The sequence below is a fragment of the Frigoribacterium sp. CFBP 8759 genome (assembly GCF_014841655.1).
Lineage (GTDB): Bacteria > Actinomycetota > Actinomycetes > Actinomycetales > Microbacteriaceae > Frigoribacterium.
This window is the reverse complement of sequence record NZ_JACYUH010000005.1, coordinates 55,116-111,415: the sequence shown is the minus strand read 5'-3', so window position 1 is coordinate 111,415 and position 56,300 is coordinate 55,116. Positions and strand designations below refer to the sequence as shown.

Here is a 56,300-nt window from a genome sequence, read left to right as displayed (position 1 = left end):
CCGCGTACGACGCCGTGATCGAGATCCCCAAAGGCAGCCGCAACAAGTACGAGGTCGACCACGAGACCGGTCGCGTCTACCTCGACCGCGTCCTGTTCACCGGGTTCGTCTACCCGACCGACTACGGCTTCTTCGAGAACACGCTCGGCCTCGACGGCGACCCCGTCGACGTGCTCGTGCTGCTCGACTACCCGCTCTTCCCGGGCGTCGGGGTCAAGGTGCGCCCGGTCGGCGTCTTCAACATGACCGACGACGGCGGCAGCGACGCCAAGGTCATCGCCGTCCCCGCGAAGGACCCGCGCTGGGAGCACATCCAGGACGTCACCGACGTGCCCGAGTACCTCCGCAAGGAGATCGAGCACTTCTTCGAGCACTACAAGGACCTCGAGCCCGGCAAGTGGGTCAAGACCGAGGGCTGGGGCGACGCCGCCGAGGCCGAGGCCATCGTCGAGGCCGGCATCACGAAGCTGGCCGACGAGGGGCACTGACCTCCCCGCACCCCGGTACGACGAAGGGCCCGACACCACGTGGTGTCGGGCCCTTCGTCGTGCCGGAACGCGGGGACGGCGCCTAGAGGCGGATGCCGCGGTCCGCCATGAACGGCTGCGGGTTCTGCGCGACGCCGCCGACGCGGGTCTCGAAGTGCAGGTGGCAGCCGGTCGAGTTGCCGGTCGAGCCGACGTGCCCGATCTGCTGGCCGGTGCCGACCGCCTGCCCGACGCTGACCATGATGCCGCCGTTCGGCTGGTGGCCGTACCCGGTCGTGACGCCGTTGCCGTGGTCGATCAGCACGAAGTTGCCGTAGCCGCCGTACCAGCCGGCGTAGCTGACGACGCCCGCGGTGGCGGCGTAGATGGGCGTGTTGCAGCCTGCGGCGAGGTCGGTGCCGGCGTGAAGGATGTACGCGTGCGTCACGGGGTTGACGCGCATGCCGAAGCCGCTCGAGATGTTGCCGCCGGCGGGGCGCGTCCAGCCCTGGGGCGAGACGACCCCGAGGGCCGTGCCGTTGGTCGCCGCCGCCGCGGCGGCAGCGGCGGCACGTGACTCCTCGACGCCCTTCTGGTACTCGGCCTCGGTGTGGTCGACGTTGGTCTTCAGGGTCTCGAGCTGGGCCTGGAGCCGCGCCTGGTTCTCCTGCTGTGCGGCGAGGGCGTCGCTCGCGGCCTGGGCGGCGTCGTTCGCGTCGGCGAGGGCCTGCTGTGCCTCGTCGGCCAGCACGGCGAGGGCGGCCTCGGCGACGGCGGCCTGGTCGCTGAGCCCCTGTGCGGTGTTGCGGTCCTGCGTGGCCTGCGCGTAGATGCCGTCGGCCTGCTCGGTGAGCTTGCTCATCGCACCGAGCTTGTAGAGCAGCTGCCCGGCCTCACCCGGGTCGGCGATCAGGGTGCCGCTGACGCCGTTCGTGCCACCGGAGCGACCGAGCTGCGCGGCGAGTTGACCCGCCCGCTCTTCGCTGGCCGCGGCCACCTGGTCGGCGGAGTCGGCCTGCGACTGCAGCTGGGCGGTCTTGTACTGGGCGTCGTCGTAGGCGGACTGGGCCTTCTGCAGCTCGTCACCGCGCTTCTCGGCCTCGGTGTTCGCGGCGTCGAGATCGGCCTGCATCTGGGTGAGGATGCCCTCGAGGTTGGTGATCTCGGCCTGCTTCGCGGTCTCGTCGCCCCGGGCCTTCTGGACGTCCTCCCACGACGGGTAGGACGCGGCCGTGGCCGACGACGCGGGCAGTCCGACGACGCCGGCGGTGAGCAGCAGGGACGCGGCCGCCACGGTCACGACGATGCGGGCCAGGCGCGACGACGGAGCGAGCGGGCCCGAGGTGAGGCTCACGAGGCGCGGGCGCCCGGTGCGGCGGGTGGAGGTCATCGAGTGGTTCCGATTCGTCGTGACGGCATCGAGCCCGGCCGGTCGCGCCGGGGTCGCCGTGCAGGACACGGTATCGCCGACGCCCGGTCCCGTACAGCGCCGCGGACGCGACGCCGCCGGGCGGTCGACCGACGGTCGACCCCGAACTCTCAAGAACGACTTGAAACTAGCCGTCGAGTCGGTGAACGCGGGGCAGCCGAGACGGAGTGGCGAGCGTGTCGCCCGACCACGACAGGGGACGAGGAGGCGCGCGCAGCACCCGCCGTCGCCCTCGTTTTGCTTTTCCCCGCGATCATCCGTATGCTCTGTGATCGGTTGCTATGACGTCCTCGGACACGGCCCCATCGTTTAGTGGCCTAGGACACCGCCCTTTCACGGCGGCAGCACGGGTTCGAATCCCGTTGGGGTCACCAGCACCACTGCAAGACAGCACCGAGGCATCACCTGCACCAATCACAACAGAACATCGAGTACGCTGTGTCACAGCAGCAAGTTTGGCCCTGTAGCGCAGTTGGTTAGCGCGCCGCCCTGTCACGGCGGAGGTCGCCGGTTCAAGTCCGGTCAGGGTCGCCAAGGCGAGTTCATCGTCTGGGGGCTTCGGGCCCTCACGGCTGGGTAGCTCAGTTGGTAGAGCGTTCGACTGAAAATCGAAAGGTCCACGGATCGATGCCGTGTCCAGCCACAGAAGGCCCCGCTCAGGCGGGGCCTGACTCGTTTAACGGCATGGCCGGTGGTGGGCACCGCGGCATCGCCACTGGTGGGACCGTCTCGTGAGCATCGGCCACGACCCCGCGGTCGTCTCCCTCCGCAGCCGGTGGCTCGACCCGCTCGTCGCCGGACTCGCGGCCCTGCTGCTCGGGGCCGCGTTCAGCTGGGTGCCCTCGTACTGGAGCGACGAGGCGACGACGCTGCAGGTGGCGCGCCTCCCCCTCGGCGAGTTGCTGGCGTTCGTCCACCAGCGCGACGCGGTGCACACGGTCTACTACCTCTTCATGCACTTCTGGGTCGGCGCCTTCGGCGAGGCCGAGGTGGCCACGAGGTTCCCGTCGGCCGTCTTCGTCGGGGCCGGGGCGGCCGGGGTGCTCGTCCTGACGCGGATGCTGACGACCCGTCGCACCGCGCTGCTGGCCGCCGCGGTCTTCGCGGTGCTGCCCCGCTTCACGCTCGAGGCCGCCGAGGCCCGGCCCTACGCCCTGTCGGTCGCCCTGGCCGTCTGGGTGACCGTGCTGCTGCTCGTGGCCTCCCGGCGTCACCGCCGACGCTGGTGGATCGGGTACGGCGCGGTCCTCGCCGGGTCGATCGCGACCTTCGTCCCCCTCGGCCTGATCATCGTGGTGCACGGCGTGTTCCTGCTGCTGGCGCCGGCACAGCGCCGGCGTCGCGGAGCCCGCCACCGCCTCCTCGGCTGGTCCGTCTCGACCGGGGCGGCGTTGTTCGTGACCTCGCCGGTCATCGGGACGGTCCTCGCCGAGCGCTCGCGCCTCCTGGGGGTGGCCGATCCGTCGACGGGAGCCGACGTCACCTGGTGGACGGTCCTGGTCGAACCGTGGTTCGTCACGGGCCTGGCCTTCGCCGTGGTCTCGGCGGTCCTGCTCATCCTGCTCGGCACCCGTCTCCGCGACCGCTCGCGGACGCCCGGCAGCGTGGTGTTGCTCGGCGCGCTCTGGGTCGCGTTGCCCGCCGGACTGCTGCTCGCACTGGGACTCGTCCTGTCGCCCGTGTACACGTCGAGGCTGGTGACCTTCTCGGCACCCGGCATGTGCCTGCTGCTGGCCGTGGCCGTCACCGGCTTCCGCCGGCGCTGGATCAGCATCGCCCTCGTCGCCCTGCTGGTGGCGGCCTCGGTGCCGTCGTACGTGCTGCAGCGACTGCCGACCGGCAAGGGCGGCGGCAGCGACCTCTCGCAGCTCTCGAGCTACATCGAGAGCCAGGCGCGCCCGGGTGACGCGTTCCTGCTCGACGCGACCGGCACCGTGTCGACGCGACCCCGCCAGGCCATGTACGCCTACCCGGATCGATTCGCCGAGCTCGACGACGTGGCCTACGTCCGCTCGGGCCTGCCCTCGGGCTCGTACTCGGACGTCACCCTGCGTCTCGACGACGAGGACGACGCCGTCGAACTGGCCGACCGGCTGTCGTCGGTCGACCGCCTCTGGATCGCGCGGCTCTCCGTCGACGTCCTCAGCGAGGCCGACCTGCGGCAGCTCCGCGACCAGGGGTACGAGATCCGACAGGAGCACCGCACCGGTCGGAGCGTCGTCTACCTCTTCGCGCGACCGCCGGCCTGACGGCCAGGCCTGGTGGTCAGGCTCGACGGTCAGGCCTGGTGGTCAGGCTCGACCCTCAGCGACGCAGCTCGAGGGTGCAGCACTTGACGCCGCCGCCGCCGAGCAGCAGCTCGGAGAGGTCGACGCCGATCGGGTTGTAGCCGCGCTCGCGCAGCTGACGTTCGAAGCCGGTCGCCCGGGCGGCGATCACGACGTTGTGGCCGTCCGAGTACGAGTTCAGGCCGAGGATGGCGGCGTCCTCCTCGCTGACGAGGATCGCGTCGGGGAAGCGCTGCCGCAGGATCGCGAGCGACGCGTCGTCGAAGGCGCTCTCGAGGTACGCGATGGTGTGGCGGCCGTCCACCGGCTCGGGGTCGAGCACGGCGATGGCGGTGTCGAGGTGGTAGAAGCTCGGGTTGACGAGCGTGAGGCTGACGACCTCGCGCCCGAAGACGCGGCCGATCTCGTCGTGCGAGCTCGAGTCGCTGCGGAAGCCCGTGCCGGCCAGGATGACGTCGCCGACCAGCAGGAAGTCCCCTTCGCCCTCGTTGGTCTCGGAGGGCTCGGCGACCTCGAAGCCCGCCGAGGCGAACCACCGCATGTAGGCCGGGCCCTCGGCCTGGCGCTCGGGGTAGGTGAAGCGCGCGCCGTAGGCGACGCCGTCGAGGACGAAGCCGCCGTTGGCCGCGTAGACCATGTCCGGCAGACCCGGTTCGGGGTCGATAAGCTCGACGTCGAATCCGAGGCCGACGTAGGTGTCGTAGAGGGTCTGCCATTGGGCCAGCGCCAGCGAGGTGTTGGTCGGCGTGGTGGGGTCCATCCACGGGTTGATCTTGTAGCTGACGGTGAAGTGCTCGGGCCGACACATCAAGATGGTGCGGTGGCTGGCCACGCGGGACGAGGCCCCCACGGCGGTCGCATCGGGCAGGTCGGTGGGTTCGATCGTCAGGCTCACCGGATCAGTGTCACATCGTGGGCGCGCACGAGGCCGAGCTCTCACGCACTTTTCTTGCGTATTTGTCAGCTCTGGTGCAGCATTCGGGCGTACGATGCCGCGGTGGACAATCTCGACTACGGCATCATCGACCTCCTGCGCCAGAACGCCCGCGCAGGGTACGGCGACATCGGCGCCTCGGTCGGCCTCAGCGCCTCGGCGGTGAAGCGCCGCGTCGACCGCCTCGTCGCCGACGGGGTCATCAAGGGGTTCACCGTCCAGGTCGACCCCGCCGTCGACGGGCTCGGCACCGAGGCCTACGTCGAGCTGTTCTGCCGTGGCACCGTCTCGCCCCAAGAACTGCAGCGCATCCTCGGAACGGTGCCCGAGGTCGTCGACGCCGGCACGGTGACCGGCAGCGCCGACGCCATCGTCCACATGCGCAGCCGCGACATCCCGTCGCTCGAGGAGGCCCTCGAACGCGTACGCAACGCCCCGAACGTCGACCACACCCGCAGCGCGATCGTGCTCTCGAAGCTCATCAGCCGCCGCTCGGCCTGAGGCACGGCCCTGCGGTCGGAGGCTCAGGTCGGCCGGCTCGCAGGTCGGTTTGTGTCGCGGGCCGGTGTCGCGGGCCGTCCCGACTCGCAGCTCGATGCCGCAGGCCGGCCCGACCCGCAGGCCGGTCAGAGTCGCAGGTCGGCCAGCGTCGGGTCGAGGCGTCCGTACCGGTGTGCCGTCAGCGAGACCGACTGCTCTCGCAGGAACGTCAGCAGTTCGATCCGCCCCTCCTCGGTCACCTCGCCCGACGAGATCGTGACGTCGGGGCTGCCCCGCAGGGCCCGGGCCAGCGCGGTGGGGTCTCCGCCGATCGTCCGGATGCGCAGGCCGCGGTAGGCCGCGACCGCCTCGGGTGACGGATCCGGTCTCGAGTCGTCGACCCGCGCCTCCTCGGTGGAGGCCCGCTCGCCCCCGGCTGCCTCGGCCAGCAGGTCGAGCACGTCCGGGCCGGCCACCTCGGCCGTGGGGCCCTGCAGCGCCCCCGCGGCCGCCCGCGCGACGAACGCCTCGTCGCTCTCGACGACGACGTCGCGCACCCGCACCGGCGACGAGGAGGCGCGCCACAGGTGCACGAGACCCGCCGGCAGCGGCACGGCCGAACTGATGGTCAGGGTCGACCCCGCCCGTGCCCCGGCGGCGACGAGCCGGACGAGAGCCGTCGGATCGGCCCCCGCGGAGAGTCGCAGCGTGACGGGGTGCGGACGGTAGCGGAGCACGTTGCGCTGGACGACGAGGCCGGTGACGTCACGGGCCAGGCCGAACTCGGACTGCCAGGCGCGCTGGTCGCTCTCGACGGCCGTCCGCAGCGAGTCGAACTGCTCGAACGACAGGGTGGGTCGGGCCGCGTCGACGAGACGGGTGACCCCCTCGGAGACGTCGTGCAGGCGCAGGGAGGGGCGCGGCTCGTGGGGACGGTGGCGCCAGGCCCCCTGGCCGATCAGGGCGTTCGGGCCGCCGGGCTTGAGACCCCGACCGATCGCCCGTCGACCCCACCCGCCGGGGGGCCTGCGCCGGACCCGGGCGCCCGTCGTCGGACCGCCGACGACGAGGTCTCCGGCCCGCACGGTGTGCAGCCACTCGTCGATCTCGTCGACGTCGAGGGAGTGCAGACCCGCCACGTCACCGCCGTTCTCGGCGTTCTGCACCGCGATCGCCTCGGCCAGGGTCTCGACCGGGACGAGGCCGACGACGGGGACCTCGTGCGAGCGGGAGGCGAAGGGACCGCGGGCGTCGACGCCGTCGCGCACGCCCGGCGAGCAGAGGGCCCCGGTCTCGTCGAGGGGACGCGGCTCGAGCAGCCACGACTCGCCGGGGCCGAGCACGGTCAGGACGTCGAGCTCGGACCCGGTCGGGGTGGAGGCGAGCGGGCCCATCACGGTGGCGACGTCGTCGGCCGGACCCACGACGACCGCCTCGAAGGCCTCGCGCAGCAGGCGACGGAAGGCCTCACCGTGACCGACGGACCCGACGGCCAGCACCAGGTCGAGGGCTCCGTGACCACGGCCGGCGTGGTCGACGACGCTGGCGACGACGTCGGCGGCGGCGAGCTCGAGGTCGGCCGACGGGGTGACGACGAGCGAGGTGACCCCCCGGGTCCGCACGGCGAGGTCGAGGTCGGGGCGCGCTTCACGGAGGCCGACGGCCGTCTCGACCGCCCCGTGCGCGACCACCCGGTCGACCAGCGGGTGCGTCAGCAGGGCGCGTTCGTTGTCGGGGTCGTCCGCGACGACGAGGGCCAGGAGCGAGTCCGGGACGCCGACCGCCCAGAGCGCCTCCGCGACGACGGCGACCGCCCGCCGCCGGCTCCGGGGCAACAAGACGACGACCGCGCTGCCGGCGCCGAACGCCGCGAGCACTCCTTCGACCGTTCCGGCGACGGGCGTGACGAGGTCGGGCACGACGACCGTCAGCCGCGGGGGCAGGTGCTCGGCCGTGTCGACCGCCGCGAGCCCTCGGGTCAGGACGGCCAGACGGTGGGCCGAGTCGACGGCCGCACCGACCTCGTGGTCGGCCTCGGACAGGGTCGAACCGGACTCGCTGACGGACACCTCGACCAGGCGCGAACGCCGCAGGGCGAGCTCGCGGCCCGCCAGGTCGAGCAGCTCGGCGCGGGTCTCGGGGTCTTGGCCGCCCCAGGCCTCGCCGGCCGAGGAGGCGCGGGTCACCATCGCCACGAGGGAGTCGTCGTCGAGGGCACCGCCTTCCGAAGAGGTGGGCCCGAGGGAGGGGGCCGCGTCGGCGGTCTCGATGCCGGCGACCGACCGACGGGCGCGCCCGAGCACGCCTCGGGCCCACCTCCGGTTGCCGTCGAGCGAGGGATCGGTGTCGGCCTCGGCCACGAAGTCGACGACGTGGTCGGGGCCCTCGTCGAGCGGGCCCGACCGGTCTCGACGGCGCCGGGGCACGGAGGGCAGATCGCCGACGGCCGCCACGGCGCGGTCGTGCCGGCGAGCCTCTCGCGTGAACGCCGCCTCGTGGTCGACGTCGAGGGCGCTCGAGAGGAATCCCTCGGGGTCGGCGAGCGCGTCGAGCCGGCCCACCAGGTGTCGCACGGCGGAGTCGAACTCGCCGGAGACGGTCACCGGCACCAGGAGGACGAGTGACCCGAGCTCGGAGCGGACGACCTCGGCGAGCCCGGGTGCGGCCCCCAGCCACATCTCGCCGTCGAGCAGGTGGTCGGTGCCGTGGCGACGGGCGACCGTGACGGCATGGGCCAGGTCGAAGACGTCGTGCCCGGCGAGGCCGACCCGGGCGACCGCGGCGTTCTCGGGCCTCAGCGCGAACTCGACCAGCCGGAGGTGGCTCGCGTCGGTCTCGTGCTTGGCCTCGAAGGTGACGACGGGCCAGTCGTGCAGGCGGGCGTCGACGATCTCGTCGAGTCGCGACCCGCCCTTCACCAGCCGGACCGAGATCGGCGCGCCGCCCCGGTCGACGCGGTCACGGGCCCAGTCGGTGAGCAACCGCAGCGAGTCGAGCGCCTCGGGGACGTACGACTGGACGACGATGCCCGCCGTCACCGCCTCGAGCCCGGGTCGGTCGAGCAGTCGCGTGAAGACGTCGATCGTGAGGTCGACGTCGGCGTGCCGGTCGACGCCGAGGGTGAGGAGCGTGCCCGTCGACGCCGCCAGCTCGACCAGGGGCCGGAGCCTCGACTCGGCGAGGTCGCTCGTCTCGTCGAAGGCCCAGGGCGAGGTCGGGCCGACGAGCTCGCGGACGGTCGTCGTGACGCGCTCGACGTCGGGCCGCTCGATCAGGGCCCGGACCGCGGCGACCCGGCGCTCGGCCTGGGTCGGCCCCGACACCGTGGGCCCCCAGGCGGTGACGTCGAGCCGGACACCGTCGCCGCGCAGACCCGTGAGGGCCTGCGCGAGCTTCTCGGGTGGCGCGTCGACGAGCAGGTGCCCGACCATGTGGCGCAGCGTCCGCCGCGCGACCGGCATGATCGGCTTGGGTGCGATCGGGCCGAAGCCCCCACCGAACGAGATGGCCGCCCGGAGGTGCCAGGGCAGCAGGGCCGGCGTGCGTCGACTGAGCGACTCGAGGGCCGATGCGCCCGCCCGGTCGTCCCCGGGGCGGACGACGCGGTCGGCGAAGTCGCGGGCGAAGTCCAGGCCGCGGGGGTCGCGCAGCACCTCGGTCAGACGGGCGGCCGGACCCTGCACCGGGACGGCACGCGCGGCGTCCCACCAGCGGCGGGCTGTCTCGACGGTCTGCTGCGTGACTTCGTCGGCGTGCACATCGGACATGGGTCGAGGATATGCCGCGCCACCGTCCCTACACTGGGCGAATGGCCGACGAACTCACCGACGAGGAGTGGGTCGTCTGGGACTCCTTCTACGCCATGAGACGGCGCCTCGACCGGGCCCTCGAGCTCCGTCTGCAGAGCGATTCGGGCGTGTCCGCCCCCGAGTACGAGATCCTCGTCGGCCTGGGCCGGAGCAGCGACCGACGCTCGCGCGTGCGGGACATCGCCGAGCAGATCGGCTGGGAGAAGAGCCGGGTCAGCCACCAGGTCACCCGCATGGAGCGCCGGGGGCTGGTGCGCCGCACCGAGTGCGCGTCCGACGCGCGGGGCACCTGGGTCGAGCTGACGCCCGACGGCCGCCGGGCCATGCTCGCGGCGACCCGGGGGCACACGGCCGCCATCAAGAGGTACTTCACGGACGTGCTCGAGACGGACGCCGAGGTCGTCCGGGCGTTCTCGGGTCGCGTGCTCGAGGCGATCGGCACGGACGCGTCGCCCGACGCCCAGGCCTGACCCGCGCCTCCTCTGCGTCCCGACGCGGACGCGCGGTCGTCGCGGCCACCTCGGTCATCTCGGCCGTCTCGGCCGTGCCGGCCGTGCCGGCCGCGTCAGTGGAAGCGGTGGTCCTGGATGGTCATGCGCGGGCCGAACCTCGGCTTCGAGAAGCCGCTGCCCGTGATCAACCGCATGACGCGTTCACGGTGGCCGCGCCACGGCTCGAGCAGCTCGAGCATGCCGTCGTCGTCCACGGGACGGCCGATGAGCGCCCATCCGACCACGGCGGGTAGGTGGTAGTCGCCCACGCTGGGGCTGTCGGGGTCGCCGTGCGCACGTTGCGTCGTCTCGGCGGCGGTCCAGACGCCCACGCCGGGGATCGACCGGAGGCGCGTCGCGACCTCGTCGCCACCCCGACCGACGGCGAGCGTGCGCTCTAGTGCGGGCGCCACCGCACAGACCCTCATGACGGTCGCCGATCGCTGCGGCCCGACGCCGGCCCGGTGCCACTCCCAGCTGGGGATGCGGCGCCAGCCCTGGGCGTCCGGCGGCACGACGAGCCCCTCGGGTGCCGGACCCGGTGCCGGCGTGCCGTGTCGACGCACGAGCTGCCGCCACGCACGCCAGGCCTCGACGCTCGTGACCTTCTGCTCGAGGATCGCCGGGACGACGGCCTGCAGCACGAGGTTGGTGCGGGTCAGCCGGAGCCCCGGTTGCCGCCGACGGGCGTCGGCCAGGAACTCGTTCGTCGTGACGTCGAGCCCCGACCAGTCGTCGCCGCGGCCCAGCAGCTCGGGCACGTGCTCGATCGCCCAGGCGGCTCCCGGCCCCCACGCGTCGGCGCGGACGGACGAGGAGGCGCGGCTCGCCGACACGCAGAGCGTCGCCTCGCCCGCCGGGGTGCGCAGGGCGAGCCACGTCCGGTCGCCGTCGACCCGGAACGAGGGATCGCCCGAGCCGCGACCCAGGGGTCGCAGGGTGGCCCGGACGTCCACCGGGCGTGCCGACGAGTAGACCGTCCCGAGCCGTCGGTCGTCCGCGGCGGGAGCGGCCCCCGTGCGCTCGAGCTGATCCATGTCGCGATGGTAGACGCTCCCGCCGACAACCCCTCTTGCGTCATGGCTCATGTCTGTGTGATATTTTATGCGTCGGCCATCCGCCGCCCGTGCACGAGACGAGAGACACCGAGCAGACCCGATGACGATCACCACGAGACCCCTGTCCGCACCCGCAGGTGCCCGCGTCACCTCCTCCGCGCCCGGCCGACCGAACCGCCACCACCAGGGCGATGCCCATGGTCCCGACGTCGCCCCGGCCGCTCCCCCGGTCCGGCGGGCCACCGCCCGTCGGGCCAAGCGGGCGATCGACGTCGTCGGGGCCGTCGCCGCTCTGACCACCCTCGCTCCTGCGCTCGCCCTCGTCGCCCTGGCGGTGCGACTCGACAGCCGCGGCCCGGTCCTCTACCGCCAAGAACGCTGTGGGCTCGACGGCCGGACCTTCGAGATGCTGAAGTTCCGATCGATGGCCGACTCCGATCGGGCCGTCGCGATCATGCCCGAGGCGAACGACGCCGACGGGCCGCTCTTCAAGCTCCGCGTCGATCCGCGTGTGACCCGGGTTGGCCGCGTGCTCCGCAGGCACTCGCTCGACGAGCTGCCGCAGCTGGTGAACGTGCTTCGGGGCGAGATGAGCCTGGTCGGGCCGCGCCCGGCCCTGCCGCGAGAGGTCGCCCAGTACTGCAGCCGCGCCCGCCAGCGCCTTTCGGTGCTGCCGGGGCTGACCGGCCCGTGGCAGGTGGGGGGCCGCTCCGACCTCGACTGGGACGCCGGGCTCGACCTCGACCTCGGCTACGTCCACGGCTGGACGCCGACGACCGATGCGCGGCTGCTCGTGCAGACGATCGGCGCCGTCGTCCGGCCCTCCGGCGCGTACTGAGCGAGACGCGGCACGCGTTCCCCGGACCCGACCGCCGACCAGACCCCCGAAGCGGAGCCACCATGACCGACCACCGTGCCCGCAGACGACGCCGCTCGTTCTTCCGACGCCACCGTCTCGCCATGACGAGCCTGCTCGTGCTGGTCGGCGTCGTGATCACGGGGGTCGGGGCACTGGCGATCTTCGGTCTCACCACGATCCGGTCGGCCGAGGACGCCCTCGACGACGTCGGCACCCTGACCGACTACGCGGGCCGTCCCGCCCCCGCCACCGACGGCTCCGTCAACCTGCTGCTCCTCGGGTCGGACAGCCGCGAGCCCGTCGACGAACGCGACCTCGCGGGCTCCGGGCCTCGACGGGCGGACACGATCATGGTCGCCCACATCGCCGCGGACCGTCACTCCGTCGAGCTCGTGTCGATCCCCCGCGACACCTGGGTCGAGGTGCCGGGCCACGGCCAGGCCAAGGTCAACGCCGCCCTGGCCTGGGGCGGCGTCCCACTCCAGACCCGGACGATCGAGGCGTTGACGGGCGCACGCATCGACCACGCCGCCGTCGTCGACTTCGGCGGCGTCGAATCGATCGTCGCGACGTTGGGTGCCGTGACCGTGCAGAACGACGTCGAGTTCCGTCGAGGAGATCGCGTCTTCGCCGAGGGAGCCGTCACCCTCGACGGTCCGAGCGCTCTCGAGTACGTGCGCGAGCGCTACGCCTTCGCCGACGGCGACTTCCAGCGCATGCGCAATCAACGAGCCCTGGTGGCCGGCATCACCGACCGCCTGGTCAGCACGCGCACCCTGACCGATCCGGCGCGCGTCTCGGCGTTCGTCGAGACCACTGCCGGTCACATCGGGGTGGACAGCTCGTGGACCACGAGCGACATGATCGGCCTCGGCCTCTCGTTGAGACAGCTCCGACCGTCCGACGTGACGTCCTTCACGATGCCCGTCTCGGGCACCGGCACGTCACCCGACGGGCAATCGATCGTCGTCGTCGACGACTCGATGCTCGACGACCTCCGTCGGGCGTTCGCCGACGACGACCTCGAGGCGCTCAGCCCCCCTGCGGGCTGAGCGAACGGATCAGAGCGGCCGCTGCCGGGCCCCAGCCGCCACCCGTCGCACCGGGCGACACCCGCACGGCATCCGAGAACGTCCGCCACGAGCTCGGTGGCAGTCCGAATCCACACGAGATCAACCCATGGGCCAGACGGGGCTCGAGGATGTCGAGTTCGCGGGTAAGGGCAGGTGATCGTTCGACCGAGGCGAGTCGCCTGATCGTGGCACCCAGGCAGGTCAGGGTCGACAGGGGCGCCGGGGCCCCTTCGGACCTCGTCGCGAGGGGGAGCAGTCGGCTCGTCACCGCCGCGATCTCGGCCGGGTCGGCACTGCCGCCCGTCGAGTGTCGACCGGCCGACCACGACACGAGCCGGGCGTACAGGTCGCGGGCGGCGACGACGTCGGCGAGCTCGGGGCGAGCGACCCGCGTGTAGCGGTTCGGAGCCATGTCGACGAGGCCCCTCTCGTCGAGCCGCTCGAGAGCGGAACGGACGGGAGTCCGCGAGACGCCCAGCCAGGTGGTGAGTTCGTCGTCGGCGAGCCTCTCGCCGGGCGTCAGGGTGCCGTCCAGGATCGCGACGAGGATCATCCGGTAGACGTCGTCGCTGAGGCGTGGGCGGACGAGGGTCGCGCGGGCGCCGGCCCTCGCGACGTCGTCACCCCGGGGGAGGACGCGACGGCCCTCGACGACGGCGGACGCCCCGCGCGGATCGGACGCCCCGTCCCGGGCGACGTCGGGAAGGTCGAGCCTCGAGGTGACCCGTTCGCACGCCTCGGCCGCGGCGTCGACCAGCCCGCCGCCGAGTGACCGACGAACCTCGACGAACACGTCGGCGACGACGTCGAGATCGTCGGCGGACAGCTCTCGGAGGTGATGGCGCAGGGGCAGCGTCAGACGACGCGCGTGTCGGACGGCGAGGCGGCCGAACACGTTGTCGTCGACGGCCGACCACACCGCCGCCCAGGAGTCGCCGACCGCGTCGACCTCCTCGACGGAACCGTCCGCCGAGGAGGAACGGGCGCGGCAGTCGTCGACGAGGCCCGACAGGCGTCGATCGAGCCCGGTTCGTTCGTCGTGACCCGCCGACGCCACGACGGCCGCGAGCAGGGCGCACCCGACCGCCAGGAGGTCGACGGCGACCTCGCGGCGAGGGACCACGACGCTCGTCGCCCTCCGGGCCGAGATCTCGGCCAGTCGCACCTGCTCGAGCTTCGCGATGGCGACCCGGATCGGCGTCCGCGAGACACCGAGCCACGTCTCGCAGTCGGCGTCTCGCAGACGCTCGCCCGGTCGCAGCGTGCCGTCGAGGATCGCCGCGACCAGGTACTCGAAGACGGCGTCCTTCTGCAGGCGCCGAGGGATGACCGGACGGGCGGGGGTCGGGACGGGCATCGTCGCCTTTCGTCGGTGTCTGGAATTCCGGGTACCAGCATAAGGCATGCATGCCTCAGGCGTACGACGCTCCCCGACCGGCCTGCCCCTAGGATCTCCTGGTGGCGACCCCGAAGATCGTGTTGTTCTATGCCTTCACACCGCTCGGCGATCCCGAGGCGATGCGTCTGTGGCAGCGCGACCTCGCCGAGTCCCTGCACCTGCGCGGGCGCGTCCTCGTGTCCCACCAGGGCCTCAACGGCACGCTCGGAGGCGACCTGCCCGACGTCAAGCGCTGGCTCAAGAAGACCCGGCAGCACCCGGCCCTGGCCGAGCTCGACGTCAAGTGGAGCGAGGGCACCGGCGACGACTTCCCCCGCCTGTCGGTCAAGGTGCGCGACGAGATCGTGACGTTCGGCGCGCCCGACGAACTGCAGGTCGACGGGTCCGGCGTGGTGGGCACCGGTGAGCGGCTGTCCCCCGACGAACTCCACGAACTCGTCGACCGTGAGCAGGTCACCTTCTTCGACGGGCGCAACGAGTACGAGTCACGCATCGGTCGGTTCCGAGGCGCCGTGGTGCCCGACGTGGCCACGACCCGCGACTTCGTGGCCGAACTCGACAGCGGGCGCTACGACCACCTCAAGGACGAGCCCGTCGTCACCTACTGCACGGGCGGCGTGCGCTGCGAGGTGCTGTCGTCCCTCATGACGTCGCGTGGGTTCTCGCGGGTCTACCAACTCGACGGGGGTGTCGTGCGCTACGGCGAGCGCTTCGGCGACGACGGCCTGTGGGACGGTTCGCTCTACGTCTTCGACGGTCGCGGGTCGGTCGAGTTCAGCGACCACGCGGCCGTGATCGGTCGCTGCGAGGTCTGCGGCACCGCGACCAGTCGCATGCAGAACTGCGTCGAGGTGCAGTGCCGACGGCAACTGGTCGCCTGCGACGGGTGCGGTGCACGAGGCGACGTGACCTGCGACCGGCACCGCGCCTCCTCGTCCCTGACCGGCGGCGGACCCGCGGTGCTGTGACCTCGGTCGAGGCTCCGGCGTAGGGTCCCCGGCATGACTGAGACCAACGACATCAAGAAGATCGGCGAGGTCCTCGACGCGGGCCGCATCGGCATCCTCACCACGCAGAGCAGCCACGGCCACCTCGTGAGCCGGCCCCTCGCGATCGTCGATCGCGACTTCGACGGCAAGGTGTACTTCTTCACGCGCGACCCCTCCCCCAAGGTCGACGACGTCAAGGCGCACCCGCAGGTGAACGTCGCCGTCGAGACCGGCAAGGGCTACCTGTCGCTCGCGGGCAAGGCCTCGATCGTCAAGGACTCCGGGCTGATCGACGAACTGTGGACGACCGGGGCCGAGGCCTGGTTCGACAAGGGCCGCGAGGACCCGACCGTCGCACTGCTCGAGGTCGACGTCGACACGGCCGAGTACTGGGTCAGCAACGAGCCCAAGGCCGTCACCCTGTTCAAGTACGCCAAGGCCGCCGTGACCGGCGGACACCCGAAGAACGTCGCCGACACCGGCACCGTCTCGCTCTAGCCGAGGAGGCGCGGCGCGGGTCGTCCTCGACGGCCCGCGCCCCCGGCGGTTCGCGTCCTGTGATGGTCCGTGCCCGCCCCGGTCACCCGCAGGTGACGGTCCGACCGTCGCCGTTCACGTAGTCGCCGGGCCCGAGCTGGGCACAGGTCGTCGCGAGTTGCGAGTAGTAGTCGAGTGCCGCGATGGCGTACACGAGGCTCAGGACGATGACGATCGAGGCGACGACCATGCCGGTCAACGCGAGGGTGGCCGGGCGGCCGGCGGCTCGGGCGCGTCGCGCCGCCACGATGCCGAACACCAGGCCGAGGGGCGCGAAGAAGACGCCGAAGACGATCGACGCGATCGCGAGACCGCGGCCCTCGTCGTCGGTGCGGGGCGGCGCGGACGACCAGTCGTCGTCGGCGGGGAAGAAGTACGAGCCGAGGCCTGCGTTCTCGGGTCGGGCGTCGGGCGCGGAGCCGGTCTCGGGCACGGGACCGGGCGGCGGCGCCCAGACCTGACGACCGTCGGAGTCCCACGTCGGCGCGGCGGCCTGCTGGGCGACGGGCTGCTGGCCGGCGGCCTGCTGGCCGACGGGCTGCGACGAGGGGGGCTGCGACGCCGCGGGCTGGGGGAAGAACGGCTGCTGCCGTCGCGTGGCGGGCATCGACGGTGCGCCGGAGGGGTCGAGCGGCCAACCGCGATCGGCCACGCCCGCCTCGGGGTGCACCGGGCGAGGCGGACCGAACGGGAACTCGCCCCGGTCGGGCTCGGTCGGCGCGGGCCGGGCGAACCGGGCCCACGGCGACGGCGGACGCCCCGGCTGCTCGTTGCTCATGCAGGCGAGGGTAGTACGGCCGCCTGCGCGACCGGCAGGGCGGTGACCGGGCCCGTGGACAGGTGCCGCGCCTCCTCGTGGTCCATGATGGGTCTCGACCTCGGCCCGTCGATCGGGCCCTTCGATGCGATGGAGCCCCTCGATGCGAATCGGAATCCTCACCAGCGGTGGCGACTGCCCCGGTCTCAACGCGGTCATCCGCGGTGCCGTGCTCAAGGGCACGCAGATCCACGGACAAGAGTTCGTCGGCTTCCGCGACGGCTGGCGAGGCGTCGTCGACGGCGACGTGATGCCCCTCACCCGCAAAGAGATCCAGGGCATCGCGAAACAGGGCGGCACGATCCTCGGGACGAGCCGCACGAACCCGTTCGAGGGCGACGGCGGTGTCGACCGCATCGCCGAGAACATGGAGCGCTTCGGCATCGACGCCATGATCGCGATCGGCGGCGAGGGCACCCTGGCCGCGGCCAAGCGCCTGACGGACGCGGGGCTCAAGATCGTCGGCGTGCCCAAGACCGTCGACAACGACCTCGGGGCGACCGACTACACCTTCGGCTTCGACACCGCGGTCCAGATCGCCACCGACGCCATGGACCGCCTGCGCACCACCGGCGACTCGCACAGCCGCTGCATGGTCGCCGAGGTCATGGGCCGGCACGTGGGCTGGATCGCCCTGCACTCGGGCATGGCCGCCGGTGCCCACGCGATCCTCATCCCCGAGCAGGCGACCAGCATGGACCAGATCGTCGAGTGGGTGCAGTCGGCCTACGACCGGGGTCGGGCACCGCTGGTGGTCGTCGCCGAGGGCTTCGTGCCCGACCACGAGAGCGACGTGCACTCCGAGCGCGGCCTGGACGCCTTCGGCCGCCCGCGCCTCGGCGGGATCGGCGAGCGACTCGCCCCCGTCATCGAGGAGCGCACGGGCATCGAGACCCGCGCCACGACGTTGGGGCACATCCAACGCGGCGGTACGCCCACGTCCTACGACCGCGTGCTCGCCACGCGGCTCGGCATGGCGGCGAGCGACGCGGTGGTCGAGGGTCGTTGGGGGCGCATGGTCGCCCTGCGGGGCACCGAGATCGTCCACGTCTCGTTCGAGGAGGCCCTCGACAGCCTCAAGGTCGTCCCGCAGCACCGCTACGACGAGGCCGCGATCCTCTTCGGCTGAGGGGCGGCCGCCGGTGGGCGGTGGCCGGTGCGCGGTGGCCGGTGCGCGGTGGCCGGTGCGCGGTGGCCGGTGGGCGGTGGCGCGGGGTCCGTCGCACAGGCGATGTGCGCCCGGCCGGAGTCTGACAGGCTCGACGCATGATCACGTTCATCGTGGTGGGGGCGATCGGACTCCTGCTCCTGCTCGTCAGCATCGTCGTGGGCGACCTGCTCGACGTCGTCGACGTCGGCGACGGGCTCGTCTCGGGCGTCGCCCTGGGCGCGGCCCTGGCCATCTTCGGGCTCGCCGGGGTCGTCACGTCGCAGACCGACCTCGCCGCGGGGTGGACCTACGCCGTCGCCGTCGGCATGGCCCTCGTCGCCCTCGTGCTGATCCAGCTCGTCGTCCGCCGCGTGACGCGCCGCGAGAGCGGGGGGCACTGGTCGCCCGTCGGGTTCGTCGGCGTCACGACCGAGGCCACCGGCCCGGCCGGCGGCGAGGTCCGACTCGACGACGTCCGCGAGCTCGAGCGGCGGCTCGCGACCAGCGACGCGCGCATCGAGCGCGGCGTCCGCGTCCGCGTCGTGGCCGAGAACGGCCCGCGCGTGCAGGTCGAGGCGCTCGACGCCGGCGAGACCTCCGCGTCACGTGATCCCCAGACCAACTGAAAGGAAGCCCCGTGGACTTCATCTCCTCCAACGTCAGCGTCGTCGCCATCGTCGTCGCCGTCGTCATCGTGCTCGCCCTGCTGTCGTTCGTCGCCAGCCGCGTCCGACGCGTCCCGCCGAACGAGGCCCTGATCGTGGTCGGCCGTGGCGCCGAACGGTCCGAGGGCGGCGGCATCTCCAGCCCGCAGAAGGTCATCATCGGTGGCCGCACCTTCGTCTGGCCGATCTTCCAAGAGGGCTTCAAGCTGTCGCTCGAGCAATACCAGACCCCGGTCGAGGTGCAGGCGATCGACGCCAACTACATCCGCACCGCCGTGAAGGCCACGGTCAACTTCAAGGTGACCGGCACCGAAGACGGGGTGCGCCGCGCCGCCCAGCGCTACCTGCTGCAGCAGCAGCAGCTCCCGGTCATCGTGCAGCAGTCGCTCGAGGGGTCGATCCGCGGTCTCATCGGCGGCCAGCCGGTCGACGACCTGGTCAAGAACTTCTCGCGCCTCGCGGCCGACGCCGTGAACGAGACGAAGGGCGAGCTCGCCGAGCTCGGCCTCCAGATCGAGACCATGAACATCCGCGAGATCGAGACGCCGGGCAGCACCTACCTCGCCGACCGCGGTCGTGCCGAGGCGGCCGTCGCCAAGCAGAACGCCGACGTGGCCGAGGCCGAGGCCGAGCGCATCGCCGCCCTGGCCCGCATCGGCAACACGCAGCAGACGGCCGAGCGTCAGCTGCAGCTCGACGTCCGCCAGGCCCAGATCAAGGCCGAGACCGACCGCGCCCAGGCCGAGGCCGCCGCCGCCGGTGAGCTCGCCCGGGCCATGCAAGACAAGCTGGTCGCCGAACAAGAGAGCATCGCCGTGGCCGAGCAGGCCAAGGTCAACCAGGAGCGACTCAACATCGAGGTGCGCCAGCCCGCCGAGGCCGCGGCCTACGCGTCCGTGCAGAACGCCGAGGCCGAGCGCGACGCGGCCAACGCCGCCGTCGAGGCCGAGGCGTTCCGCCGCACCCAGCTCGCCGACGCCGCCCGCAACGCGGCCGAGAACGAGGCCGCGGCCGTCGAGGCCGCCGGTCGCGCCGAGGCCGCGGCGATCAAGGCCAAGGGTCTCGCCGAGGCCGAGGCCGTGGACGCGCTGGCCGAGGCGCAGGGCAAGTTCGGCCAGGCGGCACTCGCCTCGCAGGTCATCTCGCGCCTGCCCGAGATCGCCCGCGAGATGGCGGCGCCGATGGGCAACATCGACGCCCTGACGGTGGTGTCGACCGACGGTGCCAACGAGCTGACCAAGTCGGTCGCCAACAACATGACGCAGCTGCAGGACGTCGTGAAGGCCACGACGGGGCTCGACCTCGTCAGTGCGCTGGGCGGGTTCCTCGGGGGCAAGGCGGGAGCGTCCGGCCCCGTCGATCGCGTCTGACCGCACCCGCGTAACCTCGGTCGCATGCGTGCGATCGTGGTCGAGAAGGGCAGGGCCGCCGAGCTCCGAGAGCTCGACGAGCCGGTCGCCGGGCCAGGTGACGTCGTCGTCGACGTCACCTGGTCCGGCATCAACTACAAGGACGGTCTCGCCCTTCGCGGTGACCCCGGGGTCGCCCGGGTCGATCCTCTCGTGCCCGGCATCGACTTGGTCGGCGTCGTGGCGTCCTCGGGGTCGTCACGTTTCGCGCCGGGCGACGAGGTGCTGGTCAACGGTGCGGGCCACGGCGAGACGAAGGCGGGCGGCTTCGCCGAACGCGTCGTGGTCGACCCGGGCAGCACCGTCCTGCTCCCCCCGGGCATCGACGGGCGGCGCGCGGCCGCCATCGGCACGGCGGGTTTCACGGCGATGCTGAGCGTCCTCCGGCTCGAACGCGACGTCGGACCCGACGACGGCGACGTCGTGGTGACCGGTGCGGCCGGAGGCGTCGGGTCGGTGGCGATCGCGGTGTTGAGCCGCCTCGGGTACTCGGTCAGCGCCTCCTCGGGTCGCCTCGCCGAGCAGGGCGACTACCTCCGCTCGCTCGGGGCCGCGGCCCTGGTCGACCGCGACGAACTGTCCGGTGCGGGGAAGCCGATGCAGCGGGCCCGCTGGGCCGGCGGCGTCGACTCGGTCGGGAGCCACACCCTCGCGACCGTCCTGGCCCAGACCCGCTGGGGTGGCACCGTCACGGCCTGCGGGCTCGCCCAGGGCGCCGACCTGCCGACGACGGTGCTGCCGTTCATCCTGCGGGGCGTGACCCTGGCCGGCGTGAACTCGGTGGAGGCACCGCTCGACCTGCGCCAGCGCGCCTGGGACCGACTGGCACGAGACCTCGACCTCGACCTCCTCGACTCGATGACCGGCGAGGTCGCCCTGGCCGACGTGGTGGGCGCCGGCGAGGCGATCCTGGCGGGCCGGACCCGGGGGCGGACGGTCGTGCGCGTCGGCGGATCGCACATCTAGAACTCCGGATCACCCATACGTACTCAGCCCTCGGGTTTATGCTCGACATGTCGGCGACCGGTTCAGGGCCGGGTCGACGAACCGACCGACCGCGGTGCCGAGCGCCGTCGACCGTCGGCACCTGACCGCAGACACGACGGAGGCCCCCGATGCCGATCCCCCAGAACGACGACCAGACGCCCGCCCCTCGCCGCCTGTTGCGCGACGTCGTCTACGACAAGATGTTCGCCGCGATCATCGACGGCACCCTCGAGTTCGGTGAGCGCCTGAACGACGACCAGCTCGTGGCCTGGCTGGGCGTCTCCCGCACGCCCGTCCGCGAGGCGATCGCCAAGCTCGCCGACCAGGCACTGGTCGACATCGAGGCCAACCGCTACACGCGCATCGTCGACCCGTCCTACGGCGAGTTCGTCGACACCGTCGACGTCGGTTACGCCGTCTGGTCCCTCTTCGTCGAGCGGGCCGTGCCCAAGCTCGACAAGGCTCAGCGTGCCGAGGTCGTCGGCCTCCTCGACACCCGGGCCAAGGCCTTCAAGGCGAAGAAGGAAGAAGACATCGCGGGCCTCGTGCGGGCCAACGAGATCCTTCTGGCCGCGGCCGACAGCGAGTCCCTGACGCGACTGTGGTCGAACACCGGCCCGCGCCTCCTGCTGCTCCTGCGTCGTCCGTCGGCCAACGGCATCTTCGACTTCCCGCAGGCGCACGCCTTCACCGTGGCGTTCCGCGACGCCGTGAAGGCGGACGACGCCGCGGCGGCCGCTGCCGTCGTGCGCGAGCAGCCCGCACGCCTGCAGGGCCTGTTCGACCAGGTGCGCGAGGCGGGCATCTACCGCGCGTGACCGTCGCCCCCTCCGTGGCCGCCCCGGTGCCGCCCGTGCTCGACGTCGTCGCTGCACGGGTGACCCGGGGCGGTCGTGATCTGCTGCACGACGTGTCGTTGCGCGTCGACTCCGGCCAGCACTGGGCGCTGATCGGCCCCAACGGAGCCGGCAAGACGACGCTGCTGACGTTGTGCGGTGCGCTCGGCCACCCGACCGCGGGCACGGTCGACGTCCTCGGCCGCCGCCTCGGGCGGGTCGAACTGAGCGAGCTGCGTCGCCACATCGGCCACGTCGATCCGCGCCATCGCATGGTCGGCGACGCCACCGTTCGCGAGGTCGTGCTGACCGGCTTCACGGGCAGCAGCGACCCGGTGCCCCGCTGGGTGCCCACCGACGAGCAGGAGGCGCGGGTCGTCGACCTCGTCGCGAGCGTCGGTCTCTCGTCCCGCCTCTCGGCACGATGGAGCGTGCTGTCCCAGGGCGAACGCGGTCGGGCGCTGATCGCCCGCGCCCTGGTGTCGCAGCCGGCCCTGCTGCTGCTCGACGAACCGGCGACCGGACTCGACGTCGCGGCGCGGGAACACCTGCTCGACACCGTCGACGAGCTGCGCACGACCCACCGCGCGATGTCCTCCGTGACGGTGACCCATCACCTCGAGGACCTGCCGAGCAGCACGTCGCACGCCCTGCTGCTGCGCGACGGCCGGGTCTTCGCCACCGGACGGGCCGACGACGTGCTGACGTCCGAGCTCGTGTCGGGCGCGTTCGACCACCCGCTCGTGGTCGATCGGGCCGGCGGCCGCTGGTCGGCCCGCGCCCGCCGCCGCTGACCTCCGGCCGTCCCGGCACGCCGGGCCGGGCCCAGCCGGGCCGGGCCCAGCGGGGCCGAAGAGCCGGCCGGGCTCCGGTGGGCCGGCGGGGTGGCTAGTGCGGCGCCTCGGCTGCTGCGGCAGCCTTGGCCGCGGCGGGCACGGCGTCGAGGATGCGCGACACCACGTCGTCGTCGTGGGCCGCCGTGACGAACCACGCCTCGAACACCGACGGGGGCAGGTTGACCCCGGCGTCGAGCATGGCGTGGAAGAACGGCGGGTAGCGCCAGGACTGCTGGGCGCGGACGTCGTCGTAGTCGTTCGGTGCCGTCGGCGTGAAGGCGAACGAGAAGAGCGACCCGGCGCGCTGGACGCTGTGCTCGACGCCCTCGGCGGACAGGGCGGCCGAGACGCCGGCCGACAACTGGTCGGCGACGGTGTCGAGCCGGGCGTAGACCTCGGGCGTGGCGAGCCTGAGCGTGGCGATGCCGGCGGCGACGGCCACCGGGTTGCCGCTGAGCGTGCCCGCCTGGTAGACCGGCCCCAGTGGGGCGAGGAAGTCCATCACCTCGGCGCGACCGCCCAGGGCGGCGAGCGGCATGCCCCCGCCGATGACCTTGCCGAACGTGATGAGGTCGGGCTCCCAGCCAGCGCCGTCCGGGACGACCCGAGCGGCCTCGAGACCCCACCAGCCCGCGCGTCCCACGCGGAAGCCGGTGAGCACCTCGTCGACGATCAGCAGCGAGCCGTGGCGTCGCGTGATCTCGGACAGGCTGCGGTTGAAGCCCCGCTGCGGCGCGAGCACGCCCATGTTGGCGGCGGCGGCCTCGACGATGACGGCGGCGATGCGCGGGCCGTGCTCGTCGAAGGCCGCACGCACGGCGTCGAGGTCGTTGTAGGGAAGGACGAGCGTCTGGGCGGCGGTCTCGGCCGTGATGCCGGCCGAACCGGGCATCGACAGGGTCGCGACGCCCGAGCCGGCCTCCGCCAGCAGCGAGTCGGAGTGCCCGTGGTAGTGCCCGGCGAACTTCACGAGCAGGTCGCGACCGGTGTAGCCGCGGGCGAGGCGGATGGCCGTCATGGTCGCCTCGGTGCCGGTGGACACCATGCGCAGCTTGCCGATCGGTCGCTGGTCGCCGACGGCGACGCGTTCGCGGACCAGCTCGGCGAGTTCGGTCTCGGCGGGCGTCGACGCCCCGAACGACAGACCGCGCGCGGCCGCCTGCTGGACGGCCTCGAGCACCTCGGGGTGGGTGTGCCCGAGGATCGCCGGACCCCACGAGGCGACGAGGTCGACGTAGTCGCGTCCCTCGGCGTCGGTGACGTAGGCGCCCTTGGCACCCACGAGGAACCGTGGCGTCCCGCCGACGGAGCCGTACGCACGGACGGGCGAGTTGACGCCGCCCGGGATGGACCGCTTGGCCCGGGTGAAGTAGGTGTCGTTGCTCTGCTCGGTCATCAGAACCGCTCCTTCTGGAGGCGCGTGGCCAGTTCGGTGGCCCAGTACGTCAGGATCGCGTCCGCACCCGCCCGCTTGATCGACAGGACGCTCTCGTACGAGGCCGCGTCGAGGTCGATCCAGCCGTTCGCGGCGGCCGCGTGGATCATCGCGTACTCACCACTGATCTGGTACGCCCACACCGGGACGGTGCTCGTCGCGGCCGTCTCGGCGAGGACGTCGAGGTAGCTCATCGCCGGCTTGACCATGACGACGTCGGCACCCTCGGCGATGTCGAGGTCGACCTCGCGCAGGCCCTCGCGCCCGTTGGCGGCGTCCATCTGGTACGTGCGGCGGTCTCCGACCAGCGTCGACTGGACGGCCTCGCGGAAGGGGCCGTAGAAGGCCGACGCGTACTTGGCGGCGTAGGCGAGCAGTGCCGTGCCGCCGAAGCCGGCCGCGTCGAGGGCGTCGCGGACCGAGCCGATCTGACCGTCCATCATGCCGCTCATGCCGATCAGCTGGGACCCGGCCTCGGCCTGGACGACCGCCATCTCGTCGTAGCGGACCAGGGTGGCGTCGTTGTCGACCGAGCCGTCGGCGGCGAGGACGCCGCAGTGGCCGTGGTCGGTGAACTCGTCGAGGCAGAGGTCGGTCTGCACGACCAGCGCGCCCTGGGCGGCGTCGACGGCCACGCGGGTGGCCACGTTGAGGATGCCCTCGGGGTCGGTCGCGCCCGACCCGACGGCGTCCTTCTCGAGGGGCACCCCGAAGAGCATGACGCCGCCCACACCGGCCTCCGCTGCCTGCTCGACGGCCCGGGGCAGGCTCGACAGGCTGTGGTGGACGACGCCCGGCATGGACGAGATCGGGGTGGGCTCGTCGATGCCCTCGCGGACGAACATCGGCAGGACGAGGTCGGCGGGGTGCAGGCGCGTCTCGGCGGTCAGACGACGCAGGGCGGGGGTGGCGCGGAGGCGGCGGGGCCGCACTCGGGGGAATTCGGACATCAGTCCTTCTCGGTGGGGGGCGTTCCGGCGGACGGGCCGTCGAGGGCGTGGTCCACCACGGCCTCGACGAGGGCGGCCGCCGATCGGGTCTCGGCGATCAGGTGCACGGGCAGCCCCGCGGCACGGGCGTCGAAGGCGGTGCGCGGGCCGATGCACGCGACGAGGGTCTGCGGGGGCAGGGGCGCCAGCTGGGCGGCGATCTGGCGGGCGACGCTGCCCGAGGTCACGAGGAGGACGCCGATCGAGCCGTCGGCGACGCCGTCGCGCACCTCGGCCGAGACGGGAACGCCCACCGTGCGGTACGCCGAGACGAACTCGGCGTCGAACCCGCGGGCCGACAGTCCGGCGACGAGTGTCGGCTCGGCGAGGTCGGACTGCGGGACGAGCACGCGACCGGTGACCTCGTCGGCCGGCCACTCCTTCACGAGTCCGCGGGCCGAGTTGTCGCCCTCGGGGACGAAGTCGACGCGGATGCCCGCCAGGCTCAGGGCGGCGGCGGTGGTCTCGCCGACCGCGGCGACCCGGGTCGAGGCAGGGGGCCGGATGCCGTTGCCGACCAGGACGTCGACCGTGGTGGCACTCGTGACGACGAGCCACTCGTAGACGCCGGACTCGAGGCGGGCCAGGGCCGCGGCGAGCAGCTCGGGCGTCTCGGCCGGGGCGAAGTTGATGAGGGGGGCGATCACCGGGGCGGCACCGCGCGACCGGAGCGAGGCCGCGACCCCGTCGCCCCACTTGCCACCGCGCGGCACCAGGACGCGCACGCCCTTGAGCGGCTTGTCGGCGGTCACGTGGCGCTGCCCAGGGGGTCACCGCCGGCCGGTCCGCCGCCCAACGGGGCGAACTCGGCCGCACCGGAGTCGAGCAGCTCGTCGACGACACGGCCGGCGACCTCGTGGACGTCGGCGAGGCGCGCGACGAGGGGACCGTCGTCGAGGGAGACGGCGTGCGACGAGCTGAGGCGACGGCCGCCGTCGGGGCTGTAGACGGTCGCGCTGAGCAGCAGCAACCCGGCGTCGACGACGGCACTGGCACCGACGGGTGCCGCGCAACCGGCCTCGAGCCCGGCCAGCACGGCCCGCTCGGCCGTCACCACGAGGCGGGTTTCTTCGTCCTCGATGGCGGCCAGTCCGCGGGCGAGTGCTTCGTCGGGGTCGCCTTCGCGGACCTCGACGGCGAGCGAGCCCTGGCCGGGCGCACTGGGCCAGAAGCCGAGCCCCAGCAGTTCGGTCGCGGCGTCGAGGCGTCCCAGGCGGCCGAGACCCGCCGCGCTGAGCAGGACGGCGTCGAGGTCGACGCCGACGCGACCGAGCCGCGTGTCGACGTTGCCGCGGATGTCGACGACCTCGAGGTCGGGACGTCGCGAGAGCAGCTGGGCAGCACGACGCGGCGATCCCGTGCCGACGCGGGCACCCTGGGGCAGTCCTTCGAGGGTCAGCCCGTCGCGCGCGCAGAGGGCGTCGCGGGCATCCGCCCGACCGGGCGTCGCCCCGATGACGAGACCGGGGTGCGTGGCGGTGGGGAGGTCTTTGAGCGAGTGCACGAGGGCGTCGCACTCGTCCGCGAGGAGCGCCTCGCGCAGGGCGCTGGCGAACACGCCGGTGCCCCCGAGCGACGCCAGCGACTCGCCGGTGCCCTGCGAGCGGTCCCCCTCGGTCTTGATGCGGACGAGTTCGACGTCGTGGCCGGTCGCGGCCGCGATGCGGTCGGCGACGGTGGTCGACTGGGCGACGGCCAGCGCGCTGCCCCGAGTTCCGATGCGGATGGTCGCCACGGGGTCAGGGGACCAGGCCGGACAAGGCGGGCTTGAAGCCCAGTCGCACGTTCTCGCAGCAGCCGGGACGGCAGACGTCGTACCAGGGCCCGAGGTCGGTCACGTGGGGGCGGTCCTCGGCGGGGACGCCGTCACGACGCTCGAGCACGAGGTCGACGAGCCCGGTGACGTAGTTCGGGTCGATGCCCGGCGTCGGGGTGCGCGTCGCCCAGAAACCGTTCTTCTCGCTGGTCTCCATCGCCTCGTTGTCGAGGTCCCACATGACCTCCATGTGGTCGCTGACGAACCCGAGCGGCACGATGACGACGGCGCGGGTCGGACCGCCGGCCAGGTCGTCGATGGCGTCGTTGATGTCGGGCTCGAGCCACGGCATCGAGGGCGGGCCGCTGCGCGACTGGTAGACGAGCTGCCAGGGGACGGTGGTGCCGCCCCCTTCGGGCAGGTCGAGGTCGAGGGCGGCCTCGGCCGCGGCCATGACGACCTCGGCGACGGCCTTGTGCTGGGCGGCGTAGGCGCCGTCGGCGTCGAAGCCGCGCGCCTGGGGGCCGCTCTTGGCCGCGTCGGTCGACGGGATCGAGTGCGTCGCGAAGAGCACCTGGACCTCGGTCGCGAGGTCGAGCCCCTCGTTCTCGGCGCGAGCCGCGACGAGCGCGTCGCGCACGCCGTCGATGAACGGCTGGACGAAACCGGGGTGGTCGAAGAACTGGCGGACCTTGTCGATCTGCATGGTGCCCTCGAGGCCGGTGGCGTCGAGCGCCATGGCGAAGTCCTCGCGGTACTGGCGGCACGAGCTGTAGGACGAGTAGGCGCTGGTCGCGACCGCGATGAGCTTGCGGAACCCGCGCTCGTCGGCCTCGCGCACGGCGTCGGCCATGTAGGGCTGCCAGTTGCGGTTGCCCCAGATGACCGGCAGGTCGATGCCGCGACGCTCGAGCTCGGCCTCGAGGGCGGCCTTGAGCTCGCGGTTGTGCTCGTTGATCGGGCTGACGCCGCCGAAGTGGCGGTAGTGCGTCGCGACCTCTTCGAGCCGCTCTTCGGGGATGCCCCGCCCGCGCGTGACGTTGCGCAGGAACGGGATGACGTCGTCCTGCCCCTCGGGCCCGCCGAAGCCGGCCAGCAGGATGGCGTCGTAGTCGGTCGGCTCGGAGACGTGCTCGGGGCCGGAGGCCGCGGCGGGGGTGGCGTTGCGGACGAGCTGCCCGTTGGTGATGTTGCTGGTGTCGGTCACGACAAGACCTCGATGATGTCGGTGGTGGGGATGCGTCGGCCCGTGAAGAACGGGATCTCTTCGCGGACGTGGCGGCGGGCCTCGGTGTAGCGCAGGTCGCGCATGAGGTCGACCAGTTGGACGAGCTCGGGAGCCTCGAGGGCGAGGATCCACTCGTAGTCGCCGAGCGAGAAGCTGGCGACGGTGTTCGTCAGCACCGCGCGGTGCTCGGAGCCCTGCTTGCCGTGCTCGGCGAGCATCTGACGGCGCTCGGCCTCGGGCAGCAGGTACCACTCGTAGCTGCGCACGAACGGGTACACCGTCAACCAGGTCTCGGGTGCCTTGCCCCGCATGAAGGCCGGGCTGTGGTTGCGCGAGAACTCGGCCTCGCGGTGCATGCCCATGGCGTTCCAGGTGGGCAGCAGGCCGCCCAGCACGTCGGTGCGCAACAGCTGCCGGTAGGCCGACTGGACGGCCTCGGGCACCTCGCCGTGCAGCCAGATCATGATGTCGGCGTCGGCCCGCAGGGCGCTGACGTCGTAGAAGCCACGGACGGTCACGCCGAGACCCGCCAGGGCGTCGACGACCGCGTCGAGCTGCGGGACGTCGTCGAGCTCGGGGGCGTAGGGGTTCTGCGGGTCGCGTCGCAGCACGGCCCAGAGCGTGTAGCCGAGGCGTTCGACGGGTGGCGGTGTGCTCGCCGCGGCGTCGTCGGACTCGGTCTGGACGGGTGCGGCGGATGAATCGGACGTCGGCAGTACGGGCGCTGCCGCGTCGGCGCTGGAACTCATGCAGCCATTCTCCCTCTCGGCACGCTGGGAGCCCAACCAGGTTGCTCCCGGTCGAGCGAACGGCACCCGGTGCCCGCCGGCGGTCGAGCCGACCGGCGAGCCGGGCGAGCGGTCAGCGGCGCTTGACGACCGCGACGACGACGCCCGCGACGGCCAGCGCACCCGCCCCGGCGGCGGCGAGCCACGGGGTCTTGTCGCGGTCGAACGAGGCCTTGGCGCGGTGCCCGGCGATGCCCAACTGCTTGGGCACGTTCAGCTTGTCCTCGAGTTCGTTGAGGGTCGCGGCGAGCTCGGCGCGCGTGCGGTCGATGTGGGCCTGGATGTCGCTGCTGTCGCTCACGGTGCTCCTGTCGGGAACGGGAAGGGTGGGGGTGTCGAGGAGGCGCGTCAGCGCTCGTCGAGGCGGGCGCCGGGGATCGACCCCACGCCCTTGACGGCCTTGAGGTCGGCCTTGAGGCTCGCGATGGTCTTCTCGGGGACCGCCGGGAGCCCCTTCTTGATCGCCTTGTACCCGAGGAACGCGAGCAGGGCGGCGACGAGCAACAGCACGCCGGCGACGATGAGGGCCGACGCCCAGCCGGGAAGCCAGATGGCGAGCAGCAGGACGATGCCGGTCAGGAGGACGCCGAGCATCGCGAAGACGAAGACCAGGGCCCCGACCAGGAAGCCGGCACCGATGCCGAAGGCCTTGAGCGTGCCGATGACCTCGTACTTGAGCAGGGCCAACTCGCCCTTGACCAGGTCGGTGACCAGCGTCGGGACGTCCTGCACCAGGGCGAAGAGCGACCGCGGCCTGGTCTTGTGCCGCACCTTGTCGCTGCGCGTCGAGTCGGTCATTTCTTTCGGCCGCCGCCGAAGGCCTTGGAGATGCCCCGGGTGATGCCGGTGACGACGGCGTCCACGCCGTCGGCCGTCTTGGCACCGGCGAAGTCCTGGCCCTTGGCGACCTGGCGCTGCACGGCCCGGCTGTTCCAGACCTTGGACGCCCTCTCGGTGATCTGCTCGTACCGGTCGTGGCCGGCGCGGGCGCCCAGCACGAATCCGACAGCGGCTCCGGCGACGAAGATCAGTTTGCCTCGCACGGGGGACTCCATTCGTGGTCGTACGCGCGACGGCATGTGCCGCACACGTCCCTCCAATGTAGCCCGAGGCGGGTGCCCGACGCCCGCGCCGGACCGAAGCGGCCCGACCCCGGGGCCTCAGTCGCGGGACGGGGGCGCCGACAGCGCCGCCACGAGGGTGGCGGCCTGACGACGCGAGTGGGCGATGATCGCGGCCAGCCCCCGTCCCGCCACCGCGCCTCCTGCCTGGACGACCTCGACCACGGGCTCGGTGACGACCGCCGCCTCGGCCCGGCGCGGGGCGTCCCAGGTGGCCCGGCCGAAGCCGACCAGGTGGCGCGCGGCGAGGTCGACGCCGAGCAGGGTCGAGGCGTCGGCGAGCGCCGCGTCGCGCACCTCGGCGTCGGGTGTGTCGCGGTCGACGACGGGCGAGTCGAAGCTGAGCCGGAGCACGTGGCGTCCCCCGGCGAGCTCGGCCAGCCAGCTCCACTTGACGGTCGCGTGGGTGAGGGCCTTGGCCCGGAGTCCGGTCGAGCCGGGGGCGACGAGGACGCCCGTGCCCCGGGGCGCCGCGTCGAGCTCCGACCGGTCGACGACGAGGGTCGCGAGGGTGATCGCTCCGGGCGGCACCGAGGAGGCGCGGGTCGTCAGGGCCACCGCGTCGTGGTCCCCGACGGCCAGCACGACCTGTCTCGCCCGGACGTGCTCACCGCCCGCGGTCTCGACGCCGGTCTCGTCGATCGAGCGGACGCGGGTGCCGAGGCGGACGTCGACGCCGTGCCGCTGGAGGTCGGCGACGATCGGGTCGACCAGCCGGGCGAGGCCGCCGCGGATTCCCGCCACCGCCGAGCCGGCCGGGGCGAGGGCGCGCAGTCCGAGCACGGCGGCGGCGAGGCTGCCTTCGCGCTGGAGGGCCGAGCGCAGCCCGGGGGCCACGCGGTCGACGGCGAGCAGGTCGGGGTGGAGCGAGTGGACGCCCGAGACGATGGGACTGACGAGCCGGTCGACGACCTCGTCACCCATGCGCGCCCGGACGAGACCCCCCAGGGTGGTTTCTTCGGCCCCGATCTCGGCGGGCAGGTCGGCGTCCGCGAGCGCGCGGGTCACGCCGGCCTCGCCGACGACGGCTCGCACGTCGGCGGCGGACGGGTCGCCGGGGATGCCGAGCAGCCCCGTTCGCGGGATGGGGAAGGACTCGCCGTCGGCTTCGTGCAGCCAGGCCCCGCGGGGATCGGGCAGGACGATGTCGTCGCCGAGGCCGAGTTCGGTGGCGAAACCGGCGACCGTGCCGCCCCGGGTCGCGAAGCTCTCGGCCCCGGCGTCGAGTGCGATGCCGGCGACCACGTGTCGCGAGACCTCGCCGCCCAGTCGGTCGGATGCCTCGAACAGCACGACGCCCAACCCGGCGGCGGCCAGGTCACGGGCGAGCACGATGCCGCCCATGCCGCCGCCCACCACGGCGACGTCGACGACGCCGCTCGGGGTGACGACGGGCGGGGTCACAGCGTGTGCGCGAGCTCGACGATGCGGGTGAGCACGTCGGGGTCGGTGTCGGGGCTGACGCCGTGGCCGAGGTTGAGCACGTGCGCCGGGGCCGCCCGACCACGCTCGACCACGTCGCGGACGTGCGCCTCGAGCACGGCCCACGGCGCCTGGAGCATGGCGGGGTCGATGTTGCCCTGCACCGGGGTGGAGCCACCGAGGCGACGCGAGGCCTCGTCGAGCGGGATGCGCCAGTCGACCCCGACGGCGTCGGTGCCGACGTCGCGCATGGCGGCCAGCACCTCGCCGCTGCCCACTCCGAAGTGGATGCGGGGCACGTCGAGGTCGGCGACGTGCGAGAGGGCACGGGCCGAGTGGCGGGCGACGTGCGCGGTGTAGTCGGCCAGCGAGAGCGACCCGACCCACGAGTCGAACAACTGGGCGGCGCTCGCCCCCGCGAGCACCTGCGCCCGCAGGAAGGCACCGGTCACGTCCGCGGCCCAGGTGAGCAGGGCGTCCCAGGTCTCGGGATCGCCGTGCATGAGGGCACGGGCGCGGATGTGGTCCTTCGACGGCCCGCCCTCGACGAGGTAGGCGGCGAGGGTGAAGGGGGCGCCGGCGAACCCGATCAGCGGCGTGCTGCCCAGCTGCGCGACGGTCTGGGCGACGCCCGCGGCGATCGGGGCCAGCGCCTCCGGGTCGATCGGCCGCAGGGCCGCGACGTCGGCCGCCGTGCGGATCGGCGTCTCGAGCACCGGACCACGACCCGGGACGATGTCGACCGAGACGCCGGCCAGCTTGATCGGCACGACGATGTCGCTGAAGAAGATGCCCGCGTCGACGCCGTGACGGCGGACCGGCTGCAGCGTGATCTCGCTCGCCAGGTCGGGCGTGAGGCAGGCGTCGAGCATGGCGGTGCCGACGCGCAGCTCGCGGTACTCGGGAAGCGAGCGCCCCGCCTGGCGCATGAACCACACCGGCAGCGTCTCGGGCCGGTCGCCGCGCAGGGCACGGACCAGCGGTGAACGCGTCGTGAGGCCGGCGGCCAGCGGGTGCTGCTCGGGCAGGGCGGAGGTCTGGGTCACGTGGTCGATTGTCCCATCGCCCGCTGGACGTCGCGTCGAGGCGACCCGCGGCCGGCCCCGCCACGGCGGGACCGTCCCGGTCGGATCGCCTCGAACGCGCGAGCGGACGAGGAGGCGCGGGTCAGGAGACCGCGACGACCATCTTCCCGACGTTGTCGCCGCGCATCAGCCCGGTGAAGGCGTCGAACGCGTTGTCGACGCCCTCGACGACGGTCTCGTCGTACACGACGTCGCCGGCGGAGAGCCAGGGGCCCATCTCGGCCTGGAACGCGGGTGCGAGGTGGCGGTAGTCGCCCAACGTGAAGCCCTTCATCGTCAGACCGCGGGTGACCATGTTGGTCATGCCCGTGATGCCGACCGGGGCGCCCGTGGAGTTGTAGTTCGCGATCGAGCCGCAGAGTGCGGCACGACCGCCGGTGCGGAACGAGGCGAGGGCGGCCGACAGGTGGTCGCCGCCGACGTTGTCGAAGTAGAGGTCGATGCCGTCGGGAGCGGCCTCGGCGAGCAGCTCGGAGACGTCACCGTCCTTGTAGTTGAACGCGGCGTCGAAGCCGTACTTCGAGGTCAACAGCTCGACCTTCTCGGCCGAACCGGCGCTGCCGATCACGCGCGAGGCTCCCTTGAGGCGGGCGATCTGGCCGACCATGGTGCCGACGGCCCCGGCGGCACCCGACACGAAGACGACGTCGCCCTCGCGGATGCCGGCGATCTCGGTGAGGCCGACGTACGCCGTCAGGCCGGTGAGGCCGAGCACGCCCAGGTACGCCGACAGGGGGACGCCGTCGACGGGCTGCACGGCACGGAACGTGGCCGCGCCTCCCTGGGCCACGTCGCGCCAGCCCTGCTCGTGCAGCACGACGGTGCCGACCGGCAGGTCGTCCGAACGCGACTCGACGACGCGGCCGACGGCCCCGCCGGTCATGGTCTCGCCGAGGGCGAAGGGCGGGACGTACGACTTCACGTCGTTCATGCGACCGCGCATGTAGGGGTCGACCGACAGGAACTCGTTCTGCACGCGGACCTCGCCGTCGCCGAGCTCGGGCAGGGTCACCTCGACGCGGGCGACGTCGTCGGGGGTGGGCTCGCCGTGCGGGCGGGCGACGAGCTGCCACTGGATGCTGGTGGTCGAGGTCATGGTGTCTCCTTGGTTCGATGCGGTGCGGGCCGGCGGCCGGAATGCGGCCCCGGGCTCCGTTGTTGCAAGCTGCAACCGTCGTGTGGCATTCCCGGCCACTCGACGTCGAGTCAACGCCCAGCCGAAAACGCCGATCAGAGTTAGGATCACTCAGTGCTCATCTGCCTCACGGCGTCCCACCAGAACGCCAGCTTCGACCTCCTCGAGAGGCTGAGCATCGGCGCACCCTCGGCGGCGGGCACCCTGGTCGACGGCAGCGACTTCGTCAGCGGCGCGGTCGTGCTCGCGACCTGCAACCGGTTCGAGGCCTACCTCGACGTCGACGAGCCCCTCACCGCCGGCAGCGCCCTGGCCGTCGAGGCCACGATCGAGACCATGAGCACCGCCAGCGGCGTCGAGCCCGACGACCTGCGCGACAGCGTCCGGGTCATCACGGGCGACGAGGTCGTCGAGCACCTGTTCGCCGTCAGCTCGGGCCTCGAGTCCGTCGTCGTCGGCGAGGACGAGATCTCGGGCCAGGTGCGCCGTTCGCTCGAGCGCGCCCGCCACGACGGCACCACCTCGCGCGACCTCGAGCGCCTCTTCCAGAAGGCGTCGCAGACCTCCCGGGGCATCAAGAACCAGACCAACGTCGGAGGCGCGGGCCGGTCACTCGTGCGCCTCGCGCTCGAGCTGGCGTCCTCACGGGTGACCGACTGGTCCGAGGCGCGCGTCCTCATCGTGGGCACCGGCCAGTACGCGGCCACCACCGTCGCGGCTCTCCGCGACCGTGGCGCCGACCAGCTCGCCGTCTACTCGGGTTCGGGCCGCGCCGAGTGGTTCGGCCTCAAGCACGCCGCGACGCCGTACGACGACCTCGCCACCGCCGTCGCCTGGAGCGACGTGCTGATCACCTGCACCTCGACCACCGAGCCGGTCGTCACCCGCGACGTCGTCCTCCCCGGCGGCCGCCGCCTCGTGATCGACCTCGGGCTGCCCCGCAACGTCGACCCGCTCGTCGCCGGCGTCGAGGGCGTCGAGCTGCTCGACCTCGAGACCATCAGCCTGCACGCGCCGCTGCCCCAGCTCAGCGCGGCCGACGACGCCCGCGCCCTCGTCTCGTCCGCGGCCGCCGAGTTCCAGGCCGTCGCCGCCGAACAGTCGCTCACGCCGTCCGTCGTCGCGCTGCGCAAGCACGTCTTCGACCTGCTCGACGCCGAGATCGAGCGCGCGCGGTCGCGCGGGGACTCGTCCGACCGCACCGAATCGGCCCTGCGACACCTCGCCGGCGTGCTGCTGCACACCCCCTCCGTCCGGGCGCGCGAGCTGGCCCGAGAGGGCCGGGGCGACGAGTTCCGCGACGGCCTCGAGGCGCTCTTCGGCGTGACCGACGGGCGCCGCGCCTCCTCGTCGTCGCCGTTGCGCGCGGTCGACGACGAGCGTCAGGCCTCGGCGGGCTGATCGCCCCCGGACGCCGGCGCACCGGGCCGACGTCGTCGTGCCCGAGGATGGCCTGATGGACACCATCGTCGTCAGCGCACTCGCCCTCGTCCGTGACCGTCGGATGCTGATGGTGACCGCCCGCGGCCGTGACGTGCTGTACCTGCCCGGCGGCAAGCTCGAGGCCGGCGAGACCGCGGCCGAGGCGCTGGTCCGGGAGTCGCGCGAAGAGGTCGGCGTCGAACTCGACCCGACGACCGTGGCCGAGCTCTTCACCGTCGTGACGCAGGCGCACGGCGAGCCCGAGGGTCGGCAGGTCGCCATGACGGTCTTCGCGGCCGAGCTCTCGGCGACGAGCCCCGAGCCGGCGCCCGCCGCCGAGGTCGGCGCGGTCCACTGGGTCACCTCGGCCGACGCGGGCCGGTGCCCGCCGGCCGGTGTCGCGACGCTCGAGCGCCTCCGGGGGCTCGACCTGGTCGACTGAGTCGGCGCGGGGGCAAGGCCGGGCCGCGGCTCGGTGCGGCGCTCGGCTCGGCGCGGCAGCCGGCTCGATGCGGCACCCGGCTCAGTGCACGTACTCGAGGGCGTCGGTGCCCACGGCCCGCAGGGCCTCGAGCGCCCGGAGGCGGTGGGCGAGCGTCAGGTCGTCGAACGTGACGATCACGCAGTACGCGACGCTGCGGCGCGGCCCGCGGAGCACCCCGAGCTCGGAGCGCACGCCCGGGTCGCCACCGGTCGTATGGACGATCTGCAGGTCGTGGTCGAGCCGCCGGTGCCCGAGCGGATCGAGACCGAACGGCGCCGCGACGAGCGACGTGTCGGCGCCCAGCGACAGCCAGCCAAGCACCCGGTTCGACACGGCCCGGTCGACGACTTCGCCGCGGGCGAGGGACACCATGAGGCCGCCGAGTTCGTGAGCCGTGCCCACGGCGAGCGCAGGCGCGTCGTCGGGGCCGCGGGACGACCGGGTGACGTCGAGGAGGGCCGTCTTCGTGAGACCGAGCGACTCACCTCGCGCCCGCACGGCGGCCAGGCCCACCCGGCCGATGAGCGCGTCGATCGCCGCCCCGTCGCGGAAGGCCCCGACGAGCGTCGCCGCGTCGGTCACCGGGAGGCTCGTCCGGCGGAGGTAGGGCCAGAGGCCACCGGGCCCCTGGTCGCCGGGGTCGCCCGGCCGGTCGAGTTCGTCGAGGGGGCGGAGCGTGCCGTCCTCGATGCGGGCCGAGACCTCGACCAGGAGCAGGACGGAACCGAGCTGGCCCACCGGCAGCGCCACGTGCTCGTCGACGCTCAGCAGGTCGGCCCCCGCGTCGAGGTCCCTGACCGAGGCCGAGACCTGCCCACCCGCGAGCGCCAGGTCGCCCAGGGCGGCGAAGGACGTCGAGAACGACTCGAGCGCGCGCCCGCCACCGTGGCGCGGCTCGTGGTCGGCGCCGTCGCCGTTCTCCCGTCGGGCCCGACGGCCGGGCACCTGACCTACCAAATGGTGACGCGCTCCTCGGCCGGCAGCCACAGCGCGTCGCTCTCGGTGACGCCGAACGTCTCGTAGAACTCGTCGATGTTGCGCACGATCTGGTTGCACCGGAACTCGTTCGGCGAGTGCGGGTCGATCGAGACGAGACGGATCGCCTCTTCGTCGCGCAGCTTGATCTGCCAGGCCTGGGCCCAGCTCAGGAAGAACCGCTCGGCGCCGGTCAGGCCGTCGATCACGGGCGGCTCGCTGCCGTCGAGCGAGATGAGGTAGGCCTTCCAGGCGATCGAGAGCCCGCCGAGGTCGCCGATGTTCTCGCCGATGGTGAGGGCGCCGTTGACGTGGTGGTCGGGCACCTGCTTCGGGGCGAGGGCGTCGTACTGCGCGATGAGCGACGAGGTCAGCTCCTCGAACGCCTCGCGGTCGGCGGGGGTCCACCAGTCGGTCAGCTTGCCGTCGCCGTCGTACTTCGAGCCCTGGTCGTCGAAGCCGTGGCCGATCTCGTGGCCGATGACGGCGCCGATGGCTCCGTAGTTGGCGGCGGCGTCGCGCGTCTCGTCGAAGAACGGGAACTGCAGGATCGCCGCGGGGAACACGATCTCGTTCATGCCCGGGTTGTAGTACGCGTTGATGGTCTGCGGCGTCATGAACCACTCGTCGCGGTCGAGCGGCTGGCCGATCTTGCCCAGCTCGCGGTCGAAGCCGAAGGCGGCGGTGGCCCGCACGTTGCCGACGAGGTCGGCGGGGTCGATCGACAAGGCCGAGTAGTCGCGCCATTTCTCGGGGAAACCGATCTTGGGCGTGAACTTCTCGAGCTTGTCGAGGGCCCGGGCTCGGGTCTCGTCGGTCATCCACTCGAGGCCCGTGATGCTCTGTCGGTAGGCCTCGACCAGGTGCCCGACGAGGACGTCCATCGCGGTCTTGGCCTCGGGCGCGAAGTGCCGCTCGACGTAGATGCGGCCGACGGCCTCGCCGAGGGCGCCCTCGACCAACGAGACTCCGCGCTTCCAGCGGGCGCGCTGCACGGGGGTGCCGGTGAGGGTGCGACCGTAGAAGCCGAAGTTCGCCTCGACGAAGGGCGTCGACAGGTAGGCGGCCATGGAGCGGACGATCTGCCAGCGCAGCCAGTCGCTCCAGGCGTCGAGGCGGTCGTCGGTCAGCAGCGAGGCCAGTCCGGTCACGAACGACGGCTCGCGCACGACGAGCTCGTCGAAGACGCCGGCCGGGCCGCCCACGGCGTCCCGCCAGGCCGTGAGGTCGACACCCTCGGCGAGCGCGTCGAACTCGGCCCAGGGCAGCAGGTTGTAGGTCTTGTCGCTGTCGCGGGTGGCGACGTTGCTCCAGTGGTGCGTGGCGAGGGCGGTCTCGAGCCCGACCACGCGGTCGGCGCGGGCCGAGGCGTCGTCGAGGCCGGCGAGCCCGAGCATCTGCTCGACGAACGCCCGGTAGGCGGTCCGCACCGACTCGAACTTCTCGTCGCGGTAGTAGGACTCGTCGGGCAGGCCGAGGCCGCCCTGCTCGACGAAGACGACGTACCGCTCGGGGTCGCCCGGGTCGTTGTCGACGAAGAGCTGGACGAAGCTCGGCATGCCCTGCTTCTCGAGCGAGCCCAGGAGGCGCGTGAACGAGGTCACGTCGGTGACCGTCTCGACCTCGGCCAGGAGCGGTTCGAGGGGTGCGGCGCCGAGCGCCTCGATGCGCTCCTCGTCGGTGAAGCTGGTGAAGAGGTCGCCGACCTTGCGGGCCTCGGTGCCGGGTTCGGCGGACTGGGACTCGACCACGATCTCGCGGACGGCCTTCTCGGCCTCCTCGGCGAGCAGGTAGAAGGAGCCGTAGCGCGCCTTGTCGTCGGGGATCTCGGTGCGGTCGATCCACGCGCCGTTGACGTGCCGGAAGAGGTCGTCCTGCGGGCGGACCGCCGGGTCGAGTTCGTCGGTCTGTATTCCGCTGCTCAGTGCGTCGCTGGTCATGCCCGTCAGCCTAGGTGAGGCCCCCGACGGCGGGCCGGGCCGGACCCGCTGCGGCCCGGGCTGACGAGGCCGTCCCAGGAAACACGGAGGAAACGGCACCCCCAGTACAGTTCTCGACATGGCACTCCCCTGGGCACTGCACGGCGACGGCAAGACGGTCGACCCGACCGAGATCGTGGCCCCGGAGGAGCGGCTCAGCTGGCCGCGCACCATCGGCCTCGGCGGCCAGCACGTCGTCGCGATGTTCGGCGCGACCTTCCTCGTGCCGATCATCACCGGGTTCCCGCCGAGTACGACGCTGTTCTTCTCCGGCATCGGCACCCTGCTCTTCCTCATCATGACGAAGAACCGCCTGCCCAGCTACCTGGGCTCGTCGTTCGCCTTCCTCGCCCCGATCGCGGCCGCCACCGACGTGGGCGGCATCCCCCTCGCGCTCAGCGGCATCATCGTCGTCGGCGCCCTGCTCGCGGTGATCGGCCTGGTCGTGAACCTCGCGGGCACCCGCTGGATCGACGCCCTGCTGCCCCCGGTGGTCAGCGGCTCGATCGTCGCCCTCATCGGCTTCAACCTGGCCCCGGCCGCCCGCGACAACTTCGCGCTCTCGCCGGGCATCGCCCTGATCACGCTCGCCGCGGTCGTGCTGAGCGCCGTGCTCTTCAAGGGCCTGCTCGGCCGCCTGTCGATCTTCGTCGGCGTCGTCGTCGGCTACGTCGCCGCCGTGATCGCGGGCGCCGTCGACTACAGCGCCGTCGCGGCCGCGCCGTGGGTGGGCCTGCCGACCTTCACGGCCCCCGCCTTCGACCTCGGACAGCTGCCGATCTACCTCGGCTTCCTGCCCGTCGTGCTCGCCCTGATCGCCGAGAACGTCGGCCACGTCAAGGGCGTCGGCCAGCTCACGAAGCGCAACCTCGACCCGCTGACCGGCCGGGCACTCTTCGCCGACGGCCTCAGCACGGTGCTCGCCGGCCTCGGCGGCGGTTCGGCGACGACCACCTACGGCGAGAACATCGGCGTGATGAGCGCCACCCGCATCTTCTCGACGGCCGCGTACTGGGTCGCCGGCGTCGTGGCGATCCTGCTCGGGCTGTCGCCCAAGATCGGCGCCGTCATCTTCACCATCCCGCCGGGGGTGCTCGGCGGCGTCACGACGGCGCTCTACGGGCTCATCGGCGTGATCGGCATCCGCATCTGGGTCGAGAACAGGGTCGACTTCAGCCGCCCGAAGAACCAGCTGACCGCCGGCGTCGCGCTCATCATGGGCATCGCCGACTTCACCCTGGCGCTCGGGGGCGCGAGCTTCGGCGGCATCATCCTCGGCACGGTCGCGGCCATCGTCGTCTACCACCTCATGTCGGCCGTGGGTCGGGCCCGGGGCACCGACTGACGGTGGGACGCCGCCGCGGCGAGCCGTCCCCGGTGACGGCCTCGCGCCTCCGTTCGCCCTGGGACCGACGCATCGTCGCCCTCGCGGCGCCGGCGCTCGGCGCGCTGATCGCCGAACCGCTCTTCCTGCTGACCGACACCGCGATGGTCGGGCACCTGGGCACGGTGCCCCTCGCCGGGCTCGGCATCGCGAGCGTCGTGCTGCAGACCGCCCTCGGCCTGCTGATCTTCCTGGCCTACGCCACGACGCCGACCGTGGCCCGACGGCTCGGCGCGGGTGACCGGCCCGGAGCGATCCGCGCCGGCGTCGACGGGCTCTGGTTCGCGCTGCTGGTCGGGGTGGTGCTTGCCGGGGTCGGGGCACTCGTCGCCCGCCCCCTCGTCGGCCTGTTCGGCACCGACCCGGCCGTCGTCGACGCCGCGGCGACCTACCTGACCGTGTCGATGCTCGGCCTGCCCGGCATGCTGCTCGTGATCGCGGCGACCGGACTGCTGCGCGGCCTGCAGGACACCAGGACGCCACTGGTCGTGGCCACGGTCGGCTTCGCGGCGAACGCGGGCCTGAACGCGCTCTTCCTCTACGGCTTCGGCTGGGGCATCGCCGGCTCGGCGGCGGGGACCGTCGTCGCGCAGTGGGGCATGGCCGCCGTGTACGTGGTGATCGCCGTCCGTGCCGCTCGGGCCGTCGGGGCTCCGCTGCGTCCGGGGCTGGCCGGCGTCGGTCGCACGGCACGCTCCGGCGCGTGGCTGCTCGTGCGCAACGCGTCCCTGCGGATCGCGATGATCGCGACCGTCTGGGCCGCCGCCTCCTCGGGGGTGACCGGGCTCGCGACGATCCAGGTCGCACTCACCCTGTTCAGCACGCTGGCGTTCGCCCTCGACGCGCTGGCCATCGCCGGCCAGGCCCTCGTCGGCCACGCGCTCGGTCAGGGCGATCGCGAGGCGGTGCGCGCCGTCACCCGCCGGCTGATGCTGTTCGGGGTCGGCGGCGGTCTGCTGCTCGGCGTGCTGCTGGCCGCGGTCTCGCCGCTGCTCGCACCCGTCTTCAGCGGCGACGACGCGGTGCGCGACCTGCTGCCCCGGGTCGTGCTGGCGATGGCCGTGGGCATCCCGCTGGCCGGCTTCGTCTTCGTGCTCGACGGCGTGCTCCTCGGCGCCGGCGACGCCCGCTACCTCGCCCTCGCCGGCGTGGTCAACACGGTCGTCTACCTCGCGATCCTGATCCCGCTGGAGGCGCGGGTCGGGCCGGACGCGCGGGGCACGGTCGCCCTGTGGCTGGCCTTCGGCCTGGGGTACATCGGCATCCGCGCCGTGACGCTGGGCATCCGGGCGCGGTCGGACCGCTGGATGGTCGTCGGCGCCGGCTGAACCCGGGGGTCGTGGGTCGGCGTCGGCGAGGAGGCGTCGGGGGTCGGGCGTCAGCGCGCGGGCGGACCCGTGGTCGACCCCGGCCGGAAGACGCTCGTGAACGTCGTGCCCTCGACGGGGTCGCCGGCGAGGAGTGCGAGCACTGCGCGACCGGCCGCGCGGCCCTTCTCGACGGCGGGCTGGACGACCGTCGTGAGGTCGGCGGCGCGCGGGTCGTCGAGGCGCACGCCGTCGTAGCCGACGACGCTCAGGTCGCCCGGCACCGACAGCCCCAGGTCGTCCGCCGCCGCGATGACGCCCGACGCGAGCAGGTCGCTCTGGGCGACGATCGCCGTCGGCCGCTCGGCCTCGGGCACGTCGAGCAGGCGCAGGCCGGCGCGGTGCCCCTCGCTCGTCCAGCTGCCGCGGGTGGCCAGGCCGCCCACGCCCGGGAAGACCTCGCGGGTGCCGCGCAGCCGCTCGAGGGTCGGCCAGGAGGTGCCCCGGGCCACGCGCGCGTCGGTGAGCTCGTCGTCCCCGTCGCCGCTCGACCGGCCGGGGCCGAGCTCGAGCGCGACGACGGCGACCCGTCGGTGGCCGAGGTCGTGCAGGTGCTGCGCCAAGAGGCGGGACGAGCCCACGTTGTCCTCGGCGATGTCGAGCACGCCCTCGGTCGGCGGGGCCTCGATCGAGACCACCGGGATGCCGCGCCGACGCATGATCGACACGGACTGGTCGAGGCGGGTGCTGCAGCCGAACAGCACGACGGCGTCCACCGGGGCGTCCAGCAGGCGGGAGCGCTCGCCCGCGGTCTCGGTCAGCAGCAGCAGCGAGTTGTCGGCCGGCCCCGTGACGTCGGCGATGCCGTCGAGCATGGCCACGTTGATCGGGTCGCGGAAGGCCGTGCTGAGGGTGGACTCGAGGACGGCGCCGACGATGCCGGAACGCCCACGCCGCAGCGACCTCGCGCGGGGGTCGGGCCCGGCGTAGCCGAGTTCGTCGGCGGCGGCGAGCACCCGCGCGCGGGTCTCGTCCGAGACGGGGCCGGTCCCGCTGAAGGCCAAGGAGGCGGTGCTCGCGCTCACCCCGGCGACCCGCGCCACCGACGCAAGGGTCGGCCTCGCGGCGACGTCGCCCTCTGCCCGGCTCATGCTGCCGCAGCCTAGCCGACGGGGCCGGACGGCCTCCGGGTGAGCGGTGACGGTCGGTGCGGCGTCAGTCGACGGGTCGCACGGGCGGTTCGTCGACGCCCAGGGCCGTGACGTAGTCGGACGCGAGACCGGGCAGCTGTGTCCAGTCGCCGTAGTGCGCGGCGGCCTCCATCAGGTCGACGATCGCGCCGCGGACGGTCTCGCCGAGGGCGGGCCGCATGTCGTGCACCGCGACGGCCCTCGCGCTGCAGAGGATCTCGAGCGGCAGCAGCAGGTCGTCGCGCACGTGCTGACGGGCCGCCGGCGAGAGCACCTGCACGATCGCCCGGACGAGGTCGAGGAAGTGGGCGACGTCCGCGGGCAGGGCCAGCCCGTGGGCCGTGCAGGCCGGTCGGCGCACGGCGGGCTCGGGGACGTCCTCGAGCGACGTCGCCGTCGTCGACGCCACGGAGACCATGCGGACCAGGTCGCGCAGCAGCACCTCGTTGAACCGCCGGTGCCAGACGACGACGTGGGCACCGCTGAACGGGGCGCGCACCACGACCTTCATGCGCCTCAGCTCGAAGAGGGCGAGGTGCACCTCGCCGGGGGTGACCCGGTGCTCGCGCACGATGGTGTCGACGTCGAGGGAGTCGCCGGGCGCGTAGCGCGCCGTCGCCAGGTCGACGAGCAGCAGCTCGGCCGTGTCGTGGGTCGTCGTCCGCAGCGGCCGGGTCGTGGCGGGCATCGGGTGGGGCATCGTTCCTCCTGGAGGCGTCTCGGTGGCCGTCCTGCCGACCATCTGTCATGAATGTATTTCACATATGCATACTTGTCAACGAGGGGCCCATGCCGCGTTCGCGCCGCCCCGTAGGATCGTCGGGTGCGCCTCGTCATTGCCCGTTGCTCGGTCGACTACGCCGGTCGACTGTCCGCCCACCTGCCCCTGGCCACGCGCCTCCTGATGGTCAAGAGCGACGGCAGCCTGCTCGTCCACTCCGACGGCGGCAGCTACAAGCCCCTGAACTGGATGAGCCCGCCCTGCACCATCCGCACGGTCGAACCCGACGACGACCAACGCGAGGCCGGCGTCGTCGAGCTGTGGAAGGTGACCCAGGCCAAGACGGCCGACCTCCTGGTGGTGTCGATCCACGAGGTGCTGCACGACTCGTCCCACGAGATGGGCGTCGACCCGGGGTTGACCAAGGACGGCGTCGAGGCCGACCTGCAGAAGTTGCTGGCCGAACAGATCGAGCTGCTCGGCGAGGGCCACACCCTCGTCCGCCGCGAGTACATGACCGCCATCGGGCCGGTCGACATCCTGGCCCGCGACGCGAAGGGCGCCGCGGTGGCCGTCGAACTGAAGCGGCGAGGCGACATCGACGGGGTCGAGCAGCTCACGAGGTACCTCGAGCTGATGAACCGCGACCCACACCTCGCCCCCGTGACCGGGGTGTTCGCCGCGCAAGAGATCAAACCGCAGGCCCGCACGCTGGCCCACGACCGGGGCATCCGCACCCTCCTGCTCGACTACGACGCCATGCGCGGGCTGGACGACTCGCACTCCCGCCTCTTCTGACGCCGGCCCACGAGGGTGCGGGGCCGCGCAGGTGCGGGCCCACGCGGGCGCAGTGAGACGAACCCTTGTGATACTCACATTTCAGGGTTATATTTCTGCTACGACCCCCATCGACCGCAGGAGCAACCCGTGACCTCACCGATCTTCGACACCCTGGCCGCCGAACGCGAGGCGACCCCCGTCTTCCGGTCCCTCGCGAGCAGGCCCGACGCCCCCCAGCGCCCGTTCGACGCGACGCGACGGAGCCCGACCCCGCACGCGACCGCGACCGCGACCGCGAAGACGAGCACGACGAGTGCGGGTGCGAACGCGACGGCGATCCGGGACGCCGTGTCGGCCGTCGCGACCTGGCCGCTCCGAGCGGTCCCCTGCTGACCCCCGATCCGTAAGCTGGGGGTGATGACTCTCCCCTACACGGCCGTCCTCTACGACCTCGACGGCACCATCGCCGACTCGGCGCCCGCGATCACCGCCAGCCTCGCCCACACGATCGGCGAACTCGGCCTGCCGGTGCCCTCCCCCGCCGACCTCATGGCCTGGGTCGGCCCGCCCCTGCCGCAGAGCTTCGAGGTGCGCCTCGGCCTCGACGGCGAGCGCCTCGTCGACGCCATGCGGCTCTACCGCGCGCACTACCTGGCCCACGGCGCCCTCGAGGGCGAGGTCTTCCCGGGGGTGCCCGACCTCATGGCGGCCGTGCACGCGGCCGGCATCCCCACCTCGACCGCGACCTCGAAGCCCGAGACCCCGGCCACGGCCATCCTCCGGGCCCACGGCCTCGACCGCTACCTCGACGTCATCACCGGCGCGTCCGACGACGAGGTGCGCAACACCAAGGCCGACGTCGTCGAAGAGGCCCTGAAGCGCCTGCGGGCCCGCGGGGCCGACCTCTCGCGGCCCGTCCTGCTCGGCGACCGCCACCACGACGTCGAGGGTGCGGCCGTGCACGGCGTGCCCACCATCCTCGTCGGCTGGGGCTACGGCGAGCCCGAGGAGCACGTCGGCGCGGTCGCCGTGGCGGCGGACGTCGACGAGGTGGCCGACCTGTTGGGCGTCTCCCTGCTGCGCGGCGCCGCGTGACCCGGGCCGCGGCCGCGGTGCGGTCGCCCGCCGCCTGGTTGCTCACCCTCGCGATCGTGCTGATCGCCCTCAACATGCGCGGGCCGATCGTGGCCCCGGCCCCCGTGCTCGACCAGATGAGCGCCGACCTCGGCCTCACGGCGGTCGTCGCCGGGCTGCTCACCAGCATCCCCGTGCTCTGCTTCGCCGTGGCGAGCCCGTTCGCCTCGGCCCTGATCGGCCGGATCGGCGCCGAGCGCGCCGTCACGCTGGGGCTCGCCGGCGTGCTCCTCGGCACGCTGCTGCGCACGGCCGGCGGCACGGTGTGGCTCTACGTGGGCACGATCGTGATCGGCGTCGCCATCACGATCGGCAACGTCGTGCTGCCCGTCGTCATCCGTCGTGACTTCAGCCCCGAGCGGGCCGGCTTCGTCACCGGCATCTACACCTCGGCCCTCAACGTCGGGTCCATGATCACCTCGCTCGCGACGGCCCCGATCGCCTCGGTCGTCGGCTGGCCCCTCGCCCTCGTCACCTGGGGGCTGCTCGCCGTCCTGGCCGCCGTCGTCTGGTCGATCGCCGTCGGCCCCCGCGTCGCGGTGCGGGGCGGCAGCGTGGCCGTGGTGCCGGGGTCGCAGGCCGACGTCGACGACCGGCACCGCGCCTCCTCGGCGACCGACGTCTTCACGGGCGGCATCGACGTCGTCGAGCACGGCGAGGCCGAGGTCGACGCGCGCGAGCGCCGACGCAGCGCGACCCCGCTGCTGCGTCGGTGGACGACCTGGGGCCTGACGCTCGCCTTCTCGGGGCAGGCGTTCGGCTACTACGGGCTCACGGCCTGGATGCCCACGCTGCTGCGCGACGAGGTCGGCCTCACCCGCGAGGCGGCCGGCGCGAGTTCGTCGGTCTTCCAGATCCTCGCGGTCGTGGGTGCGCTGGGGGTGCCGTTCCTCGCCCTGCGCGTGCGGCCGGCGGTCGTCATCGGGCTGATCGCCGTCTTCTGGTCGGCCATGCCGCTGGGCCTGCTCTTCGCCCCCGAGCACTGGCTGCTCTGGTCGATCTTCGGTGGGGCCGCGCAGGGCGGCGGCATCACGATCATCTTCATCGTCATCGTGCGCATGGCGTCGACCGACGTCGAGGCACGACGACTGTCGGCCCTGGTGCAGGGCGGCGGTTACGCGATCGCCGCGCTCGGGCCGCTCGCGATCGGTGGACTGCACGACGTCAGCGGCAACTGGCAGATCCCGATGATCGGCGTCGCCGCGGCGGTCGTCGTGCTCGGCGTCAGCGGCGTGCTGTCGTCGCGACGCGTGCCCTGAGCCGGCCGGGCCGCCAGCCGGGCCGCCAGCCGGGCCGACGACCGGGCGGCCTCCCGGGCCGGGTCAGTGCTGGACGCCTCCGGCGAAGAGCACCTCGAGCGTCAACGGGTCGCGTCCGGTCAGGTCGCGCACGGACGACGTCACCTGCGCCACCTCGCCCGAGGCCATGGACGTGTAGGTGCTGACCCAGGCGTCCGCCTGGAAGGGCTCCGGCTCGAAGCCGCGGCGGGACTCGTAGGCCTCGTCGACCGTCTCGTCCACGAAGGTGAACGACCGTCCGCCGAGCGCGGTGAGGCGTGCAGCCGCCTCGGTCAGGGTGAACGCCTCCGACCCGGTGAGGTCGTAGGTCGCCCCGGCGTGCGACTCGTGGTCGAGCAGCACGACGGCCGCCACCGCCGCGACGTCGGCCCGGGCCACCGCCGCCACGCGCCCGTCACCGGCCGGGCCGCGGATCACGCCCTGCTCGTCCGCGAACAGCGGGATGAAGTCCAGGTAGAAGTTGTCCCGCAGGAACGTGAAGGCCAGCCCCGACTCGCGGATGTGCTGCTCGGTCGCGAAGTGGTCCCGCCCGAGCGTGAACACCGACTCGGCCGACGCACCGGCGAACGACGTGTAGACCACGTGCCGCACGCCCGCCTCGACGGCGGCGTCGACGAAGGCGCGGTGCTGGTCGACGCGGTCGGGGGCCTCGGCCGCCGACACCATGAACAGCGTCTCGACCCCGCGCAGGGCCTCGACGGAGGCCGCCCGGTCGCCGTACGTGGCGACGGCGACCTCGGCCTCGGCCCCGTCGAGTCGGGGTGCCCGGGTGGCGTCGCGCACGACGAGCCGCAGCGGGACGCCCCGCTCGGACAGGTGCGCGGCCACGATGCCGCCCACGGCGCCCGTCGCACCCGTCACGGCGACGAGGGACGAGGAGGCGCGGGCGGGTTCCCCGAGGGAGGCGGAGGAGGTCTCGGTCGAGTCGGTCATGCCTCACTGAACCATGCGCGGTGGGGGCGGCTCCCAGGCGGGGCCGACCCGCGCCTCCTCGTCCGCCCGGTGGGCCCCGATCGGCGTCGTTGCAGGGATCGAGACTCGTTATCGACTGCTCGGATCGGTGGCCGTCGCCGACGGGCGCCGGTAGATTCGACGCCGGCCCGGAACGCCGGCGGACCGACCCGCCGGGCCGGATCAGGGCCCCGATCCCCACCCCACCCCTCCATCCCGACGAGAGGCGCCCATGGGCCACGACCACGGACACGGACACGTCGCCGCCGACGGACGACGGCTCCGCCTCGCGATCGCGATCGTCGCCCTCGGTCTCGTCGCCCAGCTGGTCGGCGCCTGGCTCTCGGGCTCTCTGGCGCTGTTGGCCGACTCGGGGCACATGCTTTCCGACCTGGCCGGGTTGGTCATCGCCCTCGTGGCCACGATCGTCGCCGCCCGACCCGCGAGCGGCCGACAGACCTACGGCTACCGCCGGGCCGAGGTCTTCGCCGCCTTCGTCAACGGCCTCGTGCTGCTCGCCGTGTCGCTCTCGGTCGCCGTCGCCGCCGTCTCCCGTCTCGTGGCGGTCGACGGGCACGAGGTGCTCGGGCTGCCGATGCTGGTCGTCGGCCTGGTCGGCGGGGCGACGAACGTCGCGGCACTGCTCGTGCTGCGGGGCGGGGCGACGCACTCGATCAACATGCGCGGCGCCTACCTCGAGGTGCTCGGCGACCTGCTCGGCTCGGCGGCCGTCGTCGTGGCCGCCGTCGTCGTGCTGACCACGGGCTTCACGCAGGCCGATTCGGTCGGGTCGCTGATCATCGCGGCGATGATCGTGCCGAGGGCCTGGTCGCTGCTGCGCGAGGCGATCCGGGTGCTGTTCGGCTCGGCTCCGGGCGACATCGACCTCGAGTCGGTCCGCACGCACATCGGCGACACCCCGGGCGTCGTCTCGGCCCACGACGTCCACGCCTGGCAGATCACCAGCGGGGCCACCGTCTTCTCGGCGCACGTCGTCGTCGAGCGCGAGGTGTTCTGCGACATGAAGGTCGACGAGACCCTGGACGCCCTCGACCGGTGCCTCGCCGCCCACTTCTCGGTCGAGCACGCGACGTTCCAGCTCGAGCCGGCCGACCACGCCGGGCACGAGCGCGAGACGCACGCCTGACCGGGCCCCCTTCCCCCGGAGGCGCGGGTCGAGTGGGCAGAACGGGTCCCTCACCAGCCGCGGAAGGACCAGATCTGCCCACTCGGCGCGCCTGAGGCCCGGGCGACGAGCCCGTCAGGCGAGCGAGCCGAGCCACAGCCCGAGGGAGGCGACGCCCACGCACGCGACGAGCATGCCGAGGCCGTTCGCGACCGCGGCCCCGCGTCGCCCGGCCGCCAGCAGTCGCACCGTCTCGACGCTCGCGGTGCTGAACGTCGTGTACCCGCCGAGCAGCCCGGTGCCGAGCACGGCCTTCCACTCGGGCGCGACGACCGCCTGCAGGGCGAGGCCGGTCAGCACCCCCAGCGCGAACGAGCCCGACACGTTGATGACGGTCGTGCCCCACGGGTAGGCGGAGCCGAGGCGGTCCTTGACGAGCCCGTCGACGACGAACCGGGTGGCGGCACCGACCCCGCCGGCCACCGCGACGGCGACGACGAGCAACGGGCTCACGAGGCGCGCCCCGCGAGACGAGCGCCGACCCGGATGCCGGCCGCGGCGGCGAGCACCCCGAGCACCAGGCTCAGCAGCCCGTAGAGCACGGCGACGGGGAGGTCGCCCCCACCCGCCCCGGCGAGCGCCGCGGTCTCGGTCGCGAGCGAGCTGAAGGTCGTGAACCCGCCGAGGACGCCCGTCCCCACGAGCAGTCGGAGCCGGCGACGCCCGCCCTCGTCGGGCCCGGAGCGCAGCAACCGCTCGAGCAGGACGCCGAGCACGAACGCCCCGACCACGTTGATCGCGAAGATCGCCGTGTCGAACGCCCCCCACGACGGCACCACGAGCGTGATCCCGACCCGTGCGGCCGTCCCGAGGGCGCCACCCAGGGCGACGAGGGCGATCAGGGACGGACGGAGGTGCGGGGCACGGGGGCGCGCGGCACCCGTCACCGGCGGCCTCGCGTCACAGTTCGTCCTCCCACGGCAGCGTCTGGCTGCGGGGGACGGGGGCGAGCGGCACGACGACGACCGGCCGGTGCTGACGGTGGCTGAGGTGCAGGGCGACCGAGCCGGCGAAGAACTCACGGACGCTGCCCCGCAGGCCGGCCTCGCGGCTGCCGACGACGATCAGCGGGGCGTCGAGCTGCTCGGCCAGGTGCGACAGGCACCGGGCGGGGTCGCCGGCGACGATCGAGGTGCGCAGCTCGACGCCGCGAGCCGAGGCGACCGGCCGGAGCCGCGCCTCCAGGTCGGCGTCGAAGGACAGCGTCTCGGTGTAGTCGTCGGGGTCGAGGGGGTACGACAGGACGGTGCCGTCGATGCCCTCGGCGAAGGCGAGCCGGTCGGGCTCGACCGAGACGCAGAGCAGACCGGTGCCGTACCGTGCCGCCAGGTCGGCCGCGGTCGCCACGACGGCCTCGCCCGAGTTCGGCACGACGCCCGCGACGACGAAGCCGCGCGCGGGGTTCTGCTCGTCGGACATGGTCACCACCCTCTCACCGTGTCGCCGTCCCACGCGGCGCCACGGGCACAGTGAACCACCGTCACACCCCTCCGCGGAAGAGCAGACTGTCGGCATGTGCGGTCGCTACGTCGTTGCCCGGGCCACGTCCGATCTGCTGCCGAGCCTGCTCGACGGCCTGGGGCCCCTGCCCGACGACTTCAACGTCGCGCCGACGACCGTCGTGCCGGTCGTCCGGGAGCGGCACGGCGAGAGGCAGCTGCCCGGTGCCCGGTGGGGGTTCGTGCCGTCGTGGTACCCCGACCTGAAGAAGCGTCCGCAGCCGATCAACGCCCGCATCGAGACCGTGGCGACCAGCGGCATGTTCCGCCGGGCGTTCGCGACCAGCCGGTGCATCGTGCCCGCACAGGGGTACTACGAGTGGGTCGTGACCGAGACCGGCAAGCAGCCGCACTACGTGCACCAGCCCGACGCCGGGCTCGCCATGGCCGGCCTCGTCACCGCGTGGCCCGATCCCGCGAAGGACGAGGACGACCCCGACCGTTGGGTGCTCTCGACGACGATCATCACGCGCGACGCCCACGTGGCACCGGGCGAGGTGCACGACCGGATGCCGGCCTGCCTCACCCCCGACTCGTACGACGACTGGCTGGGCGACGGCCTCGACGCCGACGAGCTGCTCTCGCTGCTCGACCGGGACTCGTTCGAGGTCGCCCACGACCTCGTGCAGCACGAGGTGAGCCGCGACGCGAACAACGTCCGCAACAACGGCCCTCACCTCGTCGAGCCCCTGCGCTGACGCCCCTCGGACGAGGAGGCACGGCTCGCGTCCCGTCCGGAGGCGCGGCTCGCGTCCCTTCCGGAGGCGCGGCTCGGCGCCTCAGCGCGCGTCGCGGTGGCTCGCCAGGCGTTCGCGCAGGTACGACACGAGTTCGCCCTGGGCCCGTCGGGACTCCCGCGTCAGCCGGTTGAGCGGAACGCGCCCGCCCGCCGCGAGGGCGGGGTCGCGCGGGACGACGACGAGCGAGCGACGGCCGAACTCGTTCTGCAGCGCCTCGCTCGAGCGCGTGGTCCGGTGCTCGCCGAAGACGCCGACGACCACGAGCATCACCCGGCGCAGGCCGCCGACCCCGTGCCGCTCGCGGATGCGGGCGAGGACCCGTTGGGCGTCGGCGAAGCCGACCGGGGTCGTCGGGGCCACGACGACCCCGAAGACGCTCGTGTCGTCGAGCAGGTCGAGGAGTGCGCCGTCGGCGTGGGCGCCGAGGTCGTGCAGGGTCAGCTCGTGGTCGACCCGCGGCGCGTCGTCGCCCCCGGTCAGCCGGGTCCCGAGGTCCCCGCCCGAGTGGTCGATCAGCCGGGGCACCGACTCCCCCGAGAGCTGGGTGAAGAGCAGGGCCGTGACCGTCGTGGTCCCGACGCCCCCGGCGACGCCCGCGACGACGACCGTCCGGCCGGTCACGAGCCCGCTCCGGCGACGTCGGCTCGTCCGTCGGCCTCGAACCGGGCCACCTGGACGATGCGCGGCGCCTGGCCGCGACGGACCAGGCGGCCTCGACCGGCGGTCATCTGCTCGGCGTAGACCTGCGGCACGATCGGTCCCTCGCTGCGTTCGCCCGACATGATGAACGACGACCCACCCGTGTCGCGCAGCGTCTGCAGCGCCGGGTCGTAGAGCGCCCGCGCCGAGCCGGCGACCGGCCTGCTGATCAACACGTGCAGCCGGAGGTCGCGGGCCGAGGGCAGGAAGGGCAGCAGCGGCTTGAGGGGCTCGGTGCCCCCCGAGGCGACGATGTCGTAGTCGTCGATCACCACCACGATGCGCGGACCGGAGTCGCGGTCGCCGGCCTGGCGCTTGGCGAGCTCGTCGGCCACGGCGACGGCGAGCGCGCGGGCGTCCGTGCTGGTCGAGGCATGACCGCCGAGGTAGTCGTCGGGCACCTCGGCGACCAGGTCGCCGCGGAGGTCCATCAGGGCCACGACGAGCTCGTCCGGGGTCGCCCGGTCGACGAAGCCGCGCACCAGTCCGCGCAGCAGGGTCGACTTGCCGGCCTTCGAGTCGCCGAACACGAGCAGGTGCTGGTCGGCACCCGGATCGAGGGCGACCGGCTGCATCGTGTCCTGCCGCAGGCCGAACGGGATCGCCTCGGGCTCGTCCAGCGCGTCGGGCAGCTCGTCCGGCGAGAGCTCGGTGGGCAGGAGGCGGATCGGTGCCGCCGCGGGGCCGTTCCAGCTCGACGCCGACCGGCGGGCGAGGGCCTCGAGGGCGTCGCCGACCTCGTCGTCGTCCGTGTCGTCCAGCACCGGCAGCGCCACCTGCGCGAACAGGTTGTCGTCGGTCAGGGCCCGACCGGCCTGGTCGGCCCGGATGGTCTGGGCCAGCTTGCGACCGATCACCGAGTCCGCGGGATCGTTCAGGTGCAACTCGACCCGGGTGCCGACCAGCGGTTGCTGCGCCATCCGCAGTTCGTTCCACCGCGTCATCCCGAGCACGACGTGCAGGCCGTAGCTGCCGCCGCGCAGCAGCAGGTCGCCGAACGCCGTCTCGAGCTCGGCGAAGTCCCCGCGCAGCTGACCGGTGCCGTCGACGACGAGGACCACGTCGGCCGAGATCAGCTCGGGCACCTCGCCCGCGGCGTGCAACCGACGCAGCATGGCCAGCGAGTCGATGCCGTGGTCGCGGAACACGCGCTCCCGGGTCGTCAGCATGGCCGCCAGTTCTTCGAGCAGGCGCAGGAGGCGGTCCTTGCTCGCCCGCGTGGCCACGCCACCGACGTGCGGGAACCCCTCGATCCGGCCGAGCCCCCCGCCCGTGAGGTCCATGCCGTAGATGCCGACCTCCTGCGGGGTGTGCGTCAGGGCCAGCGAGGCGACGAGGGTGCGGAGGAACGTGCTGCGTCCGGTCTGCGGCGCCCCGATCACGGCGACGTGCCCACCGGCCCGGGCGAGGTCGAGCAGCCACGGGTCCTGTCGCTGCCGCGCCGGGTCGTCGAGCAGTCCCATCGGCACCCGCAGGCCGCCGGCCTGGTCCGCTCCGACCACCCGTGAGAGCGCGAGCCGGTCGGGCAGGGGCGGCAACCAGACGGGGTCGACGTCGGTGCCACCGCCCATCAGGCGGTCGACGGCCTCGTCGATGACGGCGCGACCGACGTCGGGCCGCGAGAGCTCGTCCTCGCCACGGTCGTCGTCGCCGCCCGCGATGCCGTTGAAGGTCGGCAGCAGGAGCGCGGTCGGCCGCACGTCGTCGCCCGCCAGCGAGCGGGCGGCCTCCGTCGGCAGGGGGCCCGACACGTAGCCCGCGCGGAACCTCCGGTACACCGAGGTGTCGACCTTGAGGAAGCCGAACCCCGGGACCGCGGGGAGGTGGAACGCGTCCGGCCGGTCGAGCACGATCGAGCTCTCGGCCTCGGAGAAGGTCCGCAAGCCGATCCGGTACGAGAGGTAGGTGTCGAGGCCCCGCAGCTTGCCCGCCTCGATGCGCTGGCTCGAGAGCAGCAGGTGCACGCCGATCGACCGCCCGATCCGACCGATGGTGAGCAGCAGGTCGACGAACTCGGGCTCCGCCGTGAGCAGCTCGCCGAACTCGTCGATGACGACGAACAGGTGCGGCATCGGCGGCAGCTCCGGGCGACCGACGCGCATCTCGCGGTAGTGGCTGATGGACGACGCGCCCCCGGCGTCGCGCAGCTGCTCCTGACGCCGGACGACCTCGCCCTGGATGCTGACGCGGGCACGTTCGGTGAGCTGCGCGTCGTCGGCCAGGTTGTCGATCAGCCCGGCGACGTGCGGCAACCCCGCGAACGGAGCGAATGCCGCGCCTCCTTTGTAGTCGACGAGGACCATGCTGAGATCGTCGGGCGAGTGCGACAGGGCGAGGCCGAGCACGAGCGTGCGCAGCAGCTCGCTCTTGCCCGAACCGGTCGCGCCGATGCAGATGCCGTGCGGGCCCATGCCGAGCTGCGCGGACTCCTTGAGGTCGAGCAGGACCGGCGCACCGAAGTCGTCGATGCCGATCGGCACGCGCAGGAAGTCCCGCGGCGAGCGCGGCGTCCACGCGGTCGCCGGCGTCAGCGTCGTCACGTCGTCGATCCCGAGCAGGTCGGTGATCTCGACGGCCTGGGCCGAGTCGACCTCGTCCTGCCTGCTCAGGCTGAGCCGGAGGGGGGTGAGCGTGCGGGCGACGGCCTCGAACAGCTGCGGGGTCGTGGCGTCGATCGTCGCGGTCTGCACGCGGACCTGGCCGTCGTCCTCGACGCGGGCGTCCGTCACGACCGCCTCGTCGCCCTCGACGGTGATGCGCAGCGTGACGTCGGACGGCTCGTGCAGGCGGTCGCTCAGCAGGTGGACGGTGGTCACGCCGAGGTCGGTCAGCGAGAGGTCGGCGTCGGGCACCGGGATGCTCGAGGCGACGTGCCCCCAGTCGTCGACGAAGACGACGAGGCGCGATCCCTCGGTGCGCGCCGTGGTGCCGATCGAGCGCTTCGTCGTGGCGGCCTCTTGCGCCCGGTCGCCGAGTTCGCCGCCGATGACCGAGAGCAACGAGGAGGCGCTGGTCGCGACCCGTCGCGCCGGCACCGGTCCGTCGTAGAGCGAGTCGTCCACGGCGTGCGGGACGAGGTCGAAGCCGCGCCAGTCGTCGGCCGCGCTCTCGGGGAACGCCGCGGCCAGGTGCACGTCGTCGGGCGAGTGCAGGGCGGCGAGCTGCAGGATCATCGAGCGGGCGACCCGCAGCGCGGACTCGCGGTCGCCCAGCACGGCGACCGACCCGGCGCGGTCGAGGTCGACCGTGATGGGCATGCCCCGGACGGTCGAGAGGTGCTCGACCACGGACTCGGCCTCGCTGGCCATGATCGGGTCGAACGGCTGCACGGGGTTCGGGTCCTCGGGGACGGACATCGGGAACCAGGTCAGGTCGCCCTCGCCGATCCGCACCGAGAGGAAGTCGTCGTGCTGGCGGCGGCGTTCCCAGAGTCGCGCGGGGTCGCGCACCAGCTCGAGCAGGGCGGCGGGTTCGGGGTCGAGCACGGCCGCCGTCGCCCGGACGGCCCGGGCCTTCGTGCGCATCCGCGAGCGCAGCCGCTCGAGGAAGTCGAGGTAGCGCTCGCGCTGCAGGCGCCGCTGCCGCGCCGCGTTGCCCCTCTGGCTGAGGGTGACCGCGAGGCCACCGACCAGGGCGACGATGAGCAGCACGGCGCCGACCAGCAGGAAGAGCGGGTTCGAACTGCCGCGGTAGACGACGATCATCACGACGCTCGAGAGGGCGCCCACGACGGGGAGCAGGGCCTGCACGGGCACGCCGCCGACCTTGCCGTCGGCCAGCTGGGGTGGTGGGGTGATGTCCTCGTGCTCGGCGGGCTGGACGGGTCGCGTGATGCGCGTGGGCCGGTGGACGAGCTTGACGGTCATCGTCGGGCCTCCTGGTCGTCGGCGATCGCCGGGCGGGCGTCCCGCCCGCGGGCCTGGCGGCGTTCCGAGGGGCGACGTTCCGACGGGCCGGGATCGGCCGCCGACGGGGCCGGGCCGGGATCCCCGACGGGCGGGGCGCCCCTCGGGACCGACGCGGCGTCGAGGGGCAGCAGGGCGGCGGCGAGGCGGGCGTAGGCGATGCGGGTGCGCGTGCCCAGTGCGGCGCTCGACACCGGCCGACCGCCGGAACGGGCCGCGTCGTAGGGCACGCGCACGACGGGCACGGTGGGGTCGTCGCCGACCGTGACGGGGGCCGCGCGACCGGCGTCGCCGACGTCGACCAGGGCGATGACCACGTCGGGCCGGTCGGGGTGGTCCTTGATCGCGGGCACGAGGGCAGCGGCCTCCTCGGCGGCGTGGCGGTCGGCGCGGGCCACGATGCAGACCGTCCGGCTGGCCGACACCACGTCGGTGAGGTCGGCACGCCAGTCGCGCACTCCCCAGTCGGTCACGACCAGGTCGAAGAAGCGGCTGATCGGGGTGACCTCGTCGAACCAGCCCGCCGCGGCGGCCACGGCACGGGACTCGCCCCGGGGGTCGAGCGAGAGGGCGTAGAGGCCCGAGGGCGTGCGGGGCAGACCGTCGACGGCGTCGACCGACCGGCGTGCCGTGCGCCTCCGCGAGCTCGGTGCCGCGCTCGAACCGACCGGCGCGCCGGCCTGCCACAGCATGCCGCGGGGGCCGCGCGACGCGTCCACGCCGAGGACGAGCCCGGGGCGGCGACGGGCGAGCAGGGCGGCGACGTAGCCGGCGGTCGAGCTCGCCCCGGCTCCGCCCCGTGCCTGCACGAAGCCGATGCGGCGCGACACCGGGAGCGGGCGCCGGACGATCTCGTCGACCGTCGTCACCTCGTGCACCCGGGCGCTCACGCTGCCGAGCAGGGCCAGCGGCGCCGACCGGACGAACGCGTCGAAGGCGCTCACGAGAAGGCCCCGAGCAGGTCGGCGTAGACGCCGAACACCCCGAGCAGGACGGGGAGCAGGGCCACGACGCCGAGGGCCTCGACGGCGTTGCCCACGCGGCGCAGCGAGGCGCGTTGGTGGGCGACCGGGTCGACGCCGCCGGCCACGACCGCGACCACGACCCCGGCCGCGAACAGGACGACCACGAGCCACCCGGGAGCGAGCGGCTGCACGAGCAGACCGCCGAGCAG

The 56,300-nt window shown here is 73.1% G+C and carries 54 protein-coding genes and 3 tRNA genes (2 of these 57 cut by a window edge); 27 read left to right on the top strand and 30 right to left on the bottom strand.

From position 1 onward, the window contains the following. Positions 1-488: the 3' portion of an inorganic diphosphatase gene (gene ppa / locus IFT79_RS15235; protein WP_043593233.1), read on the top strand. 4 nt of this gene lie to the left of the window's left edge; only the last 488 of its 492 coding nucleotides appear in the window; its start codon lies beyond the left edge, outside the window; it ends in the stop codon at positions 486-488. An 82-nt stretch (positions 489-570) separates the two neighbouring features. Here ppa and IFT79_RS15230 read toward each other — a convergent pair whose 3' ends face one another. Continuing rightward, entirely contained in the window at positions 571-1,857 is a 1,287-nt protein-coding gene (locus IFT79_RS15230; protein WP_056044090.1) for a M23 family metallopeptidase, read from the bottom strand. Positions 1,858-2,194: 337 nt separating this feature from the next. Here IFT79_RS15230 and IFT79_RS15225 point away from each other — a divergent pair. The 4 genes from IFT79_RS15225 to IFT79_RS15210 all read left to right on the top strand — a co-directional run bounded on the left by IFT79_RS15225 (position 2,195) and on the right by IFT79_RS15210 (position 4,145). Beyond that, positions 2,195-2,270, top strand: a tRNA-Glu gene (locus tag IFT79_RS15225). Between the two features lie 83 nt (positions 2,271-2,353). Next, positions 2,354-2,430, top strand: a tRNA-Asp gene (locus IFT79_RS15220). A gap of 36 nt (positions 2,431-2,466) precedes the next feature. Beyond that, a tRNA-Phe gene (locus tag IFT79_RS15215) sits at positions 2,467-2,539 on the top strand. Between the two features lie 88 nt (positions 2,540-2,627). Continuing rightward, positions 2,628-4,145 (top strand): glycosyltransferase family 39 protein, encoded by a 1,518-nt coding sequence (locus IFT79_RS15210; protein WP_192125111.1) that lies wholly within the window; start codon positions 2,628-2,630, stop codon positions 4,143-4,145. Between the two features lie 55 nt (positions 4,146-4,200). Here the strand turns inward: IFT79_RS15210 and ddaH are convergent, their stop codons facing one another. Further along, positions 4,201-5,079 (bottom strand): dimethylargininase, encoded by an 879-nt coding sequence (gene ddaH / locus IFT79_RS15205; protein ID WP_446718865.1) that lies wholly within the window; start codon positions 5,077-5,079, stop codon positions 4,201-4,203. 102 nt (positions 5,080-5,181) lie between these two features. Here ddaH and IFT79_RS15200 point away from each other — a divergent pair, with 102 nt between their 5' ends. After that, positions 5,182-5,619: an Lrp/AsnC family transcriptional regulator gene (locus IFT79_RS15200; RefSeq protein WP_043593232.1), complete on the top strand. Its 438-nt coding sequence runs from the start codon at positions 5,182-5,184 to the stop codon at positions 5,617-5,619. A 125-nt stretch (positions 5,620-5,744) separates the two neighbouring features. Here the strand turns inward: IFT79_RS15200 and IFT79_RS15195 are convergent, their stop codons facing one another. Then, the gene (locus IFT79_RS15195; RefSeq protein ID WP_192125109.1) at positions 5,745-9,365 is read right to left on the bottom strand and encodes a proline dehydrogenase family protein; all 3,621 of its coding nucleotides are present in this window, start codon (positions 9,363-9,365) and stop codon (positions 5,745-5,747) included. A gap of 41 nt (positions 9,366-9,406) precedes the next feature. On the opposite strand from IFT79_RS15195, the gene IFT79_RS15190 reads away from it, so the two are divergent. Continuing rightward, positions 9,407-9,877 carry a MarR family winged helix-turn-helix transcriptional regulator gene (locus IFT79_RS15190; protein WP_056044096.1) on the top strand — a complete coding sequence of 157 codons (471 nt, stop codon included), beginning with the start codon at positions 9,407-9,409 and terminating at the stop codon, positions 9,875-9,877. A 95-nt stretch (positions 9,878-9,972) separates the two neighbouring features. On the opposite strand, the gene IFT79_RS15185 is transcribed toward IFT79_RS15190, so the two are convergent. Further along, positions 9,973-10,935: a DNA-3-methyladenine glycosylase family protein gene (locus tag IFT79_RS15185; RefSeq protein WP_192125107.1), complete on the bottom strand. Its 963-nt coding sequence runs from the start codon at positions 10,933-10,935 to the stop codon at positions 9,973-9,975. Between the two features lie 121 nt (positions 10,936-11,056). On the opposite strand from IFT79_RS15185, the gene IFT79_RS15180 reads away from it, so the two are divergent. Both IFT79_RS15180 and IFT79_RS15175 read left to right on the top strand, forming a co-directional pair. Then, a complete protein-coding gene (locus tag IFT79_RS15180; RefSeq protein WP_233568436.1) occupies positions 11,057-11,794 on the top strand; it encodes a sugar transferase in 738 nt (245 codons plus the stop codon). Between the two features lie 62 nt (positions 11,795-11,856). Next, a complete protein-coding gene (locus IFT79_RS15175) occupies positions 11,857-12,867 on the top strand; it encodes an LCP family protein (RefSeq protein ID WP_192125105.1) in 1,011 nt (336 codons plus the stop codon). On the opposite strand, the gene IFT79_RS17090 is transcribed toward IFT79_RS15175, so the two are convergent. Continuing rightward, entirely contained in the window at positions 12,848-14,245 is a 1,398-nt protein-coding gene (locus tag IFT79_RS17090; protein ID WP_199736308.1) for a GntR family transcriptional regulator, read from the bottom strand. The two genes, IFT79_RS15175 and IFT79_RS17090, sit on opposite strands and share 20 nt — an antisense overlap. Positions 14,246-14,346: 101 nt before the next feature. Here IFT79_RS17090 and trhO point away from each other — a divergent pair, with 101 nt between their 5' ends. Continuing rightward, a complete protein-coding gene (trhO, locus tag IFT79_RS15160; RefSeq protein ID WP_192125103.1) occupies positions 14,347-15,255 on the top strand; it encodes an oxygen-dependent tRNA uridine(34) hydroxylase TrhO in 909 nt (302 codons plus the stop codon). Between the two features lie 33 nt (positions 15,256-15,288). Next, positions 15,289-15,774 (top strand): pyridoxamine 5'-phosphate oxidase family protein, encoded by a 486-nt coding sequence (locus IFT79_RS15155; protein ID WP_056044110.1) that lies wholly within the window; start codon positions 15,289-15,291, stop codon positions 15,772-15,774. Between the two features lie 82 nt (positions 15,775-15,856). On the opposite strand, the gene IFT79_RS15150 is transcribed toward IFT79_RS15155, so the two are convergent. Further along, positions 15,857-16,591, bottom strand: coding sequence for a DUF4190 domain-containing protein (locus tag IFT79_RS15150; RefSeq protein ID WP_192125101.1), 735 nt, complete (start codon positions 16,589-16,591; stop codon positions 15,857-15,859). A gap of 142 nt (positions 16,592-16,733) precedes the next feature. On the opposite strand from IFT79_RS15150, the gene IFT79_RS15145 reads away from it, so the two are divergent. From IFT79_RS15145 to IFT79_RS15120, 6 genes are all read left to right on the top strand, one after another. Further along, the gene (locus IFT79_RS15145; protein WP_056044114.1) at positions 16,734-17,759 is read left to right on the top strand and encodes a 6-phosphofructokinase; all 1,026 of its coding nucleotides are present in this window, start codon (positions 16,734-16,736) and stop codon (positions 17,757-17,759) included. Between the two features lie 137 nt (positions 17,760-17,896). After that, positions 17,897-18,406: a hypothetical protein gene (locus tag IFT79_RS15140; protein WP_159824867.1), complete on the top strand. Its 510-nt coding sequence runs from the start codon at positions 17,897-17,899 to the stop codon at positions 18,404-18,406. A gap of 11 nt (positions 18,407-18,417) precedes the next feature. Further along, a complete protein-coding gene (locus IFT79_RS15135; RefSeq protein ID WP_056044120.1) occupies positions 18,418-19,815 on the top strand; it encodes an SPFH domain-containing protein in 1,398 nt (465 codons plus the stop codon). Between the two features lie 24 nt (positions 19,816-19,839). Beyond that, positions 19,840-20,820, top strand: coding sequence for an MDR family oxidoreductase (locus IFT79_RS15130; protein ID WP_159824865.1), 981 nt, complete (start codon positions 19,840-19,842; stop codon positions 20,818-20,820). Between the two features lie 149 nt (positions 20,821-20,969). Beyond that, a complete protein-coding gene (locus tag IFT79_RS15125; RefSeq protein WP_123571143.1) occupies positions 20,970-21,659 on the top strand; it encodes a GntR family transcriptional regulator in 690 nt (229 codons plus the stop codon). Continuing rightward, positions 21,656-22,471 carry an ABC transporter ATP-binding protein gene (locus tag IFT79_RS15120; RefSeq protein WP_342211861.1) on the top strand — a complete coding sequence of 272 codons (816 nt, stop codon included), beginning with the start codon at positions 21,656-21,658 and terminating at the stop codon, positions 22,469-22,471. Before IFT79_RS15125 ends, IFT79_RS15120 begins: the two co-directional genes overlap by 4 nt. 94 nt (positions 22,472-22,565) lie before the next feature. On the opposite strand, the gene hemL is transcribed toward IFT79_RS15120, so the two are convergent. The 12 genes from hemL to IFT79_RS15060 all read right to left on the bottom strand — a co-directional run bounded on the left by hemL (position 22,566) and on the right by IFT79_RS15060 (position 33,433). Further along, a complete protein-coding gene (hemL, locus tag IFT79_RS15115) occupies positions 22,566-23,909 on the bottom strand; it encodes a glutamate-1-semialdehyde 2,1-aminomutase (RefSeq protein ID WP_173153953.1) in 1,344 nt (447 codons plus the stop codon). After that, the gene (gene hemB / locus IFT79_RS15110) at positions 23,909-24,898 is read right to left on the bottom strand and encodes a porphobilinogen synthase (protein WP_192125099.1); all 990 of its coding nucleotides are present in this window, start codon (positions 24,896-24,898) and stop codon (positions 23,909-23,911) included. Before hemB ends, hemL begins: the two co-directional genes overlap by 1 nt. Next, positions 24,898-25,689 (bottom strand): uroporphyrinogen-III synthase, encoded by a 792-nt coding sequence (locus tag IFT79_RS15105; protein ID WP_043595220.1) that lies wholly within the window; start codon positions 25,687-25,689, stop codon positions 24,898-24,900. Before IFT79_RS15105 ends, hemB begins: the two co-directional genes overlap by 1 nt. Beyond that, positions 25,686-26,672 carry a hydroxymethylbilane synthase gene (gene hemC, locus IFT79_RS15100; RefSeq protein ID WP_056044128.1) on the bottom strand — a complete coding sequence of 329 codons (987 nt, stop codon included), beginning with the start codon at positions 26,670-26,672 and terminating at the stop codon, positions 25,686-25,688. Before hemC ends, IFT79_RS15105 begins: the two co-directional genes overlap by 4 nt. 4 nt (positions 26,673-26,676) lie before the next feature. Continuing rightward, a complete protein-coding gene (locus IFT79_RS15095) occupies positions 26,677-27,900 on the bottom strand; it encodes a ferrochelatase (protein WP_082460099.1) in 1,224 nt (407 codons plus the stop codon). Continuing rightward, positions 27,897-28,670 carry a hydrogen peroxide-dependent heme synthase gene (gene hemQ / locus IFT79_RS16555; protein WP_082460100.1) on the bottom strand — a complete coding sequence of 258 codons (774 nt, stop codon included), beginning with the start codon at positions 28,668-28,670 and terminating at the stop codon, positions 27,897-27,899. Before hemQ ends, IFT79_RS15095 begins: the two co-directional genes overlap by 4 nt. Positions 28,671-28,782: 112 nt before the next feature. Beyond that, positions 28,783-29,010: a DUF3618 domain-containing protein gene (locus IFT79_RS15085; protein ID WP_043595223.1), complete on the bottom strand. Its 228-nt coding sequence runs from the start codon at positions 29,008-29,010 to the stop codon at positions 28,783-28,785. Positions 29,011-29,057: 47 nt separating this feature from the next. Further along, positions 29,058-29,507: a phage holin family protein gene (locus IFT79_RS15080; protein ID WP_054147459.1), complete on the bottom strand. Its 450-nt coding sequence runs from the start codon at positions 29,505-29,507 to the stop codon at positions 29,058-29,060. After that, on the bottom strand, positions 29,504-29,752 hold the full coding sequence (locus tag IFT79_RS15075) for a hypothetical protein (protein WP_043595360.1): 249 nt from the start codon (positions 29,750-29,752) through the stop codon (positions 29,504-29,506). Before IFT79_RS15075 ends, IFT79_RS15080 begins: the two co-directional genes overlap by 4 nt. A 117-nt stretch (positions 29,753-29,869) precedes the next feature. Continuing rightward, positions 29,870-31,234: a protoporphyrinogen/coproporphyrinogen oxidase gene (locus IFT79_RS15070; protein WP_342211860.1), complete on the bottom strand. Its 1,365-nt coding sequence runs from the start codon at positions 31,232-31,234 to the stop codon at positions 29,870-29,872. Beyond that, positions 31,231-32,298, bottom strand: a complete 1,068-nt coding sequence (gene hemE / locus IFT79_RS15065) for a uroporphyrinogen decarboxylase (RefSeq protein WP_056044132.1) — start codon at positions 32,296-32,298, stop codon at positions 31,231-31,233. The genes IFT79_RS15070 and hemE overlap by 4 nt, the downstream gene beginning before the upstream one ends. Positions 32,299-32,419: 121 nt before the next feature. Beyond that, on the bottom strand, positions 32,420-33,433 hold the full coding sequence (locus IFT79_RS15060; RefSeq protein WP_056044134.1) for an NADP-dependent oxidoreductase: 1,014 nt from the start codon (positions 33,431-33,433) through the stop codon (positions 32,420-32,422). A 153-nt stretch (positions 33,434-33,586) separates the two neighbouring features. Between IFT79_RS15060 and IFT79_RS15055 the strand changes: the two genes are divergently transcribed. After that, positions 33,587-34,873, top strand: coding sequence for a glutamyl-tRNA reductase (locus IFT79_RS15055; protein WP_056044137.1), 1,287 nt, complete (start codon positions 33,587-33,589; stop codon positions 34,871-34,873). A gap of 55 nt (positions 34,874-34,928) precedes the next feature. Further along, the gene (locus IFT79_RS15050) at positions 34,929-35,336 is read left to right on the top strand and encodes an NUDIX hydrolase (protein ID WP_056044139.1); all 408 of its coding nucleotides are present in this window, start codon (positions 34,929-34,931) and stop codon (positions 35,334-35,336) included. A gap of 81 nt (positions 35,337-35,417) precedes the next feature. Here the strand turns inward: IFT79_RS15050 and IFT79_RS15045 are convergent, their stop codons facing one another. Both IFT79_RS15045 and IFT79_RS15040 read right to left on the bottom strand, forming a co-directional pair. Beyond that, positions 35,418-36,323, bottom strand: coding sequence for a serine hydrolase (locus IFT79_RS15045; protein WP_056044141.1), 906 nt, complete (start codon positions 36,321-36,323; stop codon positions 35,418-35,420). 5 nt (positions 36,324-36,328) lie between these two features. After that, entirely contained in the window at positions 36,329-38,293 is a 1,965-nt protein-coding gene (locus IFT79_RS15040; RefSeq protein WP_056044144.1) for a M13 family metallopeptidase, read from the bottom strand. Positions 38,294-38,411: 118 nt separating this feature from the next. Between IFT79_RS15040 and IFT79_RS15035 the strand changes: the two genes are divergently transcribed. Then, positions 38,412-39,677 carry a uracil-xanthine permease family protein gene (locus tag IFT79_RS15035; protein ID WP_192125097.1) on the top strand — a complete coding sequence of 422 codons (1,266 nt, stop codon included), beginning with the start codon at positions 38,412-38,414 and terminating at the stop codon, positions 39,675-39,677. A gap of 32 nt (positions 39,678-39,709) precedes the next feature. Next, positions 39,710-41,044 carry an MATE family efflux transporter gene (locus IFT79_RS15030; RefSeq protein ID WP_192125153.1) on the top strand — a complete coding sequence of 445 codons (1,335 nt, stop codon included), beginning with the start codon at positions 39,710-39,712 and terminating at the stop codon, positions 41,042-41,044. 50 nt (positions 41,045-41,094) lie between these two features. Here the strand turns inward: IFT79_RS15030 and IFT79_RS15025 are convergent, their stop codons facing one another. Both IFT79_RS15025 and IFT79_RS15020 read right to left on the bottom strand, forming a co-directional pair. Further along, a complete protein-coding gene (locus tag IFT79_RS15025; protein WP_056044147.1) occupies positions 41,095-42,174 on the bottom strand; it encodes a LacI family DNA-binding transcriptional regulator in 1,080 nt (359 codons plus the stop codon). Between the two features lie 64 nt (positions 42,175-42,238). Then, entirely contained in the window at positions 42,239-42,901 is a 663-nt protein-coding gene (locus IFT79_RS15020) for a hypothetical protein (protein WP_159828314.1), read from the bottom strand. Positions 42,902-43,036: 135 nt separating this feature from the next. On the opposite strand from IFT79_RS15020, the gene nucS reads away from it, so the two are divergent. The 4 genes from nucS (at position 43,037) to IFT79_RS15000 (ending at position 46,107) form a co-directional block, all read left to right on the top strand. Continuing rightward, positions 43,037-43,732: an endonuclease NucS gene (gene nucS / locus IFT79_RS15015; RefSeq protein WP_056044151.1), complete on the top strand. Its 696-nt coding sequence runs from the start codon at positions 43,037-43,039 to the stop codon at positions 43,730-43,732. 129 nt (positions 43,733-43,861) lie between these two features. Further along, on the top strand, positions 43,862-44,107 hold the full coding sequence (locus tag IFT79_RS15010; protein ID WP_192125095.1) for a hypothetical protein: 246 nt from the start codon (positions 43,862-43,864) through the stop codon (positions 44,105-44,107). 24 nt (positions 44,108-44,131) lie between these two features. Then, entirely contained in the window at positions 44,132-44,809 is a 678-nt protein-coding gene (locus IFT79_RS15005; protein ID WP_192125093.1) for an HAD hydrolase-like protein, read from the top strand. Continuing rightward, complete coding sequence (locus tag IFT79_RS15000; protein ID WP_342211859.1) at positions 44,806-46,107, top strand: MFS transporter; 1,302 nt, start codon at positions 44,806-44,808, stop codon at positions 46,105-46,107. The genes IFT79_RS15005 and IFT79_RS15000 overlap by 4 nt, the downstream gene beginning before the upstream one ends. A 63-nt stretch (positions 46,108-46,170) precedes the next feature. Here IFT79_RS15000 and IFT79_RS14995 read toward each other — a convergent pair whose 3' ends face one another. After that, positions 46,171-47,079 (bottom strand): SDR family oxidoreductase, encoded by a 909-nt coding sequence (locus tag IFT79_RS14995; protein ID WP_192125091.1) that lies wholly within the window; start codon positions 47,077-47,079, stop codon positions 46,171-46,173. 250 nt (positions 47,080-47,329) lie between these two features. Here IFT79_RS14995 and IFT79_RS14990 point away from each other — a divergent pair, with 250 nt between their 5' ends. After that, positions 47,330-48,244: a cation diffusion facilitator family transporter gene (locus tag IFT79_RS14990; protein WP_056044161.1), complete on the top strand. Its 915-nt coding sequence runs from the start codon at positions 47,330-47,332 to the stop codon at positions 48,242-48,244. Positions 48,245-48,358: 114 nt separating this feature from the next. Here the strand turns inward: IFT79_RS14990 and crcB are convergent, their stop codons facing one another. The 3 genes from crcB to IFT79_RS14975 are packed head-to-tail and all read right to left on the bottom strand — an operon-like array spanning position 48,359 to position 49,702. Further along, on the bottom strand, positions 48,359-48,736 hold the full coding sequence (gene crcB / locus IFT79_RS14985; RefSeq protein ID WP_192125089.1) for a fluoride efflux transporter CrcB: 378 nt from the start codon (positions 48,734-48,736) through the stop codon (positions 48,359-48,361). Further along, positions 48,733-49,170, bottom strand: coding sequence for a CrcB family protein (locus tag IFT79_RS14980; protein WP_192125087.1), 438 nt, complete (start codon positions 49,168-49,170; stop codon positions 48,733-48,735). The genes crcB and IFT79_RS14980 overlap by 4 nt, the downstream gene beginning before the upstream one ends. Before the next feature lie 13 nt (positions 49,171-49,183). Beyond that, a complete protein-coding gene (locus tag IFT79_RS14975; protein WP_056229464.1) occupies positions 49,184-49,702 on the bottom strand; it encodes a universal stress protein in 519 nt (172 codons plus the stop codon). A gap of 94 nt (positions 49,703-49,796) precedes the next feature. Here IFT79_RS14975 and IFT79_RS14970 point away from each other — a divergent pair, with 94 nt between their 5' ends. Beyond that, on the top strand, positions 49,797-50,480 hold the full coding sequence (locus tag IFT79_RS14970; RefSeq protein WP_192125085.1) for an SOS response-associated peptidase: 684 nt from the start codon (positions 49,797-49,799) through the stop codon (positions 50,478-50,480). An 81-nt stretch (positions 50,481-50,561) separates the two neighbouring features. Here the strand turns inward: IFT79_RS14970 and IFT79_RS14965 are convergent, their stop codons facing one another. The 4 genes in view from IFT79_RS14965 to IFT79_RS14950 are tightly spaced (each overlapping or abutting the next) and all read right to left on the bottom strand, a layout consistent with a single transcriptional unit that may run on beyond the window. Further along, positions 50,562-51,143: a hypothetical protein gene (locus tag IFT79_RS14965; RefSeq protein WP_173153985.1), complete on the bottom strand. Its 582-nt coding sequence runs from the start codon at positions 51,141-51,143 to the stop codon at positions 50,562-50,564. Beyond that, positions 51,140-55,087 carry a type VII secretion protein EccCa gene (gene eccCa, locus IFT79_RS14960; RefSeq protein ID WP_192125083.1) on the bottom strand — a complete coding sequence of 1,316 codons (3,948 nt, stop codon included), beginning with the start codon at positions 55,085-55,087 and terminating at the stop codon, positions 51,140-51,142. The genes IFT79_RS14965 and eccCa overlap by 4 nt, the downstream gene beginning before the upstream one ends. After that, positions 55,084-56,070: a hypothetical protein gene (locus IFT79_RS14955; RefSeq protein ID WP_056044176.1), complete on the bottom strand. Its 987-nt coding sequence runs from the start codon at positions 56,068-56,070 to the stop codon at positions 55,084-55,086. The genes eccCa and IFT79_RS14955 overlap by 4 nt, the downstream gene beginning before the upstream one ends. Next, positions 56,067-56,300, bottom strand: partial view of an EsaB/YukD family protein gene (locus IFT79_RS14950; protein ID WP_192125081.1) — the end only. It continues 1,089 nt past the right edge of the window; 234 of the gene's 1,323 nt are visible here — the last part of the coding sequence; its start codon lies beyond the right edge, outside the window; its stop codon occupies positions 56,067-56,069. The genes IFT79_RS14955 and IFT79_RS14950 overlap by 4 nt, the downstream gene beginning before the upstream one ends.

What these genes read in the sequence shown, in the direction of transcription:
- IFT79_RS15230 (WP_056044090.1), bottom strand. Translation starts at nt 1,857, where the DNA reads ATGACCTCCACCCGCCGCACCGGGCGCCCGCGCCTCGTGAGCCTCACC.
- IFT79_RS15195 (WP_192125109.1), bottom strand. Translation starts at nt 9,365, where the DNA reads ATGTCCGATGTGCACGCCGACGAAGTCACGCAGCAGACCGTCGAGACA.
- IFT79_RS15190 (WP_056044096.1), top strand. Translation starts at nt 9,407, where the DNA reads ATGGCCGACGAACTCACCGACGAGGAGTGGGTCGTCTGGGACTCCTTC.
- IFT79_RS15185 (WP_192125107.1), bottom strand. Translation starts at nt 10,935, where the DNA reads ATGGATCAGCTCGAGCGCACGGGGGCCGCTCCCGCCGCGGACGACCGA.
- IFT79_RS15180 (WP_233568436.1), top strand. Translation starts at nt 11,057, where the DNA reads ATGACGATCACCACGAGACCCCTGTCCGCACCCGCAGGTGCCCGCGTC.
- IFT79_RS15175 (WP_192125105.1), top strand. Translation starts at nt 11,857, where the DNA reads ATGACCGACCACCGTGCCCGCAGACGACGCCGCTCGTTCTTCCGACGC.
- IFT79_RS17090 (WP_199736308.1), bottom strand. Translation starts at nt 14,245, where the DNA reads ATGCCCGTCCCGACCCCCGCCCGTCCGGTCATCCCTCGGCGCCTGCAG.
- IFT79_RS15155 (WP_056044110.1), top strand. Translation starts at nt 15,289, where the DNA reads ATGACTGAGACCAACGACATCAAGAAGATCGGCGAGGTCCTCGACGCG.
- IFT79_RS15150 (WP_192125101.1), bottom strand. Translation starts at nt 16,591, where the DNA reads ATGAGCAACGAGCAGCCGGGGCGTCCGCCGTCGCCGTGGGCCCGGTTC.
- IFT79_RS15145 (WP_056044114.1), top strand. Translation starts at nt 16,734, where the DNA reads ATGCGAATCGGAATCCTCACCAGCGGTGGCGACTGCCCCGGTCTCAAC.
- IFT79_RS15140 (WP_159824867.1), top strand. Translation starts at nt 17,897, where the DNA reads ATGATCACGTTCATCGTGGTGGGGGCGATCGGACTCCTGCTCCTGCTC.
- IFT79_RS15130 (WP_159824865.1), top strand. Translation starts at nt 19,840, where the DNA reads ATGCGTGCGATCGTGGTCGAGAAGGGCAGGGCCGCCGAGCTCCGAGAG.
- IFT79_RS15125 (WP_123571143.1), top strand. Translation starts at nt 20,970, where the DNA reads ATGCCGATCCCCCAGAACGACGACCAGACGCCCGCCCCTCGCCGCCTG.
- hemL (WP_173153953.1), bottom strand. Translation starts at nt 23,909, where the DNA reads ATGACCGAGCAGAGCAACGACACCTACTTCACCCGGGCCAAGCGGTCC.
- hemB (WP_192125099.1), bottom strand. Translation starts at nt 24,898, where the DNA reads ATGTCCGAATTCCCCCGAGTGCGGCCCCGCCGCCTCCGCGCCACCCCC.
- hemQ (WP_082460100.1), bottom strand. Translation starts at nt 28,670, where the DNA reads ATGAGTTCCAGCGCCGACGCGGCAGCGCCCGTACTGCCGACGTCCGAT.
- IFT79_RS15080 (WP_054147459.1), bottom strand. Translation starts at nt 29,507, where the DNA reads ATGACCGACTCGACGCGCAGCGACAAGGTGCGGCACAAGACCAGGCCG.
- IFT79_RS15060 (WP_056044134.1), bottom strand. Translation starts at nt 33,433, where the DNA reads ATGACCTCGACCACCAGCATCCAGTGGCAGCTCGTCGCCCGCCCGCAC.
- IFT79_RS15050 (WP_056044139.1), top strand. Translation starts at nt 34,929, where the DNA reads ATGGACACCATCGTCGTCAGCGCACTCGCCCTCGTCCGTGACCGTCGG.
- IFT79_RS15040 (WP_056044144.1), bottom strand. Translation starts at nt 38,293, where the DNA reads ATGACCAGCGACGCACTGAGCAGCGGAATACAGACCGACGAACTCGAC.
- IFT79_RS15035 (WP_192125097.1), top strand. Translation starts at nt 38,412, where the DNA reads ATGGCACTCCCCTGGGCACTGCACGGCGACGGCAAGACGGTCGACCCG.
- IFT79_RS15025 (WP_056044147.1), bottom strand. Translation starts at nt 42,174, where the DNA reads ATGAGCCGGGCAGAGGGCGACGTCGCCGCGAGGCCGACCCTTGCGTCG.
- IFT79_RS15020 (WP_159828314.1), bottom strand. Translation starts at nt 42,901, where the DNA reads ATGCCCGCCACGACCCGGCCGCTGCGGACGACGACCCACGACACGGCC.
- IFT79_RS15005 (WP_192125093.1), top strand. Translation starts at nt 44,132, where the DNA reads ATGACTCTCCCCTACACGGCCGTCCTCTACGACCTCGACGGCACCATC.
- IFT79_RS14995 (WP_192125091.1), bottom strand. Translation starts at nt 47,079, where the DNA reads ATGACCGACTCGACCGAGACCTCCTCCGCCTCCCTCGGGGAACCCGCC.
- IFT79_RS14990 (WP_056044161.1), top strand. Translation starts at nt 47,330, where the DNA reads ATGGGCCACGACCACGGACACGGACACGTCGCCGCCGACGGACGACGG.
- IFT79_RS14975 (WP_056229464.1), bottom strand. Translation starts at nt 49,702, where the DNA reads ATGTCCGACGAGCAGAACCCCGCGCGCGGCTTCGTCGTCGCGGGCGTC.
- IFT79_RS14970 (WP_192125085.1), top strand. Translation starts at nt 49,797, where the DNA reads ATGTGCGGTCGCTACGTCGTTGCCCGGGCCACGTCCGATCTGCTGCCG.
- eccCa (WP_192125083.1), bottom strand. Translation starts at nt 55,087, where the DNA reads ATGACCGTCAAGCTCGTCCACCGGCCCACGCGCATCACGCGACCCGTC.